The sequence below is a fragment of the Psychrilyobacter atlanticus DSM 19335 genome (assembly GCF_000426625.1).
In the GTDB taxonomy this organism is placed as follows: Bacteria; Fusobacteriota; Fusobacteriia; order Fusobacteriales; family Fusobacteriaceae; genus Psychrilyobacter; species Psychrilyobacter atlanticus.
Genome location: NZ_KE384548.1, coordinates 964,703 through 1,022,373 on the forward strand (window position 1 = coordinate 964,703; position 57,671 = coordinate 1,022,373).

At 32.6% G+C, this 57,671-nt stretch carries 58 protein-coding genes and 3 riboswitches (1 of these 61 cut by a window edge); of the genes, 32 read left to right on the forward strand and 26 right to left on the reverse strand.

Going from position 1 to position 57,671, the window contains the following annotated elements:
- The 3 genes from K337_RS20130 to K337_RS0116480 all read right to left on the reverse strand — a co-directional run.
- Positions 1 to 2,630, reverse strand: a 2,630-nt coding sequence (locus K337_RS20130) for a DUF7507 domain-containing protein (RefSeq protein WP_037030049.1), incomplete at its 3' end; no start/stop codon positions are given.
- A 143-nt stretch (positions 2,631 to 2,773) separates the two neighbouring features.
- A riboswitch (cyclic di-GMP riboswitch) is annotated at positions 2,774 to 2,849 on the reverse strand.
- A gap of 92 nt (positions 2,850 to 2,941) precedes the next feature.
- Positions 2,942 to 3,017, reverse strand: a riboswitch (cyclic di-GMP riboswitch).
- Between the two features lie 145 nt (positions 3,018 to 3,162).
- Positions 3,163 to 3,537 carry a NusG domain II-containing protein gene (locus K337_RS0116475; RefSeq protein WP_028857558.1) on the reverse strand — a complete coding sequence of 125 codons (375 nt, stop codon included), beginning with the start codon at positions 3,535 to 3,537 and terminating at the stop codon, positions 3,163 to 3,165.
- A gap of 1 nt (position 3,538) precedes the next feature.
- Positions 3,539 to 4,423: a phosphatidylserine decarboxylase gene (locus tag K337_RS0116480; RefSeq protein ID WP_028857559.1), complete on the reverse strand. Its 885-nt coding sequence runs from the start codon at positions 4,421 to 4,423 to the stop codon at positions 3,539 to 3,541.
- Between the two features lie 451 nt (positions 4,424 to 4,874).
- Here K337_RS0116480 and K337_RS0116485 point away from each other — a divergent pair, with 451 nt between their 5' ends.
- The 10 genes from K337_RS0116485 (at position 4,875) to K337_RS18925 (ending at position 15,226) form a co-directional block, all read left to right on the forward strand.
- A complete protein-coding gene (locus K337_RS0116485) occupies positions 4,875 to 5,546 on the forward strand; it encodes a fimbrial biogenesis chaperone (RefSeq protein ID WP_028857560.1) in 672 nt (223 codons plus the stop codon).
- A 16-nt stretch (positions 5,547 to 5,562) separates the two neighbouring features.
- Positions 5,563 to 5,946 carry a hypothetical protein gene (locus K337_RS0116490; protein ID WP_028857561.1) on the forward strand — a complete coding sequence of 128 codons (384 nt, stop codon included), beginning with the start codon at positions 5,563 to 5,565 and terminating at the stop codon, positions 5,944 to 5,946.
- 106 nt (positions 5,947 to 6,052) lie between these two features.
- The gene (locus tag K337_RS0116495) at positions 6,053 to 8,575 is read left to right on the forward strand and encodes a fimbria/pilus outer membrane usher protein (protein WP_028857562.1); all 2,523 of its coding nucleotides are present in this window, start codon (positions 6,053 to 6,055) and stop codon (positions 8,573 to 8,575) included.
- Entirely contained in the window at positions 8,535 to 9,365 is an 831-nt protein-coding gene (locus K337_RS0116500; RefSeq protein WP_028857563.1) for a hypothetical protein, read from the forward strand. The genes K337_RS0116495 and K337_RS0116500 overlap by 41 nt, the downstream gene beginning before the upstream one ends.
- Positions 9,366 to 9,501: 136 nt before the next feature.
- Positions 9,502 to 10,416: a cation diffusion facilitator family transporter gene (locus K337_RS18905; protein WP_051251876.1), complete on the forward strand. Its 915-nt coding sequence runs from the start codon at positions 9,502 to 9,504 to the stop codon at positions 10,414 to 10,416.
- A gap of 357 nt (positions 10,417 to 10,773) precedes the next feature.
- Positions 10,774 to 11,802: a M42 family metallopeptidase gene (locus K337_RS0116510; RefSeq protein ID WP_028857564.1), complete on the forward strand. Its 1,029-nt coding sequence runs from the start codon at positions 10,774 to 10,776 to the stop codon at positions 11,800 to 11,802.
- A gap of 18 nt (positions 11,803 to 11,820) precedes the next feature.
- Complete coding sequence (locus tag K337_RS19460; protein ID WP_028857565.1) at positions 11,821 to 12,327, forward strand: DUF8052 family protein; 507 nt, start codon at positions 11,821 to 11,823, stop codon at positions 12,325 to 12,327.
- Positions 12,328 to 12,339: 12 nt separating this feature from the next.
- Positions 12,340 to 13,956 (forward strand): carbon starvation CstA family protein, encoded by a 1,617-nt coding sequence (locus tag K337_RS18915; RefSeq protein WP_037030053.1) that lies wholly within the window; start codon positions 12,340 to 12,342, stop codon positions 13,954 to 13,956.
- Positions 13,957 to 13,992: 36 nt separating this feature from the next.
- The gene (locus K337_RS18920) at positions 13,993 to 14,280 is read left to right on the forward strand and encodes a DUF7990 family protein (protein WP_051251878.1); all 288 of its coding nucleotides are present in this window, start codon (positions 13,993 to 13,995) and stop codon (positions 14,278 to 14,280) included.
- A 28-nt stretch (positions 14,281 to 14,308) separates the two neighbouring features.
- Positions 14,309 to 15,226 (forward strand): ArsA family ATPase, encoded by a 918-nt coding sequence (locus tag K337_RS18925; RefSeq protein WP_051251880.1) that lies wholly within the window; start codon positions 14,309 to 14,311, stop codon positions 15,224 to 15,226.
- A gap of 205 nt (positions 15,227 to 15,431) precedes the next feature.
- Here K337_RS18925 and K337_RS0116535 read toward each other — a convergent pair whose 3' ends face one another.
- From K337_RS0116535 to K337_RS0116580, 10 genes are all read right to left on the reverse strand, one after another.
- Positions 15,432 to 16,589, reverse strand: coding sequence for an iron-containing alcohol dehydrogenase (locus K337_RS0116535; RefSeq protein WP_037030056.1), 1,158 nt, complete (start codon positions 16,587 to 16,589; stop codon positions 15,432 to 15,434).
- Positions 16,590 to 17,075: 486 nt separating this feature from the next.
- A complete protein-coding gene (locus K337_RS20435; RefSeq protein WP_281168342.1) occupies positions 17,076 to 17,210 on the reverse strand; it encodes a hypothetical protein in 135 nt (44 codons plus the stop codon).
- Between the two features lie 413 nt (positions 17,211 to 17,623).
- Entirely contained in the window at positions 17,624 to 18,469 is an 846-nt protein-coding gene (locus K337_RS0116545; RefSeq protein ID WP_028857567.1) for a YitT family protein, read from the reverse strand.
- Between the two features lie 86 nt (positions 18,470 to 18,555).
- Positions 18,556 to 19,380, reverse strand: a complete 825-nt coding sequence (locus tag K337_RS18930) for a DUF169 domain-containing protein (protein ID WP_051251882.1) — start codon at positions 19,378 to 19,380, stop codon at positions 18,556 to 18,558.
- 107 nt (positions 19,381 to 19,487) lie between these two features.
- Positions 19,488 to 21,107 (reverse strand): ABC transporter substrate-binding protein, encoded by a 1,620-nt coding sequence (locus K337_RS0116555; RefSeq protein WP_037030060.1) that lies wholly within the window; start codon positions 21,105 to 21,107, stop codon positions 19,488 to 19,490.
- Positions 21,108 to 21,156: 49 nt separating this feature from the next.
- A complete protein-coding gene (locus tag K337_RS0116560; protein ID WP_028857569.1) occupies positions 21,157 to 22,137 on the reverse strand; it encodes an ABC transporter ATP-binding protein in 981 nt (326 codons plus the stop codon).
- Entirely contained in the window at positions 22,121 to 23,122 is a 1,002-nt protein-coding gene (locus K337_RS0116565; RefSeq protein ID WP_028857570.1) for an ABC transporter ATP-binding protein, read from the reverse strand. The genes K337_RS0116560 and K337_RS0116565 overlap by 17 nt, the downstream gene beginning before the upstream one ends.
- 30 nt (positions 23,123 to 23,152) lie before the next feature.
- A complete protein-coding gene (locus K337_RS20075; protein WP_156877417.1) occupies positions 23,153 to 23,314 on the reverse strand; it encodes a hypothetical protein in 162 nt (53 codons plus the stop codon).
- Between the two features lie 36 nt (positions 23,315 to 23,350).
- Entirely contained in the window at positions 23,351 to 24,190 is an 840-nt protein-coding gene (locus K337_RS0116575) for an ABC transporter permease (protein WP_211226115.1), read from the reverse strand.
- A gap of 14 nt (positions 24,191 to 24,204) precedes the next feature.
- A complete protein-coding gene (locus K337_RS0116580; RefSeq protein ID WP_028857572.1) occupies positions 24,205 to 25,149 on the reverse strand; it encodes an ABC transporter permease in 945 nt (314 codons plus the stop codon).
- 883 nt (positions 25,150 to 26,032) lie between these two features.
- Between K337_RS0116580 and K337_RS0116585 the strand changes: the two genes are divergently transcribed.
- Entirely contained in the window at positions 26,033 to 26,245 is a 213-nt protein-coding gene (locus tag K337_RS0116585) for a hypothetical protein (protein WP_028857573.1), read from the forward strand.
- A 77-nt stretch (positions 26,246 to 26,322) separates the two neighbouring features.
- Here K337_RS0116585 and K337_RS20440 read toward each other — a convergent pair whose 3' ends face one another.
- Entirely contained in the window at positions 26,323 to 26,457 is a 135-nt protein-coding gene (locus K337_RS20440; protein WP_281168343.1) for a hypothetical protein, read from the reverse strand.
- Between the two features lie 464 nt (positions 26,458 to 26,921).
- On the opposite strand from K337_RS20440, the gene K337_RS0116595 reads away from it, so the two are divergent.
- Entirely contained in the window at positions 26,922 to 28,064 is a 1,143-nt protein-coding gene (locus K337_RS0116595) for an aminotransferase class V-fold PLP-dependent enzyme (RefSeq protein WP_028857574.1), read from the forward strand.
- 159 nt (positions 28,065 to 28,223) lie between these two features.
- Here K337_RS0116595 and K337_RS19690 read toward each other — a convergent pair whose 3' ends face one another.
- Positions 28,224 to 28,385 carry a rubredoxin gene (locus tag K337_RS19690; protein WP_084140928.1) on the reverse strand — a complete coding sequence of 54 codons (162 nt, stop codon included), beginning with the start codon at positions 28,383 to 28,385 and terminating at the stop codon, positions 28,224 to 28,226.
- Positions 28,386 to 28,575: 190 nt separating this feature from the next.
- Here K337_RS19690 and cysK point away from each other — a divergent pair, with 190 nt between their 5' ends.
- From cysK to mnmH, 3 genes are all read left to right on the forward strand, one after another.
- The gene (gene cysK / locus K337_RS0116605; RefSeq protein WP_037030063.1) at positions 28,576 to 29,487 is read left to right on the forward strand and encodes a cysteine synthase A; all 912 of its coding nucleotides are present in this window, start codon (positions 28,576 to 28,578) and stop codon (positions 29,485 to 29,487) included.
- Between the two features lie 95 nt (positions 29,488 to 29,582).
- Positions 29,583 to 30,143, forward strand: a complete 561-nt coding sequence (epsC, locus tag K337_RS0116610) for a serine O-acetyltransferase EpsC (protein WP_028857576.1) — start codon at positions 29,583 to 29,585, stop codon at positions 30,141 to 30,143.
- Between the two features lie 71 nt (positions 30,144 to 30,214).
- Complete coding sequence (mnmH, locus tag K337_RS0116615) at positions 30,215 to 31,285, forward strand: tRNA 2-selenouridine(34) synthase MnmH (protein ID WP_169712901.1); 1,071 nt, start codon at positions 30,215 to 30,217, stop codon at positions 31,283 to 31,285.
- Between the two features lie 88 nt (positions 31,286 to 31,373).
- Here mnmH and K337_RS0116620 read toward each other — a convergent pair whose 3' ends face one another.
- From K337_RS0116620 to K337_RS0116630, 3 genes are all read right to left on the reverse strand, one after another.
- Complete coding sequence (locus K337_RS0116620) at positions 31,374 to 31,868, reverse strand: PTS sugar transporter subunit IIA (protein ID WP_028857578.1); 495 nt, start codon at positions 31,866 to 31,868, stop codon at positions 31,374 to 31,376.
- A gap of 130 nt (positions 31,869 to 31,998) precedes the next feature.
- Positions 31,999 to 32,547, reverse strand: a complete 549-nt coding sequence (locus K337_RS0116625) for a DJ-1 family glyoxalase III (protein WP_028857579.1) — start codon at positions 32,545 to 32,547, stop codon at positions 31,999 to 32,001.
- A gap of 1 nt (position 32,548) precedes the next feature.
- On the reverse strand, positions 32,549 to 33,178 hold the full coding sequence (locus K337_RS0116630; RefSeq protein ID WP_028857580.1) for a MarC family protein: 630 nt from the start codon (positions 33,176 to 33,178) through the stop codon (positions 32,549 to 32,551).
- A gap of 183 nt (positions 33,179 to 33,361) precedes the next feature.
- On the opposite strand from K337_RS0116630, the gene pnuC reads away from it, so the two are divergent.
- The gene (gene pnuC, locus K337_RS18935; protein WP_051251887.1) at positions 33,362 to 34,063 is read left to right on the forward strand and encodes a nicotinamide riboside transporter PnuC; all 702 of its coding nucleotides are present in this window, start codon (positions 33,362 to 33,364) and stop codon (positions 34,061 to 34,063) included.
- 157 nt (positions 34,064 to 34,220) lie between these two features.
- Here the strand turns inward: pnuC and K337_RS0116640 are convergent, their stop codons facing one another.
- Positions 34,221 to 35,288 carry a M42 family metallopeptidase gene (locus tag K337_RS0116640; RefSeq protein ID WP_211226116.1) on the reverse strand — a complete coding sequence of 356 codons (1,068 nt, stop codon included), beginning with the start codon at positions 35,286 to 35,288 and terminating at the stop codon, positions 34,221 to 34,223.
- A 157-nt stretch (positions 35,289 to 35,445) separates the two neighbouring features.
- Here K337_RS0116640 and K337_RS0116645 point away from each other — a divergent pair, with 157 nt between their 5' ends.
- Both K337_RS0116645 and K337_RS0116650 read left to right on the forward strand, forming a co-directional pair.
- Entirely contained in the window at positions 35,446 to 36,192 is a 747-nt protein-coding gene (locus tag K337_RS0116645; protein ID WP_028857582.1) for a gamma-glutamyl-gamma-aminobutyrate hydrolase family protein, read from the forward strand.
- Positions 36,193 to 36,202: 10 nt separating this feature from the next.
- Positions 36,203 to 37,705 carry an ABC transporter substrate-binding protein gene (locus K337_RS0116650; protein ID WP_028857583.1) on the forward strand — a complete coding sequence of 501 codons (1,503 nt, stop codon included), beginning with the start codon at positions 36,203 to 36,205 and terminating at the stop codon, positions 37,703 to 37,705.
- A gap of 62 nt (positions 37,706 to 37,767) precedes the next feature.
- Here K337_RS0116650 and K337_RS0116655 read toward each other — a convergent pair whose 3' ends face one another.
- Genes K337_RS0116655 through K337_RS0116680 form a run of 6 tightly spaced genes read right to left on the reverse strand, consistent with a single transcriptional unit; the run spans position 37,768 to position 43,203 of the window.
- Positions 37,768 to 38,778 (reverse strand): ABC transporter ATP-binding protein, encoded by a 1,011-nt coding sequence (locus tag K337_RS0116655; RefSeq protein WP_028857584.1) that lies wholly within the window; start codon positions 38,776 to 38,778, stop codon positions 37,768 to 37,770.
- A 3-nt stretch (positions 38,779 to 38,781) separates the two neighbouring features.
- Positions 38,782 to 39,576 carry an ABC transporter permease gene (locus K337_RS0116660; protein WP_028857585.1) on the reverse strand — a complete coding sequence of 265 codons (795 nt, stop codon included), beginning with the start codon at positions 39,574 to 39,576 and terminating at the stop codon, positions 38,782 to 38,784.
- Positions 39,563 to 40,465 (reverse strand): ABC transporter permease, encoded by a 903-nt coding sequence (locus K337_RS0116665; RefSeq protein ID WP_245584905.1) that lies wholly within the window; start codon positions 40,463 to 40,465, stop codon positions 39,563 to 39,565. The genes K337_RS0116660 and K337_RS0116665 overlap by 14 nt, the downstream gene beginning before the upstream one ends.
- The gene (locus K337_RS0116670; protein WP_028857587.1) at positions 40,466 to 41,287 is read right to left on the reverse strand and encodes an alkaline phosphatase family protein; all 822 of its coding nucleotides are present in this window, start codon (positions 41,285 to 41,287) and stop codon (positions 40,466 to 40,468) included.
- Between the two features lie 8 nt (positions 41,288 to 41,295).
- Entirely contained in the window at positions 41,296 to 42,366 is a 1,071-nt protein-coding gene (locus tag K337_RS0116675; RefSeq protein WP_028857588.1) for an ABC transporter substrate-binding protein, read from the reverse strand.
- A 15-nt stretch (positions 42,367 to 42,381) separates the two neighbouring features.
- Complete coding sequence (locus K337_RS0116680; RefSeq protein WP_028857589.1) at positions 42,382 to 43,203, reverse strand: histidinol-phosphatase HisJ family protein; 822 nt, start codon at positions 43,201 to 43,203, stop codon at positions 42,382 to 42,384.
- Positions 43,204 to 43,408: 205 nt separating this feature from the next.
- Here K337_RS0116680 and htpG point away from each other — a divergent pair, with 205 nt between their 5' ends.
- A complete protein-coding gene (gene htpG, locus K337_RS0116685) occupies positions 43,409 to 45,334 on the forward strand; it encodes a molecular chaperone HtpG (RefSeq protein ID WP_028857590.1) in 1,926 nt (641 codons plus the stop codon).
- Positions 45,335 to 45,464: 130 nt separating this feature from the next.
- On the opposite strand, the gene K337_RS0116690 is transcribed toward htpG, so the two are convergent.
- On the reverse strand, positions 45,465 to 46,685 hold the full coding sequence (locus tag K337_RS0116690; RefSeq protein WP_028857591.1) for an FprA family A-type flavoprotein: 1,221 nt from the start codon (positions 46,683 to 46,685) through the stop codon (positions 45,465 to 45,467).
- Between the two features lie 222 nt (positions 46,686 to 46,907).
- On the opposite strand from K337_RS0116690, the gene lgt reads away from it, so the two are divergent.
- From lgt to asnS, 13 genes are all read left to right on the forward strand, one after another.
- Complete coding sequence (gene lgt / locus K337_RS0116695; RefSeq protein ID WP_028857592.1) at positions 46,908 to 47,774, forward strand: prolipoprotein diacylglyceryl transferase; 867 nt, start codon at positions 46,908 to 46,910, stop codon at positions 47,772 to 47,774.
- Positions 47,775 to 47,802: 28 nt separating this feature from the next.
- Entirely contained in the window at positions 47,803 to 48,210 is a 408-nt protein-coding gene (locus K337_RS0116700; protein WP_028857593.1) for an NADH-quinone oxidoreductase subunit NuoE family protein, read from the forward strand.
- A 384-nt stretch (positions 48,211 to 48,594) separates the two neighbouring features.
- On the forward strand, positions 48,595 to 49,557 hold the full coding sequence (gene rsgA, locus K337_RS18940) for a ribosome small subunit-dependent GTPase A (protein WP_051251889.1): 963 nt from the start codon (positions 48,595 to 48,597) through the stop codon (positions 49,555 to 49,557).
- Positions 49,558 to 49,590: 33 nt separating this feature from the next.
- A complete protein-coding gene (locus tag K337_RS0116710) occupies positions 49,591 to 50,019 on the forward strand; it encodes a GNAT family N-acetyltransferase (RefSeq protein ID WP_028857594.1) in 429 nt (142 codons plus the stop codon).
- Positions 50,020 to 50,167: 148 nt separating this feature from the next.
- Positions 50,168 to 50,575, forward strand: coding sequence for a DUF2141 domain-containing protein (locus K337_RS19465; RefSeq protein WP_051251891.1), 408 nt, complete (start codon positions 50,168 to 50,170; stop codon positions 50,573 to 50,575).
- Between the two features lie 130 nt (positions 50,576 to 50,705).
- A complete protein-coding gene (locus tag K337_RS18950) occupies positions 50,706 to 50,933 on the forward strand; it encodes a DUF1413 domain-containing protein (RefSeq protein WP_037030066.1) in 228 nt (75 codons plus the stop codon).
- A gap of 107 nt (positions 50,934 to 51,040) precedes the next feature.
- Entirely contained in the window at positions 51,041 to 51,352 is a 312-nt protein-coding gene (locus K337_RS0116725) for a PadR family transcriptional regulator (protein ID WP_028857595.1), read from the forward strand.
- A 135-nt stretch (positions 51,353 to 51,487) separates the two neighbouring features.
- Positions 51,488 to 52,720: an L-lactate MFS transporter gene (locus tag K337_RS0116735; RefSeq protein ID WP_028857596.1), complete on the forward strand. Its 1,233-nt coding sequence runs from the start codon at positions 51,488 to 51,490 to the stop codon at positions 52,718 to 52,720.
- A gap of 86 nt (positions 52,721 to 52,806) precedes the next feature.
- The gene (locus tag K337_RS0116740) at positions 52,807 to 53,283 is read left to right on the forward strand and encodes a cyclic nucleotide-binding domain-containing protein (protein ID WP_028857597.1); all 477 of its coding nucleotides are present in this window, start codon (positions 52,807 to 52,809) and stop codon (positions 53,281 to 53,283) included.
- 199 nt (positions 53,284 to 53,482) lie between these two features.
- Positions 53,483 to 54,565: a hypothetical protein gene (locus K337_RS0116745; RefSeq protein ID WP_028857598.1), complete on the forward strand. Its 1,083-nt coding sequence runs from the start codon at positions 53,483 to 53,485 to the stop codon at positions 54,563 to 54,565.
- Between the two features lie 123 nt (positions 54,566 to 54,688).
- A riboswitch (cobalamin riboswitch) is annotated at positions 54,689 to 54,871 on the forward strand.
- Positions 54,872 to 55,000: 129 nt separating this feature from the next.
- A complete protein-coding gene (gene gltS / locus K337_RS0116750; protein ID WP_028857599.1) occupies positions 55,001 to 56,188 on the forward strand; it encodes a sodium/glutamate symporter in 1,188 nt (395 codons plus the stop codon).
- A gap of 378 nt (positions 56,189 to 56,566) precedes the next feature.
- A complete protein-coding gene (locus K337_RS0116755) occupies positions 56,567 to 56,785 on the forward strand; it encodes a DUF896 domain-containing protein (protein WP_028857600.1) in 219 nt (72 codons plus the stop codon).
- A gap of 10 nt (positions 56,786 to 56,795) precedes the next feature.
- Positions 56,796 to 57,671: the 5' portion of an asparagine--tRNA ligase gene (asnS, locus tag K337_RS0116760; protein WP_028857601.1), read on the forward strand. 516 nt of this gene lie beyond the right edge of the window; 876 of the gene's 1,392 nt are visible here — the first part of the coding sequence; its start codon is at positions 56,796 to 56,798; the stop codon falls past the right edge of the window.

The following is a 57,671-nucleotide window of genomic DNA, read 5'->3' on the forward strand; positions in this document are numbered from 1 at the left end:
ACTGTTACTGATTTTCCTGCTTCTATTTCCGGTAATGTTACTCCGGTTTTTATGTTTCCTGTTGCTCCTACTAAATTCGGCGCTGTCTGTCCATCAAAGAACTTTGAGTCTAATAGGTCTGTTAATACTGCGCCTACTACTTTTACACTTGAATTATTCGTTACCTTTATTGCATATGTTAATTTCTCATCTGCTTCGGCTATATCATTCGTATTTGCATCTGTTACTGTTTTTTCTACTAATAAATTTGTTTTAGCTGTTGCACTTTCTATTGCTGTCTTCGTAATATTTGAATCTTTCGTTGTACCTCCATATGATACCGTTGCCATATTATCTATTGTTTCTCCCGGTACTGTATTTAATGGATATATTGCTTTCAATTCAAAACTTACTGTTACTGATTTTCCTGCTTCTATTTCCGGTAATGTTACTCCGGTTTTTATGTTTCCTGTTGCTCCTACTAAATTCGTCGCTGTCTGTCCATCAAAGAACTTTGAGTCTAATAGGTCTGTTAATACTGCGCCTACTACTTTTACACTTGAATTATTCGTTACCTTTATTGCATATGTTAATTTCTCATCTGCTTCGGCTACATCATTCGTATTTGCATCTGTTACTGTTTTTTCTACTAATAAATTTATAATAGATAAACCCTTTACTGTTGCTGGTTCTGTTATAGGTGTTAATACTTTACTGTCAATAGTATTCGCATTAAATGTCGCAGGATATACTATCGTTCCAGCATTTAAATCATCTTGCGTTACTGTATGTGTTACTTCTGCTACTGCTTTTTCTCCCGGTAACAATACTGTTTTTGTTGGATCAATTAATTTAATCCCACCTGTATTGTCTTTATCTGTAATCTTAATATCTTTTAAAGTACCTGTACCAGTATTTTCTAGTGTCACTGTATAAGTTACAACATCTCCTACTTTGCTATATTCAGTAACAACTGATTTATCATCTTTATCTGTGATCGTTGGTGTATTACTTACTTTAAACTTATACGTTGCTGGAATTCCAGTAGCTATAGCTGTCGCACTCTTTCCTATTACGTTTCCATCTGGTTTTACAGCTCTAAAGTTTGCAGTATTTATTACCTTTCCATTATCCACATCATCTTGAGTTACTATATATTCTCCAGTTCCTATAGCTATTTCTCCATCTTCTTCTCCCTGTTTTGGTGGTAAAAGTATTGTTTTGTCCAATTGAACACCTGGTACCTTTAAATCTGAGATAGATACATCTTTTAATGTTTGAGTTCCCGTATTGGTTATACTGAATTTATATACAATTATATCTCCTGCTTTTGTATAGTTTTCTTTTGTCTTTGTATAGTCTTCTCCATCCTTTATATGATCTATTCTTTTAGTTACTTCCAATCCCTCAACTATATTTGCGTATACTGTTGCTTCTGCAGCTGCATAAAGATATTCTTTAGGGTCGCTGCCTTTTTTTGTCGCCTCTACCGCTGCAGTTCTTACTATACTCCCTTTATCTATATCGCCTTGTGTTATACTTCCTTCTATACTCGAATCAAGAACTGTTTTAGTTCCATATGTTACAACACTCTGACCAGCTTTAAGTTCGTCCCATGTGCTTTGTACAAGTCCGATATCAGATTCTCCTGCATTATCTGATATATCTATACCATCCTTCAATTTGATATTGGTAAGAGTTTCCCCCCCTGTATTTGTTATTGTTATTTTATATTTAACGGTATCTCCTAATTTATAGTTATTTCCACTAACAACCTCTTTCTTTATGTCTAATTTATAATCATTTGTCGGTATAGTTCCTCTGACTATAGGGTTACGAAATTTATGTTCATTCATCCATTGCCCTGTTGATGAAGTAAATCCAAAATAAACGTATCTCCCTCCTAAATATTCCCCTACAATATCTCCAAAGTAAGTATCTGTATAAGTTTTTATTCCATCCCTAAAAGTATATTTAAATGTTTTAGACGAAGCATCCCAATCAAAGGTAACCTTATGCCACTCTCCATCTTCCATTTCATCTATTTCTTTATAAGATGTTCCACCTTTAATTCCAGAATTTCTAGTAGTTCCAATTTCTCCCTCAGCTATAAAAGCAATATGGTCCTTTATTAAATCCCCCATTATATCACTAGGGCATTGTGGGTCATAATTAGGATTTGTATAAGTATCAAATTTAACTCCAAAGGATTTTTCAAATTTTCCTCCTAAGTCGTTTCTACCACCATAACCTATATTTTGTCCATTTCTAGCATAGTTCATATCTTTATAATCCGAAGATTTAAAAGCAAAGGCCATTCCATCTGCTCCTATATCAATGTTTCCATTTACATCAACATATGATGAATCCGTACTACGGTTGGGATATTGAGTCTCATAATCTTTAAGACTCATCGTTTTCCTGTTCCCCAAATATATCTCATATTCAAAATGAAAATCTTCATTTAAATCAAACATATTCCGTGACCAGACTGCACCGACTTTATACCCTTCATCAGGGGTTATCCTTACCTCACTTCCACTTTTTACCGCATCTTCATAGTATAGAAAATTACTGTAGTTTCCATTAACCTCTTTCCCCCATAATGACATTGATATAACTAATAAAAACAATAAAACTATTTTCTTCATCTTTCCTTCTCCCCTAGTAAACTTAATATTTTATTCTATATCTATTTTAAATTCATAATTCCAAAGATTAAAAAATCCTTAATGTAACCTAAAAAATAAGCTAACAACCGTTATTTTATATAAAAAAATACAGATCCCGTAAGATCTGCAACTGGCTGCCATTTTAAAGGCCCTTTAGTTTTGCGTCACAGGATTTCTCCTGTTTTGCCAAAAATTATATTTTTTATTCTTTAAAAATTAAAAATTCCTTAAACAACCTAAAAATAAGCTAACAACTGTTTTTTTTCATAAAAAAATACAGATCTCGTAAGATCTGCAACTGGCTGCCATTTTAAAGGCCCTTTAGTTTTGCGTCACAGAGTTTCCTCTGCTTTGCCAAAAATGATATTTTTTATTTTTCCACCTAATAGGATAACATTTTCTATATATATTTTCAAGATTTTTATGAAAAATGTATGTATTATTTAGAAATAAAAAAAATGAATTCTATATTTTATAGAACTCATTCTTTTCATTATATTTTAAACAGTCTCTATCGCAGGATAAAATCCACCTCATCCTCTTCTTTTCCTACTATCTTTATTAAAAGTTTATCCGGAACTCCTATAATAGTCTGCCCAGATCTCTCTATCCACCCCTGCTTGACACATAACTTCCTCGGTGAATACGAAGAAGTTACCCTTATCTTATTATCTTTTAATTTTATTCCTACTCCTCCAATATCTGTATCAACATAGAATTCCTTCTCTGCTTTTTGGAGTTTATATGTGTATTTCAATTGATTATTTACATATATTTCAGCTCTCTCTGCCTTAGTTTCCTTAATTTTATGGACATTCATGCCTAAAGTCAAAAAAATCCCTATGATCAATCCATAGATTATCAGATCTCCCCTTTTAAAATACATCTTATTCTCCTATTTTTTCACCCATATAAACCTTAGTTTCATAGCCATTTTTTGTATTCTTTAAAATATCATCATCTATCCTAACCTTACCTTTTTCAAACAACAACAGTACCGAAGATCCACCAAAGGTAAAGTACCCCTTTTCCTCTCCTTTTTTTATATCGCTATTAGGAGTATAGGTCTGTTCAATTCCTCCTACCATGGTAGCTCCTATCTCTGAAATCAAAATATCCCCATATTCACTGGTTTTCAGTGTAGTCAATTCTCTCTTATTTTCACAGAATACTCCAAAATTATCTTTTATTGCATAGGGGGATACAGAATAATAATATCCATCTATTTTATTTCTACTGCCAATTTCTCCAGCAGCAGGAAAATGATATCTATGATAATCTGCAGGGGCTAACCTTACAACTATCATACTTCCACCCCTGTATTTTTCCCACAACTCTTTATTATTCAGATATTTTTCTAAACAAAATTCAGTCCCTTTCACAAAGAATTTATCCCAATCATTGATCTCTTGAAATCCTATTGCCTTTCCATCAGCAGGAGAAACCAATCCATCCTCTATTTTTCTTGCATTGGGCTTTAGCTTTCTGTAAAAAAAATCATTAAATGAAGTAAATTCTCCTACTTTCTTTTGAGATTCACTCATATCTATATGATTATCCCTCACAAAATCTTCTATCTTATTGATTGAAGTTTTTTGATCCATCAATTTCCCATAAAAAGAAGACAAACATTTTCTCTTTACCAGCAATTCCAAAGGTAGTTTCCCAAATGGATTATGGTATAAAAATTTTAAAAAACTTTCTCCCGGGACATTTTCAACCAATATCTTATTTGTTTTTCTATCTATATATTCAATCTTATCTAATTTCATATTTTATCTCTCCTATCAACTCTTAGTTTTTAATGGTTATCTCATATATTATATCATAAAAACACATGTATTTAAAAAATATTACATTTCATATGAATTTTATAGTGATCTTTATCTTTTTTATTTTTAAATAACTTATATTATCAAATTCAATTCAATATTTAAAAGATTATTTAATCAATTTTATGTTTTTTAACCAAATAAAAATTCATTTTTTCAGAGCCAATTTAAACCTAAAAAAATATAATATAGACTATAAAGTCAATACGTTATATAAATATTTTTTTTACTCCCTGTAATTTTTTCTTTAATTATATTAAAAAATATAATTACATTTTTATATTATTTTATCATTGCTTTATTCTTACAAAAATGTTACAATCTTTTGTAAAAACTTAAATTTCAATTAAAAAATAATTAAAAAAACTAACTTAAATAGGGGGAATCATTTATGAAAAAAATAATAGTAAGTCTATTAGTAGGTTTAACTGTCTCAGCCAATGTCTTTGCCATATCAATATCACCTAAGATAATCGAAGCTAAATTAGTTAATCAAGAAGTATTCAAGGAAATCAGGGTAAAAAATGATACCAATACTCCAAAGAGATATAAAGTATCCATAATCAAACCTATTAATATTGGTTCTGATGATTATTATATCGGGAATCATATAGAATTTTATCCTCCCATACTAAACTTAAAACCCAATGACACTAAATCAATAAAATTACTTATAGAAGACTTTAAAGACCTTCAAGATGGTGAATATAGATGTTATTTATCCCTCGATGAAATAACACCTTCAAATGCAAAGGGAATATCCATAAGGATAAATTTGAACTCTGCCATCTATGCCAATAAGGGAAAATTAAATAAAAGTCTCGAAATTAATGACTTTAAAATTAATGATACCCACGTCCAAGGAGTCATAGAAAATAAGGGGAATACGTCACTAAAGATCATAGCAAGATATCTAATGGATGACGGGACTACAGTCGATCATGAGTTTTTTATTGGAAGAAAGGGAAATCACGACCTTAAGTATAATGGAAAAAATAAGGTTGTTCAAGTGGATTTACTGGACAGGGACACTAAGAAACATATAAAAACATTAAAAATTTAAAATAGGAGGAAAATTTATGAAAAAATTATTATTAGGAGCGTTACTGGTTGTGGGGTCGATAAGTTATGGAGAAGCCACTGCTTCGACAGAGGTAAAAATTACAGCAAATGTTGTGGCAACAGGTTCAATAGAAGTTCGACAGGGTGACGCAAAAGTAACAGACCTTGTCTATGATGGTACTGAAGAAGTACTCAATGTTGTATTTACAAGTACCAATAAGACTACATTACAGACAATAACCGCAAAGGATATTACCATGAAGAATGGTGATGAAAATGAACAGTTTTTAATATCTGTCAATGCGAATAATAGCTCAGTAACTCTAGAAAAACAAGATCTCACAAAAGTAGATGATGGAAACTTTAATGGAACACTTATTGTTAAGGCTACATATCAATAAAAATTTAATGGGGTACCTAGTATCCCATTATTTATATTCAAGTTATATTTTATAAACAAATAAAATTACACTCTGGTATTTTAAACATTGTAACAAGGAGAGATCGATGAAAAAAAGAATTTTAATTGTGGCTTTATTTATTTTTAGCTGCCTTACCTATTCCAATGAAGAAATCCCCTTAACTCTTAAGGTTAAATCCTATGAACAGGGGTTTTTTAAAGTTATTAAATCAGACAGCAATAAAATATATCTGAGTTTTTCAAAATTCTTGTCGGTCATTGAAAGCAATGGATATACAAATAATAATGGGTTGCTTAAGGCAGAGGTGAACAGCAGCGATTTTATCATTGTTGATACGAATAAACAGACGATCTTATTTAATAATAATAAACAAAATTTCTTAAAAGAAGACCTTATGACTATCAACAAGGATATATATATATCCACCGATATATTGGGAATTCTGGGAGAAGTTAAATACGATGAAAATTCACTGACCCTTGAATTACAGCCGAACTTTGAATTAAAATATGAAACTATGAATCTTATATACAATAAGAGAACTAATCTGGAAAATAATAATAATAAACCAAAAAAACTGAGAGGCAGAACAATATTTATAGAAAATAAAATATTTACCCTAGGAAGGTTAAAACTTAACTATGAAAATTCAGATTTGGGAAATGGTTTCGACAACGATACCCTGTCAATTGATTATACAAATAGATTATTATATGGAAATTTTAACACCTCATTGGATCTTACCGATGGAGTAGATTGGGATACCTGGAATCTTAAATATGATAAATCATTTTTACCTTTTTTAAAAAATAAAGAACTAATCTTTGGGGACAGCTACACTCAAAATGACAACCTGTCCAACCATGAAATAAGGGGAATAAGTCTTAAATCTGCTAAATTTACCACACAATATGGGAAAACCGATATAACAGGTTATAGCAACAATGGGAATATAGTTGAGTTGTATAAAAATAATCGACTTTATGAATATCAAAAAGTTAAAAATGGGAAATATATTTTTAAAGATATAGACGTATCCAGTGATACAGATCTCAAAGTAAGAATATATGATGAGAATAATAACTATACAGAAGAATTTATTACGGTAAAATCATTTGCCGAGATACAGGAAAAAGGACAATGGGACTATCAGTTTAACTATGGAGAAAACCGGGACATCGATCAAGATCAGCTCGATCTCAGATTATTATATGGTGTTGCTAACAGACTTACTGTAGGGGGAGGATATCACCAGCTGGCAAATAGATACATCCCGAAAGATGAAAATAAATTTATTGAAGGTATAGGAATCTGCAGGTTATCAACTAAGATACTTCCAACCACTGCTAAGGCAACCTACCAGCAAAACTTAAAAACCGAAAAGATAAATAAATTTATAGAAATAAAAAGTGAACTTTTGGGGCACGATATAACCATTGAAAGCAGAGATTATGAATATCTACTGGAAGACTATTATAAAAAAATAAGTCTCAGAGCAAACAACAGGATAGGAGACTATTCCTACCGCCTTGAAACAACGAAAGAATATTACGATCTCTATAAGATAAATGAATTAGATGTTCAGGCTACAAGGTATTTCGACAGATCCTATATAGAGATTGGAAGTGATTATGAGGAATATGACGGCAGAGATATCAATAAAACCACATTGAATTTAAAAATTTCAAAGTCATTTACTGAATTGACAGCTATTTTAGAAGCTTCCAACACCTGGAAAAATAATAGAAAAGATGAAAAAGAAGTCGGCCTGAGGATACAAAATTACTCTTCTGATTCCCCACTGGAATATAGTTTGTTTTCCAATACGGACCTGAATAAAAAGTATGAAGTAGGACTTGAAATTTCATATGACCTATACAGCGGCATTACCGGACTGTTTAATATGATCGGGGATGACGGTAAGGATCATTCTACAGTAGGAGTAAGGATTGAAAAAACAGTTATCCTCGAAAAACCACTGGCCAACACCAAATCCACCAATATTGAAAACAGCTGGATCTATGGAAAGGTTTTTAAAGATAATAATGGAAACGGTATTATGGATCCGGGAGAAGAACCCATGGAAGGATTCATAAAGGTCAATGGTAAAAAATACATTGTCAATAAAAAAGGTGAGTATCTCATAGATAATGTAAGCGACTATGATTATACTACCTTAGATCTATCCCGGTATAAAATAAACCATATGTACAGAGTTAAGGACGAACAAATCAATGTCTATGGAAAGTCCGGAGCAGGATTGAAATTGGATATTCCTGTAAAAAGAATTATGAGTATAAGTGGTGAGGTAGTTACAAATAATATGTCGTTATTAAAGGATACCTATGTGCAGCTCTTAAAAGGTAATAAAATTGTCAAAGAGGTCAAAGTTGATTGGGATGGTTTCTATATGTTCGAAGAGATAACAGCCTATAATTATGATTTAAAAGTTGTATATAAAGGTTTGGAAAAATATGAAATCGACAGGAATGTTCTTAAACTGGATATCCACAATAAATCTTATATAGATAATATTACTTTTAAAATTATGGGAGAGGAGGAAAATAATGAAGAGACTAATTATAATGTTATTCTTAGTTGTAACTAGTATTTCATTTAGTCGAAGGTATGAAGCAGTAGTCCTAAATGGTAAAAAAGAATATTCGGTATCTATGAAAATAGATTCACATGAGAGTCAGATCAATTATCATGAAACAGGATGGTATATAACAAATACCAGTAGAATTTTTAATAACGGATATAAAATTGACTATATAAAAATTGAAAAAGATGGAGATATAAAAAAAGGTATTGTTCCTATAAAGCTGGTAGTAAGTAGCAGTGACTCTGAAAACTTACTAAACGGCCCATTATTACAGGTTATTCAAGCCGAAATGTATTTTAGACTAGGAATCCCTGATAGACCAATAGCAGGAAGACAGGATCTACCATTAGGTCTGCAGCATTTTACCTTTATAAAAAATATCGATGAGGTTATCATAAAGCAGACTACGGAAATTAATTTAGGAACATTATATAGTGGAGAAGAACTCTCACAATCTCTCCTCTCAAGGAATAGGCTTATTCAGATAAAATATAACACATATGGTCCTGGAGGTTATGTCCCTATGATGGATATAGACGTCAGTGGTAGCGGAATCACTAAAAATCTAAAAATTACAGGAGGAAATTATGATTATATAAATAAAGAAATCATTCTTGTCAATCAAAGAACAAACTCCAATGATTCATTCAAAATAAATGGTACTTATACCGTTAATTTTAAAGATCCCGGCAATGGATATATAGATTTAAATACCTATAGAATTTCCGGAGAATATCCAAAAGACTATGGAATATACAAAGCTGTTGAAACTATCAATATAACATTGTATTAAAGAAATAAAAAAGATGATTTCTATAAAATATAGAAATCATCTTTTTTTATTTTTTTCCCCTCCATTTAAAAGGTCATTTCTATCTTTCTCTGTATATCTTGATTGAGAAGTTAAATGTGTTTCAAAGGGGGAAAAGATGAGGGAGAAAAAAATACTATGGATCATAACCTTTAACTTAATAATTATATTTTCCGAGATCTTATTCGGAATAATTTCAAATTCATTTGCATTAATAGCAGATGCACTGCATAATGCCGGAGATGTTATCGCCATAGTTATCACCTATATTGCATTAAAGTTAGGTACGAAACAGACCACCTTCAAATATACCTTTGGATTTTTACGATCTGAGATGATGGCAGCCTTTGTAAATACCCTATTTTTATCTATAACGATGATCTATATGATCTATCAGGCAGTCTATAGGTTTTTCAACCCGGAAATCATAGAACCACTCTACATGATAATTGTGGGAACCATTGCAGTAATTGCAAACGGCATCAGTGCTTATCTTCTAAACACTATGAACACCTCTACCCATACCCACCATGAGCATCATCACGAACATAGGGATGCAAACATTAAGTCAGCTTATCTACACATGCTCAGTGATGCACTCATCTCGGTAGGAGTAGTAACAGCCGGTATTTTTATTTATTTTTTTAGAATTTATTATATTGATTCTATTTTGACTATTGTTTTTTCACTCTATATCCTGCGTCATTCCTATCCATTATTAAAGAAAAGTTTTTTATCCCTCATGGATACGAATATTACAGATATCTCTCCCGAGGAATTAGATAAAGTCATTAAAATTGATGATAACATCATTGAATACCATGATTTACACATCTATAAACCCAGCTCAAAATATAATTTTATCTCATTTCATATAGTTTTAAAAAATAATAATTTAATTTTAAAGGAAATAGAGGAGATGACTGGTAAGATTAAACACAACTTAAAAAAATATGATTTTAATCACATACTGATCCAGGTAGATACAGACTCCCACATAAAACATAAAATTAATTGTGAATTAAAGGAGTAGCTTTATTTTGCCCCCTTAGCCCCTGTTGGGGCTTTTTTTATCAAAAAAATTGTCTAAACTGCAAAAAATGTGGTATTAAAATAGAGGAAATACTTTTTTATTAAAAACATTTAAATAAAATCATATTTATACAACATTTTTTTCTATTTCACCCCTCAAAATACGAACTTTCATAACAATAAATTGCACCTAACTTAAAAATATGATAAAATCATTTAAGTTTTTTTAACAATCACTTATTTCATTTTAAGGATATAGAAACTAATAAAAACATAAAAAATTTTGTGGTTAAAAGCAGCAGACACCACATCTTAAAAGATATAAAAAAATCTAAAACTAAATCAGGAGGATACAATGATTAAAATTGACTGGGATTATATTATGCAATTAACAACAGAACTTATGGAGATTCCAAGTCCCGGGGGGCTTACTTATGATGGGATAGAAAGGTGTAAAGAGGAATTTAAAAAATTCGGCCTCACTCCTTGTCTCACTAAAAAAGGAGCCCTAATCGCTCAAATGGATGGAGAGGAAAAGGGAGAAGTTACCATGATATCTGCTCACATCGATACTTTAGGAGCTATGGTAAAACAGATCAAGCCCAACGGTAAATTAATCATCAACAATATCGGAGGATTTTCATGGAACAGTGTCGAGGGAGAAAACCTTACTATCCATACTTCTAAAAAAGGAAATTACAGCGGATCTCTCCTACCTATAAAATCTTCCAGGCATACATATGGTGAGGAAGTTACTACCTTGGTTAGGGAGCAGGAAAATGTAGAGGTGAGGATCGATGAATTTACAGCTTCTAAAAAGGAAACAGAAGATTTAGGAATATCCATCGGAGATTTTGTTTCCTTTGATACAAGAACTATATTTACCTACAATGGATTTTTAAAATCTCGTTATATAGATGATAAAGTATGCATTGCCCAGTTATTCAGTTATATTAAATACCTCAAGGATAACAATATCAAACCTAAAAATAAGGTTTATTTTTATATTTCCAACTATGAAGAACTAGGCCATGGTGTATCTGTAATGCCAGAGGATGTAGACCAGTTTATTGCCCTGGATATAGGTTTGGTTTCTGACTATTCCAATGGGGATGAAAGAAAAGTTAATATTATAGCTAAAGACAGTAGAACCCCCTATGATTTTAAACTGAGACAAAAATTAGTGGATCTATGTGAAGAAAACCAGATAAAATATACTGTAGATGTGCATAACCGATATGGTTCAGATGCATCCATTGCAGCTACCCAGGGATTTGATGTGAATTTTTCATGTATAGGTCCCAGTGTCGATTCCAGTCACCACTATGAAAGAACTCATAAAGATGGAATAATTGAAACTATAAGGCTTTTAATAGCTGTTCTATAATTTTTAGGAGGAATATATTTGAAAATCCAAGATTTAACAGAAAGAATCATCGATAAACTCTCCTCTAATTTTGATATAAAAAAAAATGAAATATTAGATGGAATCCAATATGATTTTTCAGGTATTTATATAGAGGAAACCAATAAATATATCCTTTCAAAAGAAATGGTCTATGATTCATTTTCAAATAATGAAACAGTCCTTTGTAAAACATTTGCAGAAGATGAATTCTCAATGGATGTTGATACTTTAAAAACGTATATAATGAAAAATTTAAATTTTTTTAAGGGGGAAAAAGAAAATCAAATGAGCAGTATGATCACATTTGTTTATATAGGTGGTCACCTTTCAGATACAGATAGGAATAGTATAAAAAAATTTAAATTTCATAAAAGTTTTTTATTTGGAATAAAGGGCTGGATCAATACAAAAGTAATCTATATAGATATATTTAATAAAGAGATTATTACAAACAAGATGGGAAAGAAAGACATGGTATTTTTTAACAGTTTTTTAAATGATTAAAGGAGGAAATTCATGAATTCTGTATGGTTATTAGTTGTTACAATTCTTATTTTTATTGTAGCTTATACTGTCTATGGAAATTATCTTTATAAAAAATGGGGGATCGATCCATCGAGGAAAACCCCTGCTCACACTATGCGTGATGGTGTAGACTATGTCCCAGCCAAAGCTCCTGTTTTACTTGGACACCATTTTTCTTCTATTGCCGGTGCCGGTCCAATTGTAGGTCCTATCGCAGCAGCTATATTCGGGTGGGTTCCAGTTTTACTTTGGATCATAGTTGGAAGTATTTTCTTTGGAGGAGTACATGATATGGGATCATTATTTGCTTCCATTAGAAATAAAGGAAAATCCCTGGGAGAAGTTATCGGGATCTCAATGGGATCAAGAGGAAAAAAATTATTTGCAATATTTGCATGGCTTACCCTTATCCTGGTTGTAGCGGCATTTACTAATATCGTTGCAAATACATTTGTCGCTGTTCCCCAGGCTGCAACTGCATCCCTGTTGTTTATAATTTTAGCTATTGGATTTGGTTTCTTTGTATACAGAAAGGGGTTTAGTCTAGCTGTTGGTAGTATAATCGGTGTAATTGCTCTTATAGGTTGTATATTTTTAGGTAATGTTTTCCCTATCAGTCTGAGTAAAAATGTCTGGATGATTGTCTTACTTGGATATATATTTATAGCTTCAGTTACCCCTGTATGGATCCTATTACAGCCTAGAGATTACTTAAATTCATTCTTACTATACGGAATGTTAATCGGTGGGTTTGTAGGTATATTAATTATGAGACCGACTATTAAGCTGGCTGCTGTTACTTCATTTAATATCAATGGAAAGCTTTTATTTCCAATGTTATTTGTTACTGTAGCTTGTGGTGCAGTTTCTGGATTCCATTCCCTTGTAGGTTCAGGAACAACATCTAAACAATTAGACAATGAAAAAGATATTAAAGTTGTTGGATATGGTTCTATGCTGATTGAAGGAGTATTAGCCGTTATTGCTATAATAACAGTGGCTTATCTATCTAAAGGTAAATTTACTAGTCTTTTAGGAGCAGGAGGTCCTATCAATGTTTTCTCCGATGGTTTAGGTACTTTTATGACTTCTTTTGGAGTAGATTATAGTATAGGAAAAAGTTTTACCGCTTTGGCTATCTCTGCATTTGCATTGACATCTTTAGATACAGCTACAAGGCTGGCTCGTTTTATCTTCCAAGAGATGGCAGCTGATATAAAATCTCAGGATAATCCATTGACTAACAAATATACAGCTACACTTATAACTGTTTTAATAAGTGGTTTTCTAGGATTTAACGGTTGGACAACTATATGGCCAATTTTTGGGGCAGCAAATCAATTACTTTCAGCTCTGGCTCTTTTAGCAATAGCTGTATGGTTGAAAAAAATGGGTAAAGAATACAGGATGGCACTATTTCCTATGATCTTTATGTTTGCTGTCACATTAAGTGCATTAACTCTTATTATTAAAGCTAATTTAAACAACTATATACTCTTGGGATTTGCAGTAGCTCTATTTATTCTAGCAATCATCCTTATTATCGAAGCTAAAAAAGCTTTTGCCGATAAAACTGAAATTTTGGATATAGAAAATGACAGCGAGTAGCAAATGTTTTAATTAGAGATTCAAAAGGATGTAAAAATGAATATAAAAAATAAAATGAAATTAATAAAAGATATAAAATTATTTTTTCAGGGAGCCTTTAACTATAAACATATGTCTACAAATAAGATTGAAGAAGCTTTAACAGATGAAATTGATGAATTTTTATTTATTTGTTTTTCTGAAAACTTAGGAATTGAACTTCCAATTAACTATTATACCTTGGAATTACTACCATATTTAGGGGAAGAATTAGGTCTTTGGGAAGAAAAGATGATCGACAGAAAAAGTGTTTGGGAAGAAAAAGTTACAGAGTGTCCACTATAATTAATCTAAAAAAACGGGAGGTGAAACAATGAGTAAGATAATTTTTGTAGGAGGAAAGGGAGGAGTTGGAAAAACTACCTGTGCCTCCTCCCTGGCATGGAAATATTCTAAAAAACATAAAGTTTTATTAGTTTCCACAGACCCGGCACATTCAACCAGAGATCTTTTTGACATTCCTCCTAAAAGAAATGAAGATTTCTACACCTATTCTCAAAATTTACATATTTTGGAGATCGATGGGGAAAAAGAATCCGATATATACATCTCTAGGATAAAAAAACAATGTTGTGAGATGCTGAGTCCGGTTATTTTATGTGAGGTAGAAAAACAATTAGACACTGCCAGTATCTCTCCTGGAGCCTATGAATCTGCTATCTTTGAAAAAATGAGTCAGCTGATCTTGAAGAATAAAGAATATGATTATATAGTTTTTGACACTGCTCCTACAGGACACACTTTGAGGCTGATTACATTTCCTACATCTATGAATACATGGATGGAGAGTCTCATAAAAAAAAGAAAAAAAATTCTCATGTTAAAAAATATGAAGTTTAACAAGAAAAATAAATTTAGTAATGACAGGGTTTTAAATATCTTAGAATCCAGACATAGTTGGATATCCGATATCAGTAAGGTTCTCATGGATCCTTCCAGGGTCTCCTTTAACTTTGTTATGAATGCTGAAAAATTATCTTTCTTAGAAACAAAAAGAGCAGTTAAAACTTTAGATGAATATGGAATTAATATCGATAAAATTATTATCAACAGACTCCTCCCAAATTCTTCCGATCCATTCTGGCAGGGCAGAAAAGATAAGGAGAGTATGTTTGTTGATATGATCTTTCAAGATTTTAAAGAAAAAAACCTTATCCCTATTCCATATTTTTTAGAAGAAAATACCAAGATATTAGAAACCATTGGGAATTTAATAAAAAAAGCAACGTGACGTTGCATCCAGATAACCACAACTCAGGTTTTTATAATTTTTATTTTATAAACTTTATCTCAAAATCCTATATTTATTTAGTAAAATAGTAGCATTATGCCCCTTGCAGGTATAATTTCCTAGATAACAATAAAACAGAAAAAGACTCCCAGAAAAAATCTGAGAGTCTTTTTATTTAAATTCCTTTTAGAATTAAAATATTTTTCTATATATTTTTAGCTGTTGTTCCATAATATGCTGCTAAATAGATCTCTTTAATATCTTCTGAAGATGTATCTCTTGGATTTGTAAGGGTACAAGGGTCATTGAATGCATTTACACTCATTCTTTCAAGTATCCCTTTAAATTTATCTTCCGAAACATCAACTTCATCTATCTCTTTTAAAGATAGAGGGATTCCTACTTTTTTATTCATCTCTTTAATAGTAGCTACAATATCATCTACTTCTAGCATTTTTTCTATTTCGTTAAATCCATCTGTAGATTTTCTATTATATTCTATAACATATGGTAATAATACCGCATTTGCAAGTCCATGAGTTATTCCTAATTCTCCACCAATCTTATGTGCCATACTATGTACTATTCCTAAAGAAGCACTTGTGAAAGCCATTCCTGAAAGTGTAGACGCATTATGCATGTCCTCTCTTGCTTTTATGTCATTTCCATCTTTATAAGCAGATGTAAGACTTTCGAAAACCATCTTAATTGATTCCATAGATAGTGGTTTAGTATAACAAGTGGCAGCATTAGAAGTATATGATTCAATAGCATGAGTCATTACATCCATCCCTGTATTAGCAGTTATATGAGCCGGAGTTTTAGAAGGAATAATCGGATCTAAAATTGCAATATCTGGTGTAATCTCATAGGATACCAATGGATATTTAATCTTATTTACAGTGTCTGTTATTACAGAAAATGCAGTTATCTCCGAAGCTGTTCCACTTGTAGAAGGAATAGCTATAAATTTAGCTTTCTTTCTCAATGTTGGAAATTTACCTGCTACAAGGTCTTCAAATTTAGTTTCTGGATTTTCATAGTATACCCACATGATTTTAGCAGCATCCAGTGCAGATCCTCCACCAATTGCTATGATCCAATCAGGATTAAATTCAGCCATCTTTCTTCCACCGTCAACAACAGTGTCTATAGATGGATTTGGTTCTACACCATCTATTGTCATTACTTCCATTCCTGCTTTTTCAAGTTCCTCTTTGGCTTGGTTTAAGAAACCAAATCTTTTCATAGAATTACCACCAGTTACTAAAACTGCCTTCTTACCACTAATAGTCGATAAATATCCTAGTGTTCCCTCTCCAAATACAATATCCTTTGGAACTCTAAACCATTTTAAATCCATGATTAACCATCTCCTCTTAATTTTATAAAATCAAATAAATAATTACATCTAACTTAGTATTTTTCTTGAGAATAATTTAACAATTTCTTTCTACAGTTCAACTATACCACATTTTAAACTTTGTTACAAAAATAACAATCGTTTTTTATAAATTAATTTAACCTTATACTTAAAAGTACAAATTTAAGCTAATTTTAAAGTACAATGGTAGTAAAAAAATCGATAAATATACATTTCAAAATATTTTCTATACTCCTCTTTTTTTATATTTTTTTTGTCTCTTTAGACATAATATAAATATAATAAAATAATAAAAAAGGAACGTAACGTTGCATTCAAACAGAAATAGCCTGTATTTTATGACCTTCTATTTATTCAGTAATTTTAAAATTTCCTAGATAATAAAAAAATAAGCGTAGGATCATTCCTACGCTTACCCTCTATTTTATTGATATAATTTTATAAGTTCAAATTAATCATTTATTACTATGCATGTAAACGAAAAGATAAATCAACCAAACTAATAAAGCTCATCGTTAGGGCCCATCCTATAATTGCAGCCTTTGCCCTTACTCTTAATTTACCAAAATCACTTTTAAATTTTTCCATTGCTTCTTTCATTTTTTCCTCCATCTTTCATTAAAAACCATAAAAATTGCCTATATTTAATTTATTACAATGAAGTTATACCATATAATATAATTAAAGTTTAAATACAAAAAATATACAAAATATAAACTATTCATTTATTAAATAAATCTATATTATCTTTTGATTCAAACCTTATATTATGATATTTTAATCACAGACTCTGTAATTCAGAGAAATTTTTAGTCAAGTTTCAAAATCATATATTTAATAGTTTAATGAAACATTTTGTGTGGAAAAATAAGAAGCATATTAATCAATCATTTATACTCTTAAAATCATATCTAATGCTGCATTCATTTTAATCATCAAAGTTTAATACAACATATAAAAATTTTATACTAAATACTATGATTGATTGGATAAATTTAGTTTTTTCAATCATTTTACTTTGTTATGTAAGCATTTCCATGGACCTCATTGATATCATGTGCAGTTATAAATGAATTTTGATCTATAGAATCTACATATTTTTTTAATTCAAAAAATTCTCTTTTTTTTAGAACAGTCATTATTATGGCGTTGTCAAACTCGGAAGATCCGTTTTTTGCATAATATATAGAGATTTTACCCCCAAATATATTTGTTATGTAGGTTCTAATCTCCTTAATTTTTTTACTGCTTATTATTACCTGCTGATAAAGGTTAAATTTTTCCATAATGAAATTTATACTAATACAAAGCATACATACTCCAAGCATTGCATACATTCCTTTTTCAATTCCAAAAGTTTTTATAGCAGCTAATATTATAAACATATCTACCAAAAAAACAGCATGTCCCATTTTTACTTTAAAATACTTATTTATTATCTTTACTGCTATGTCTAGCCCTCCTGTAGATGCCTCATGGGAAAATGCGATTGCCATACCGGCTCCACACATCAATATTCCAAATATGAGCTGAATCAATATATCATGACTCACAGGTCCTGATATTGGAAAATATATCTGCATTATGGATATAAAAAATGAAGTTGTAAAACTGCAAAATATAGTCTTAATTCCAAATACAGGCCCTATCATAAAAAAACCTATTATATATAACACTATATCCATAATCATCATTAAAAATCCTATATTTACATCTGGAAAATAATTCATTACTATTATGGCTATTCCTGTAGTCCCTCCTGCTGCAATTTCATTTGGAGCCAAGAAATAATATACTCCTGCTGCAACTAAAAATGCTGCTAAAATTAAAATTACTAATTCCCTTATAATATTTTTCATTCTTCCCTTCCCTTTCTAATTAAATTTTTATATTTAAAATTCAATCTCCATAACCTGCTTTTTCATCTAGGCTGTAGATAGACAATTTATTGTTCCTCTCTTCTTTTAAAATGTGCAAAATCATGCTTGTGCATATTATCTCCATAATTTTTATTGTATATGATTTCAACATCAGAGACTCCATTTTCATTGAGCTTTTCCTCTATCACTTTTTTTCTTATATTAGGCTCTGCCGGTGTAACTGTTTTACAGAGTCCATCAACTACTTCCAAAAATTTTCTTAGAGGTATTCCAATTCCAATCTCATCTTCATTAAAACCACTTCTACGGGTACCTACACACAGAAGTGAAATATTAATATCATTTTCAGCATATGGATGTGCTGTACATTCGGCACACATAGCCTGGCTTCCTATAAACTTATACCCTGCATGTGTCCCATATTTATAGGCGTGCCCCTGGATAAATCTCATTGTATTGAATGTATTTGTGGCAACAATTACCACATGGGGTTCCACATTAAACTCCTCTAAAGGCATTATTTCCACACCATAGGACTTGTGATTACATTTTGAAATACTATCAGTAACTTCCTTTGCTGTAGGCATATCCTGATACAGCCCGCATTCTCCATAATAATGCCCCGAAGTATACCAGTCATCCATATCTACAATCCCAAGAACTCTGGCGGCAGCAAAACATCCAAAGTTATCAAAATCCACCTTGAGTTTATCGCCATTCATTGCACGATTAATCATCTTACAGTAAGGCATCCTTCCTTTTGGTTTTTCTGCCTGAGCATCCTCAAACTCCTCCACTGTAAATAAAAACCTAACTCCAACTACTTTTCTTTGTAAATCTAAAACACAATTCATTTTTTTTACTGCCTCTATATATTTTTCTTTTTTCATAAAAATCGACTCTCCTTTAATAAATGACAGACCCTATATAGACCGTTCTTAATAAATAAACAAATTTTAAGGGAACAGCCAACATAGCAGTTCCCTTAAATCAAATTCTATTTTTTCTCTATCCATGTATTCCAAAAGAACGGTTGGCAGAAGTTAGCATACCCTTTGAGTGAGCTGTTTGCAATGTGCATCCTGCTGTATTCAACAGTTTTTATATATGGTAATGTTTCCCATGTTTTATTATAGAATTCTTTTACTATCTCAAATCTTTTTTTCTTATCCGTTTCTATCATCATCCTTTCAAATATTTTATCCATGGCACGGGAATCATCGTCATCCCAGTTTGAAATCCATGCATTTGTTCCTGTCCATGCTCCCTCAACCTGAGGATCTGGACAAGTCATATAAAAGTACGAAAGATGCAGATTCCACCCTTCTTTCTTTGAACGTCTTTCAACAACTGTAGGTCTGTCAAAAAGCTCTATTTTAACATTGAATCCCACCTTTTCAAGCTGCTCTTTTAGGGCTATTGCTCCATATTTTTCAACTTTATTATCCTGCCCACTGACTATCACTATAGGTGTTCCGTCATAACCGGCTTTTTTTAGAAGATCTTTTGCCTTCTTAGGATCATAGTTGTTATATACTCCTGCTCCTGAATTTTCTTCATACCATACTGTCCCTTTAGGGTATATACATCCATCTACAGTCCAAAAATTTTCATTACCTATCATTGTCCTTCCAAGTTCTTCCATATCTATAGCTGCTGCAAGAGCTCTCCTTGCGTATATGTTATTAAATGGAGGAGTACCACAGTTTATTATCAGCATTTCCATCCCATCTGGTTTAACTATTATAGGTTCTACACTGGGATCGTCTACAACTATTTTATATTGATCCTGAGGAGCTTCTTCCGCAAATTGAAATTCTCCAGTTTGAACCCCGGCAATTCTTGTAGCCTGCTCAGAAACCGATTTTATTATTATTTTATCTGCATAGGCTACCCTCTTACCTGCAAGACCTGATGCCGGTTTATCACTTGGAACATAGTCATCAAACCTTTCTAATCTAACCTCTTGATCTGGAATCCATTTTATAAATTTATAAGGCCCTGTTCCTATGTGTTCCCTCATTATATTATCACCGTATTTTTCTACAAGCTCCTTTGGTCTTATAACAAGTTTTTGATTTGAAACATGTGATCCTAAAATACTGATGAAGGGAGCATAAGCCCTCTTAAATATAAATGTCAGTTCATATGGCCCTACTACTTCTAATTTATCAAAATAAGGAGCAATCATATTACCTGCGTCATTATTTTTTAACCATCTGTTGAATGAAGCTACTACATCTTCTGAGGTCATTTCCTTTCCATTATGAAAAAGAACTCCCTTTCTAAGCTTAATATCATAAACTTTTCCCCCATCTCTTATTTCATAACTCTCAGCGAGATAAGGTTGAGGCTCAAAATTTGCATCAAATTCAAATAACCCCTCATAGACATGATTCATTATTGAAGATATTGCCCAATCGGTAGATTTGTCACTGTCAAGATGAGGAGGTGTCATTTTTTGTGCCACCACTATTGTCCCACCAAATTTACTATTCTTAACCGAACCCTGTTTTTCTTGTTTGTCATCTTTTTCTGAAGAACATGCTACAAAAGTTGCAGCAATAATTAGTGTTAAAACAAAATTTAAAATTGTTTTAATTTTTTTATTTATCATTTTTCCTTTTCCCCCTTATATATTTTTATTTATCATAAAAGCTGTCAGCTTATATTTTTTTAATTTTATCTGTCAAATGACAGGCTACGAAATGACCTTTTTTATTTACTTTTAACTCAGGTTCTATCCTTCCACACCTTTCTTCTGCATGGATACACCTCATATGAAATCTACACCCCTTAAGAATATTTAAAGGATCCGGCATATCCCCCTTCAATATTATCCTTTCTTTCTTTACATTTGGATCAGGAACTGGAATTGCAGAAATTAAAGCCTGTGTATAAGGATGCTTAGGTTTGCTAAAAATATTTTCTACAGAGGTAATCTCTACTATTTTCCCTAAATACATAACTCCTACCCTGTCACTTATATGCTTTACTACTGAAAGGTCATGGGATATAAACATATATGTAAGACCCAGTTCATCTTTCAAATCATTTAATAGATTTATTATTTGGCTCTGTATAGATACGTCCAAAGCAGAAACCGCCTCATCACATATAACTAATTTTGGTTTTAAGATCAAGGCTCTGGCAATACATATCCTCTGCCTCTGTCCTCCAGAAAATTCATGGGGATATTTGTCTAAATGATATTTATCTAATCCAACCAGCTGGGTTATCTCTTCTACCCTCCTATTTATTTCATGGATATCTTTTAGCCCATGTAACCTAAGTGGTTCTCCTATAAGTTCCGCCACTCTCATTCTGGGGTTTAAAGATGCAAAGGGGTCTTGAAATACGATCTGCATATCTCTTCTTACCTCTCTCATTTCTGCCTTTGAAAGAGATAGTATATCGTTTCCGTCAAAATAAATATTTCCTGAATCTGCATCTAAGAGCCGGAGGATAACCCTTCCTAAAGTAGATTTACCACACCCCGATTCCCCTACTATTCCTAAGATTTCACCTTTTTTTATGTCAAAACTTACCTTATCCAGAGCTCTCACTTTTTTATTGGTTTTAAAAAACAACCCTTCTGATGCTGAAAAACATTTAGAAATATTTTCTATCTTAAGCAGAGTATTCATCGTTGGCCTCCTCTATATATTCCTGTGTCTCCATCCAACAACTTAGAGATCTATCTCCTATATTACAAAGAGGTGGTTCTGAGTTTATACATATTTTTTTTGCAAATTCACACCTAGGATTAAACCGACATCCCACAGGAAATTCTGTAGGTTTTGGTACTACCCCCTCTATTGTATTTAATCTTTTATTTGTACTATTTAAAGATGGCATAGATGAAAGCAATCCTCTAGTATAGGGATGCTTAGGATCTTTAAAAATATCCTGAACTCCTGCTGATTCCACTATCTTACCTGCATACATAACTATGACTTTTTCAGCCATTTCAGCGACTACTCCTAAATCATGAGTTATCAAAAGCATCGATGTCCCAATCTCCTCTTTTAGATTTTTTATAAGATCAAGAATTTGTGCCTGTACAGTCACATCCAAAGCTGTAGTTGGTTCATCTGCAATTATTAATTTTGGTCTGCAGGCCAAAGCCATTGCTATGATTACCCTTTGTCTCATCCCTCCAGACATTTGATGAGGGTATTGCTTTGCTCTCTCTTCCGGAGAAGGAATCCCGACTATTCGGAGTAATTCAGCTGCTTTTTTAAGACCTTCTTTTCTCTTCATCCCCTGGTGAAGTTCAAATACTTCACTGAGCTGTCTGCCAATTGTATATACTGGATTTAGAGATGTCATGGGCTCTTGGAATATCATAGATATTTCATTTCCCCTTATATTTCTCATTTCTTTTTTTGATCTTTCAAATAAATTATTTCCTTCAAATATTATTTCTCCGCCTTCTACCTTACCTGGTGGAGATGGAATACATCCTAAGATACTCAGAGCCGTGATACTCTTTCCGCTCCCTGATTCTCCTACTATTGCAACCGTTTCTCCTTTTTTCACACAAAAACTAATCCCATCTACTGCAGGTATTACCTCCTGGTTTTTATAAAAATAGGTTTTTAAATTTTTTATTTCTAACAACTTATCCATTTTTTCTCCTTTAATTTTTATAGCATTTTCCTAAAATAAAATACTTAACAGCATAAAAACTGCCATTATTCCCAGCATAGAGCAAATAACAATGGGAGCTATTATTGAAAATGCCGCTGCTGCAAGGACAACAGCATCTTTCATCTTTGCATTATTTTTATCTTTTCTGTTATTTAAAGTTTCATTTTCCATTTTTCTTCCCCTCTCATTTTTTTAATCATAGATAGCCTATACCTTGAGCCTAGGGTCCAAATAATCTCTAAGTCCATCTCCTAAAAGGTTAAGTCCTAAAACTGTAACCATTATAGCTGCTCCAGGAAATATCATCTCCCAGGGAGCTATACTCATAAATGACCTACCTTCAGTAATCATCCCGCCCCAGCTTGGGTGTGGTGGTTCTATTCCCATCCCTAAAAAACTTAAAGCCGCTTCATCTAATATTGCTACAGCAAAAGTGAATGTAGCCTGCACTATTATTGGTGACAACGAATTGAGGAGTATATACCTAAAAAGTATATGTCCATCTTTTGCTCCTGATGATTTGGCAGATTCAACGCATTCCCATTCTTTGCCTGTAAGAACACATCCTCTTACGACTCTCGCCATCTGAGGAAAATAGGCAAATGATAGTGCCAAAATTATATTTAATTTCCCGGCTCCCCAGACAGCTGCTAAAATTATCGCTATTATTATTCCTGGAAATGCCATGAATCCATCTAAAATTCTCATAATAAAATTATCGAATTTATGATAATATCCAGCTATTAATCCTATTAATCCACCCATAAATGTACTGAGTACGACTACTGAAATCCCAATCTGCATAGATATCCTTGCCCCATAAACCAATCGGCTCATAACATCTCTTCCAAAATGATCAGTTCCCATAGGATGGATCAATGAAGGAGGCAAAAGCCTATCCTTTCCGTTTACTTCCAAAGGATCAAATTTAGTTAGGAGGGGAGCTGCCACAGCAGTCAGAAAAACTAATGCTATAACTACCCCTCCTATGGCTATATAAGGATGTTTTTTTATTTCCAAAATCATTTGTTTTATATCTTTTCCCACTATTAACACTCCTCTTATTTATATTTAATTTTTGGATTTAAAAATGCATAACTCACATCTACAACTATATTTATAACCACATAGACCAAAGCCGTAAATATCATACTGCCCTGTATTACAGGATAATCCCTCTTCATTATCGAATTAACAGCCAAACTCCCTGTTCCCGGTATGTTAAAAACAGTTTCTACAACCCATGTTCCACCTAAAAGTACGGCCATGCTAAATCCTATAACTGTCACAACTGGTATCATGGCATTTTTTAAAGCATGTCTTATAATCACAAATTTTTCCGCTACTCCTTTTGCCATAGCAGTTCTTATGTAATCTTGTCTGAGTACATCTAACATCGCACTCCTTGTCATCCTAGCTATTATTCCCCCTTGCATAAATCCAAGAGTTAATCCCGGCAGAACAAGATATTTTATGACTCCTATCCCGGATTCTTCTATGGGAACATACCCTTGGACAGGAAACCAGTGAAGTTTCACAGAAAATAAATATATAAGCATAATAGAGAGCCAAAAGCTGGGTATTGAAACTCCCGCCAAAGATATTCCTATGGCTGACTGATCCATCCAGCTTCTATGTTTAACTGCTGCTATTACTCCAAGGGGTATCCCTATCAACAATCCTATACTCTCTCCCACAAGGGCCAGCATAAATGTTGGTTCCAGCCTTGAAAAAATAGCTGTTGACACTTTTTCATGCAAAAATAAAGATTCTCCTAGATCTCCCCTTATTATTCTTGAAAGCCACTCTCCAAACTGTGTAAAAAATGGCTTATCATATCCAAGATGATGCTTCATAGCAGATACCTGTTTTTCCGTTGCAAAATCTCCCATCATCATTCTGACAGGGTCCCCGGGCATTATGTGGGTAATTAAAAAAGAGAGGATCATTACCACAGCTATTACTGGTATAAGCATAAATAGCCTTTTCATTATGTATCTAATCATTGTTCAATACTCCTTATATTTTTTAGTTTTACAATAATTTTAGTTCCTGATATTGTTTAATTTTTCTATGATTTAAAAAAACGGTACAACAAAAAAAGGAACGTGACGTTCCATCCAGTTAGGCATAACCTAAGCTTTTATAGATTTTAATGTATCGAAGAATTATTTCTTATATAGCAAAAAAGAAGTTTCTCTGTCTCTATAATTGATAATTTTTCATCTAAAAAAGCCCCATAACTAGTGGCATAAAATATAAATCCCTTTGGGATTTGGTTCTTAAAAAGTTGAATTTTATTTGAAAATTTAAAAATGATCTGTACAAAAAAAAGAATGAATAGGTGTAGCTCTAAAAACTACAGGAAAAGAAAGATATTAATTTATCTAAACTAGTTTTATTCATGTTATCCGTTTGCAATAGATCCCATAACTTCCACCGGAAGTTTTAATCAATTGTCACTTTCATTGAAAAAATTTCATGTTTCCTCCTAAATTGTATTTTATTAGTTAATTTCGTCTTATCTTACAGCACATCTAAAGAAAATGTCAATATCATTTTAAATATTAATTTATTAAAATCTCCTTATAATTAAAAAAATACTGAATTATAACCATACTAAACTAAATATGTCCAAATTTTTGAGAATAAATATTATTAAGATTAATTTTTTTTATTGAAAAAATTTACAACAAATAGTATAATTTAATAAAAAATTAACCATATACTAATTATTTTTTAAATATCTACTTTCATGACCTTTAATAGACTACATCCAGATATGAATCAGCATTCAGGTAAAGTCTAAATAGTGCAGTTCAAGAATGTCTAATTAAGATATTTTTATTGTCTTGAATCACACCATTCAGAATTTAAAGGGGGTCACTTATGTTAGATTTGAGTAAATCAATCGGTTTTGATAGAGTGAATATTAAAACGAATATTATGAACTGTTCTAAAGAGTATGGCATTGAGTATGAAGATGTAAAAATTGTTTCTTCAAATGAAAGATTTATTGTCCTAGAAACTCCAGAAAATACAAATATTATTCTTTCTACAAATTCAATTCAATACATTGAAAAATTTATTCAACATTTTTAAAAAGTAATAAAAAAAGAGACTTGAACGTCTCTTTTTTATTGCTCATATATATTACTCTTAAATTATCTGATTATTTTCTAGACCTGTAAACGAAAAGATAAATTAACCAGCCCAACAAATGTCATTGTTAGAGCTCCTCCTATAATCGAAGCCTTTGCTCCCACTCTTAACCCACCAAAATCACTCTTAAATTTTTCTATTGATTCTTTCATTTTTTTCCTCCGTCTTCCTCTAAAAAAATAATTAAATACCCTATATTCAATTTATTATAATGAAGTTATACCACATAGTTTAGTTAGAATTTAAATACAAAAAATATACAAGATATAAGTTACTTATTCATTGTATAAATCTACAGCCAAGGTTGACCGAAGCCTTCTGTTGCGATATTTTAATCATCAAAATTACTTTTCAAAACATAATTAAATTCAGTTTTAAAATCCTCGATTAAACTACTTAATTAAACGTTTTGTATGAAAAACGAAATCTATATTTTGAAAAAATTACTTAACATATGAAGATAAATATAAACTTACATTTATTATAATCATTGAAATTTCATAAAACATATAATTCTTTTATAATTAAAAAAAATAAAATTAATATTGTACCTTTAAATCAAAATAAGATAGAATGAACCTAGATTACAAATTAAATGAAAAGGTGGGAAAGAATTATGATTTATTTTGATAACGCCGCAACTACACTCCCCAAACCAAAAGCCGTTGGGGAAGCTATCGTAGAAGCGCTGAATAGTTTTGGGAATCCAAGTAGGGGAGGACATGAGTATTCTCTTCGTTCATCTAGGGTTTTATACGAGACAAGGGAATTACTGGCAAAACTCATAGGGGTAGAAGATCCGTTAAATATAGCATTTACAGGGAACTCAACTATGTCTCTTAATATAGCAATATTAGGATTAGGTCTCAAAGAAGGAGACGAGATAATCACTACAACTCTAGAGCATAACTCAGTACTGCGTCCAATATATAAGTTAAAAAAAAATGGAGTTAAAGTAAAATTTGTTGGGTCAGACAAAGCTGGAAATATAAACTATGATGAACTAGAAACAAGTATCGGAAAAAATACCAAGGTCATTATGACCACTCATGCTTCTAACTTAACAGGAAATTTGGTGGATATAGATAGAATCGGAAAGGTAGCTCATAAGAACAATCTTATATTTATTGTGGACGGGTCACAGAGTCTGGGGGTATTTCCAGTGGATGTAGTCAAAAACAATATCGATATCCTGTGCTTCACTGGACACAAAGGGCTCATGGGTCCTACAGGGGTAGGAGGAATATATGTATCTCCTAAGGTAGATCTGAATCCATACCTTGTAGGAGGAAGTGGATCTCACTCATTTTCAGAGGAGCATCCTAAAACTATGCCCGATAAATTAGAAGCTGGTACACCTAATATTCATGGAATAGCAGGATTAAATGCCAGTTTAAAATATATCTTTAACACAGGAATAGACACAATCCGTGAAAAAGAGCTTTCCCTGGCTAAGACTTTTTATCAGGGAATAAAAGATCTGCCAAAAGTAAAAATATATGGAGATTTCAGTAGTTTCTATCGTTCTCCTATTGTTACTATGAATTTAGAGGGCGTTCCATCCAGCGATCTTGCAGAAGTTTTATCCTATGATTATGGGATAGCCACAAGATCTGGAATTCATTGTGCACCATTGATGCATAATGATTTTAAAACCAATGAAAATGGGATGGTAAGATTTAGTTTTTCCCACTATAATACAATGGAAGAGATCTTAAAAACAATCGAAATTTTAAAAGATCTCTCTGAATCTATATAAGATTTAATTCAAAAATAGCTAGAAATAAAAAAGCAACGTAACGTTGCATCCAAACAAGCACAATTTAGGTTTTTATAATCTTTTATATTTTTTATAAAAAATATAATTTTCTAAGCTATAAAAAAATCCCCACTAGAATACTCTAGTGGGGATTAAATTTTAGTTTTCTTCTACGAATACGTCTTTCCCCATTGCACATGGAGGACAGATCCAGTCTTCAGGTAAGTTTTCAAAACTAGTTCCTGCTTCTATTCCATTTTCTACATCTCCAACTTTTGGATCATAAACATATCCACATATTTCGCATACATAATTTTTCATATTTTTTTACCACCTTTATATTTAATTTTACAACATTAACAAAAGCAAGTTTATCAAATCTGACACTCTAAGTCAAGATAATTTTTTTTATAAAAACCTACACAATTCTTGACTACTAGACTAGGTTAATGATAAGATTATTTTAGATAAAATATTTAACACATTTATAGGAAAAACAGGAGGTAGTCAGATGTATAAAAATATAGTTGAATTAATAGGAAACACTCCAATGGTTAAATTAAAAAAAGAAAAAGGCCTGGCTGATATATACGTAAAATTAGAAAAGTTTAATCCCAGCGGGTCTATAAAGGATAGAGCTGCACACCAAATGATAATAGATGCCCAAACAGATGGTAAATTAAAACAGGGGGACATTATTTTAGAACCTACCAGTGGGAATACAGGAGTAGCTTTAGCTATGATTGGAAAAGCCATGGGGTATGAAGTAACTTTGGTTATGCCTTCTAGTATGAGTCAGGAGAGAAAGGATATAATAAGCTCTTATGGGGCAAGTTTAGTATTGACTGATCCTACAAAGGGTATGACAGGAGCTATCAATAAAGCCTATGAGATGGCAGAAGCCGACAGCAGATACTATATTCCAAATCAATTTGAAAATAAATCTAATATAAAAGCACACTATATCTCTACTGGGACAGAGATATATGATAAACTTCCAGGAATAGATGGTTTTGTAGCAGGAGTAGGAACAGGCGGAACCCTTGGGGGAACAGGTAAATATTTAAAAGAGCGTGACAAAAATATAAAAATTGTAGCAGTAGAGCCGTCTAAATCTCCAGTTTTATCTGGTGGTAGTGGCGGGGCTCATAAGATTCAAGGAATTGGGGCAGGATTTATACCTCAAATATTGGACACATCCATCATCGATGAAGTTATTACTATAGATGATGAAACAGCTTATGAGATGACTAGAAATGTACTAGACACTGATGGGCTCTACCTAGGAATCTCTAGTGGGTCAAATATCGCAGCAGCTAAAATATTAGCTAAGAAATTAGGCGAAGGAAAAATTGTAGTAACAATCGCTCCAGATGGAGGGGAAAAGTACATCTCCACAGGAGTATTTACAAAAACAACCTAGAAAAGTCACTCTTAGCTTATTTCTCTTGACATCTCAATAGAAATACATTAGTATATAAGCAAATAATTATATAGAATCTGGAGGAATGAGAAATAATGTTTAAAAGTTTAAAGTATGATATAAAAAATATAAGAAGTATAGACCCTGCTGCAAAATCAAATATAGAGGTTTTCCTCCTCTACCCATCTATCCACGCTATCTTTAGCCATAGAATAGCTCATGGATTATTTAAAAGGAAGTTTTTCTTTTTAGCTAGATTATTATCTCAATTTTCTAGATTCTTTACAGGAATTGAGATCCATCCTGGGGCAACTATAGGTAAGGGACTCTTTATAGACCATGGAATGGGTGTAGTTATAGGAGAAACAGCTATAGTGGGAAATAACGTGACTATCTACCACCAGGTTACCCTGGGAGGAACAGGTAAAGATTCTGGAAAAAGACATCCAACTATTGAAGATGATGTAATAATTGGTGCCGGAGCAAAAGTTCTAGGAAATATTACCATTGCCAAAGGAACTAAGATCGGTGGAAACACAGTAGTTTTAAAGGACAGTTATGAAAACTCTACAGTTGTAGGAGTAGCCGGTACTATGAAATGTAATGGAAAAGCCTTTAATTTATCTCAATGTGGTATAAAGGAAGAGAAAAATTAAATTATTTTATATATTATAATTATTTCATATCAACTTTTAACCTCTACTATGTTATAATAAGGGGAAGGAAGGTGAATTTTTTGAAAACCAATATATACGATGATATGAATAAAAACGAAATAAGTTATAAGGAATTATTAGAAAAAAATAACTATATCTTAATAGATGTAAGAACTCCTAAGGAATACCTAGAATCAACTATTCCAGGAGCCATTAATATACCTGTATTGCTAGATGAAGAAAGAGTAATGGTGGGAACCGCCTATAAAAAAGAATCTCAAGAAAAGGCTAAACAGCTAGGTATAGAAGCTATCTCTAAAAGATTGGGAGATATCACTAAGCAGATAAGTGAACTTTCAAAAGAACACGATAATATCGTATTCTTCTGTGCTAGAGGCGGGATGAGAAGCGGGTCTATGACTTCATTCTTCAAATCTATGGGATATAAAACTGCAAGGCTCAGTGGAGGATATAAATCTTACAGAGCTTTTGTCATAGAAGACCTTGAGAATATAGTGCAAGGAGTAACACTAATAACTCTCCACGGAAAAACAGGTACAGGAAAGACAAAAATCTTAAATGAACTACACGAAAACGGTGTTGAAACTATAGATTTAGAGGGAATGGCAAAAAATAGAGGATCTCACTTTGGTCATATAGGAATACCCCAGGACAGAAGCCAGAAAACTTTTGAATCTCTTTTATATGATGCCGTTAAGCATAGAAAAAATAATGTGATAATAATTGAAGGCGAAAGTAGTAGGAAGATAGGCCCTATCCATATCCCAGATCCATTTTGGGATACAATGAAGAAGGGAATAAAAATATTAGTAGAAGCTCCTATAGAGATGAGATTAGACATCATCATGGATGATTACACTGGAATCGATGAATTAAAAAAGAATTTACTGGAAGTAGCAGATAAATTAAAAAGATATATGGATGGCAGTGCCCATACTAAATTTATCGACCTAGTAGAAAAAGGTGAGATCAGGGAAGCTGCTCGTCAAATGATGATAGAATACTACGATCCTATGTATAACAAAAGTTTAGACAGACATAACTACCACGAGGAAGTTATGATCGAAAGTATTGAAGACGGCGTTATAAAATTAAAGGAAGTATTTAAAAAACATATGTAAAAAATTAGTTAGGAGTTTAATAGGAAATCTATTAAACTCCTATTTTTTATAAAAAAAATAGGGATGATTACTCATCCCCTAAAATTCATTACTTATTTAATTTTACTTTCATTAATAGATCTCCGACTTTTACATCTCCTGTAGCTACTACTTTTAATTCAGCAACTTCATCCATATTAGATATGATTATTGGAGTTCTTGCAGATTTTGCATTTTCTTTAATATACTCAAGGTTGTATTTTACTAATTCGTCCCCAACTTTTACATCTCCAGGAGTTACTAGTCTTTCAAATCCTTGTCCGTCTAATTTTACTGTGTCAATTCCAAAATGTACTATCATCTCTAATCCACATTCTAAATCAAAACTAACTGCATGATTAGTATCAAATATATCGATCTCAGCATCAGCTATAGCATGAACAGATCCTTCTACAGGCTCTATAGCACATCCATCCCCTATCATTTTTTGAGCAAACGCTTCATCAGGTACTTCTGATAAGTCTATAACTCTACCATTTAATGGTGAGTATATTTCAATATAATTTTCCTCTTTATTTTTTTTAAAAAAATCAAATAATCCCATTTTAAATTCCTCCTACTAATATAAATCTTCCTCATCACGATAATTATACTATATCTCTATCATTTTTTAAAGATTAAAAAGTTTTAAACTTTACTCATAAAGACGTAATATCTAACCATTTATCAAGTACTTAAACTAAAAGATCAGAAGCTAAATTTTTACTCATTTCTTCTCCCTTTAAAAGTTCCACCAATTTTAATGCAAACGGTATCGCTGTTCCAGGCCCTCTAGACGTTATAAAATTCCCGTCCACTACCACATCTAAATCATCCTTATAGACAGCTCCAAATAGTTGTGACTCCACACCTGGATAACAGGTAGCCTGTCTGTTCTCTAAAAACCCCATCTTTCCAATAACAAGGGGAGCAGCACAGATAGCTCCAATATATTTACTCTCTAAATCAAAATCTATAATCTGCTTCTTTAATATCTTCGATGAATCTAAATTTAACGTTCCTGGCATTCCTCCTGGTAAGATCATCATATCATATTTTTCATGGCTTATATCCTCTATAAGAGTATCTGCTACTACCCTTATATCATGAGCTCCCAATACCTCTCTATTCCCTCCTACAGCGACTAATTCTACTTCTACCTCTGCTCTTCTCAAAACATCAGCTGTAGCTAATGCCTCTATCTCCTCAAATCCTTCAGCTAAATATAATGCTACCTTTTTCATCTTAACCTCCTATACCCTGAACAACCATAGTCACACCACTGATAATAGTTTTTATTCCCACAGCCATTATAAATAATTGCATTACCCTAGATAGTACAAATAAAACCAATTCCCCAAATATTTTTTCTATAATATCTGCTGCAGAAAACATAAAATGAATAATCAGAAATACAACTACACAGGAAAGGGTACTAGAAATTATCCCAGCTTCCTGCCTTATAAGAAGCACCCCTGCCAGTGACCCTGGACCAACTAACATAGGGAAAGCCATAGGAATTATCCCTTGTTTAATCTCCTCTTCCTCTGTTAATTCTTCTTGAGGTTCATCTTTCTTCTTATTTTTCTTTGGAAATAATAGATTCTTTAGAGCTACAATAACTAAGATTATTCCTCCCGCTATCCTAACTTCTTTCATCTCTACCCTGAAAAAATTGTGCATCATAAATGATCCTACAAGGGCAAATGCCGCCATTATGGAAAACCCTGTAACAACTATCACTTTAAACAACTTTTTTCTGGTAATTTTACCCATATCCTCTGTCAATCCTATAAACAATGGCACATTTCCAAATGGGTTCAATATGGCAATCATTGTCATTGCATTGATAAATATCTGAATTACATAATCCATCTTATTTCACTCTCCTAATAATTTATATTCGAATAAATTTATCATATTCCTTGATTTTTTTCAATCTTATTTTCGATTTTTTTTTGACCTAAAAAAAGACTTCCGTCCTATTTATTTATAGTTTTTACATTTATAATTCCCTTGTTAAGTCAGCAAGTAAACAACTTAAGGGGGTACAAAAAAATGATCTTAGCAAGTGATTTTAAAGGATGGAAAAAAGGTGAATATTTATGGTTAGGGGTCTCACTATTAACAACGGTGTCAGCTTCAATCTACTTAAAGGCAGGAGCTATGTCGATTATAGCTATGATAATCAATATAATCTGTGTAGTATTATTAGCAAAAGGAAAAGTTTCAAACTTTATATTTTCTATAATAGGTAGTCTCTTATATGGATATATAACTTATTCTAATGCTATATATGGTGATGCAATTATGAGAGTTGTCTACAATATACCTATGGGAATATTTGGTTATATCACATGGAAAAAAAATAAAGTCAAGGCAGATGATGATGTAGAGTTTAGAGTATTAACAACTAAACAAAGACTCTCAGGCACAATTGGTGTGATAATTGCTATCGGTACACTTGCCGGTATCTTACACTTAATCCATGGAAGTAACGTTATTTTAGATGCAACAACGACAATATTAGGAATTGTCGCATTATTTTTAATGTCAAAAAGATATACAGAAAACTGGTATCTATGGATCTTAGTAAATGCTATCTCTGTAATATTGTGGCTGAGAGTAGGAAATATAAGTCCTGAAACAGTTGCAACATTATTGATGTGGGTTGTATTTTTATTAAACTCTATTTTTGGAACTATTAATTGGAAAAAACAATGTAGATCAAAGGAAAAATCTGTTCCAAATTATGAATAAATTATAACCTTATTTAGGAGGAGAGCAAAAATGCTCTCCTCTTTTTTTATAATCTAAGAATCTTGAGATAATAGTGTCCTTTGTAAACATAGAATTTTACAATAAAAATTTAATTTTACCTACCTGGATGCAACGTCACGTTGCTTTTTTATTTTGATTAAAAAATTTTCAATTGATCTAAGTTTAACCTTTTTAAAATTTCCATTGTGAGATCCACAGTAGCCCTATAATCTTCCAATGCTGAAAATCCATAGTGTGTATGTGCATATCTTACAGGCATCCCCAATATAAGGCTAGGAACAGCTTTATTTTCAATATGGATAGGTCCTGCATCTGTCCCTCCCCCACTTCGTACGGCACATTGAAATGGTATCTTATTTTCCCTTGCCACCGATTTAGTAAATGATATCAATCTATGGTTTGCAATCAACCTCATATCAAAATGCCTTATCTGTGTTCCTTTTTTTAATGCTCCTTGGGAATCATAACTATCCATAAATGTGTCATCTGCAGGAGACCCTTCAAAGACAACGGCTAAATCCGGTTTTACAGTATTTACATTCACCTTTGCTCCTCTACACCCTACCTCCTCCTGAACTGATATAGAACCTACCACATCTATATCTAAATCAATTCCTTCTAATGAGAGCATGGTTTCTAAAACAGCTGCACATCCTAACCTGTTATCAAAAGCTTTTCCCAGCATTATACCTGTCCTCTGATCCATGGAAAATTTAACATCAGGAATAACCGGTGCTCCTGGTTCAATCTGAAAAATCTCTATAACTTCCTCATAACTTGTCGCTCCGACATCTATTACCATCTCATGGATAGGCTGAAGAGTAACGGGTCCTTTCATAAAGTGTGGTGGTTTTGTAGCTACTACACCTTCTACATACTCTCCTTTAGCATTCTTTATCCTTACTTTATGTCCCGGTATGTTTTGTGCCATCCATCCTCCCAAGGGCAAAAATCTCATAGTCCCATTGGCTTTGATACTTTGGATAATAAATCCCACCTCATCTGAATGACCATCTAACATAACTATGGGTTTATCCCCCTTGTGCCCCTTCCTGTATATCACCAGATTTCTCATGGAATCTTCCTGAATTTTAAAAATATCTCCAAATTTATCCTTTATAATCTCTACTACATTATCTTCAAATCCTGATACTCCATAAGCATTTGATAATTTTTCAATAAGCCTTACCGAATCTAATCTCATGATCGTCCTCCTTGTATAGATATCTCAGTATAGTATATAGTTTTTTTTATTACCCTTGTCAATTTTAATAGGACTTTTCTCCTATGACACAATTGACATCTTTTCCTTTCCATAGTATATATAAATACTAAGTTTATTTAGATTTAAGGAGGATTTTATGAAAAATATGATAGTGGGGCTCAGTGGCTCCCAACGTGATTTTGATAATACAGGATTTATCAGGGATTATGTAAATAAACATTATTCCGACTCTATAATAAAGATTGGGGGAACCCCCATTGTTCTACCTTTAGCCGATGATGAAGAAACCACCTCTAAATATATCGACCTCATAGATGGTTTAATTTTAACAGGAGGAGACGACGTTAACCCCCAATTATTCCAGGAGGAGTCCCTCCCGGAAACTCAGATCCCGGATCCTAAAAGAGATACTTTTGATATGCTTCTCATAAAGTATGCCATCCAGAAAAATATTCCAATCTTGGGAGTCTGCCGAGGGATGCAGCTTTTAAATATATATTTTGGAGGATCCCTCTATCAAGATTTAAAATACAATAAAGAGGTCTATCTAAAACACCTTCAGGGTGAAAACAGCCCTCACATTCCTGTTCATAAGGTTATTCCTGTGAAAGACTCATTTTTAAATAAGTTATTCACCGATGATCTATGGGTTAATTCATTTCATCATCAGAGTATCAAAGAGGTAGGAGATAGCCTACAAATATCTGCTAAATCCAATGATAATGTTATCGAAGCCGTTGAATATATAGATGATAATCACTTTATATTGGGGGTTCAATGGCACCCTGAGATGATGTATTCCCAAGGGGATAACGGAGATATGAAAAAGTTATTTCAATATTTTATGGATCGATTAAAGCAAAAAAAATTAAATAAAATTTAGGAGGAATGATATGAAAAAAGTTATTTTTTTAATAGTTATAGGCCTGTGGATTGTTTCATGTGGAAAAAGCGAGGAAAATAAAAATGAAATAAAAGATACTCTGGTCTATGCACAACTGAGTGAATCCAAGAGTTTGGACCCTCACGCTGTTACCGATCAGTATTCTCAAAGAGTTATAGCCAATATATATGACAGATTGGTAGAGGTAGATGAAAATATGAAGGTTGTCCCCAGTCTGGCTGAGTCTTGGAAAAATATAGATCCCCTTACAACTGTGTTTCATCTAAAGAAAGGTGTCCACTTTCGTAGCGGGAAAAAAGTTACAGCAGAAGATGTAAAGTTTTCTTTAGAGAGAGCCATGAAATCTCCTAAATTAGGAAGTTTATACTCTCTATTCGACAAGGTTGATGTTATCGATAAAAATACTGTGTCTATCACCACTAAGAAGCCATTTGGACCTTTACTGTATCACCTGTCTCATAAATCAGCATCTATCCTCAACTCAGAGTTCGCAAAGACTCATAACCTCAATCAAGAGGCTGATGGTACTGGGGGATATTTTGTAGATTCTTGGAATATAGGAGACTATATCCTTTTGAAGAGGAATACTAATTACTTTAAAGGTGAACCAAGTATTAAATACATAAAGATCAGAAGTATTCCAGAAGAAAACAGCAAAGTTATTGGTCTTGAGACAGGAGAGATAGACATAGCAGCAGATTTAGAATCTATGTCTAGAAATACAGTCCTGGAAAATCCTAATTTAACCTTAGCAGAAACTAGCTCATACAGTGTCCAGTTTCTTGGAATGAATGTAGAAAAACCTTTTTTAAAGGATATTAAGATCAGAAAAGCCATAGCTATGGCTATCGATAAAAAAACCATTATCGATACTATCCTCATGGGAGCTGTAAAGGATGCAAATAGTTTTCTTGCACCTGGTGTATTCGGATATTCAAAAGATGTAAATACATATCAATATAACCCTGAAGAAGCAAAAAAACTCATAGCTCAATCTGGATATAAAGATATTGAACTTACTGTCCTTACTAGTAATAACACTACCAGAGCACAAATTTGTGAAGTAATCCAGGCTCAGTTAAAAGAGGTCGGAATCACATTAAATATAGAAGTTGTAGAATGGGGAGCTTTTTTATCTGACACTTCCACAGGAAAAGCAGAACTGTATATGCTTGGATGGTCTCCTTCTACAGGGGATGCTGATTATGGTTTAGTTCCTAATACCCACAGTAGTAACAAGGGGAGCGGGGGAAACAGAAGTTTCTATGAAAATAAAAAATTAGATAAAATTTTAGATGTTGCAAAGGAAGAGTTAGACTCAGATACAAGACTGGCACTCTACAAGGAAGCTCAGAAGATTATCAATACAGATGCTGCATTTTTCCCAATCTACTATCAATTATCAAATGCTGGATTGAGTAAAAATGTTGTAGGATATGTCCAAACATCGGCAAACTATCCATATTTTTATAAGTTAAGTTTTAAAAAATAAGAGTTTGTATAGAGAAAAGGTCTCCTGGCTGTGATATTCACAGGTAGGAGACCTTTTTTCTTTTAAAATTTTTTTATTTCATTTTTCATAAATAGAAGTTCTATTTCTAACCCGACTTTATATAGTTTATTTTCTCCTCTATTTAATAAATCAACGATAAACTTAATTCCGTTTTTTTCAACTCTGTACCTTATTATGTTTCCCAAAACAGCGCTTTCTATTATATTAGCTTTTACAGCTATAAAATTATCTTCAATATAGTTTCTGCCCTCCTCCCTGATATAGATAGATTCTGGCCTTATAGCCACAATATTTTTTTCTATTCTCCATTTGAAGATCGACTCTACTTCCTCTCTTTCAAAAATATTATAGTTCCCAATAAATCTTACTACAAACTCACTCACAGGGTGGGTATAAACTTCTTCTGGAGTTCCAATTTGTGCAAATTTGCCTTCTTCCATAATAAAAACCCTGTCTGATATAGTCAACGCTTCCTCTTGGTCATGGGTTACAAAAATAGTAGTTATTCCTAATTTTCTTTGTATCTCCGAAATTTTTTCCCTTAGATTTTTTCTTATTTTAGCATCTAATGCTGAAAGAGGTTCGTCCAATAAGATTATTTTTGGTTCCATAATAAGAGTTCTAGCTAGGGCTACTCTCTGCTTTTGACCTCCTGAAAGTTCATGTGGATAGTAGTCTTCCCGTTCATTTAACTCTACCATACTTAAATACTTTTTTACTTTTTCTTCTATATTATCTTGCCTTTTTATTTTTAAGCCAAAAGCTACATTTTCTTTTACTGTCATATTAGGAAAAAGAGCATAATTTTGGAATACCATTCCTATTTCCCTGTCTTTAGGAGCCGTATTATTTATAACTTTTCCATTCATGATTATCTCTCCGCCATTACTTTCATTCAACCCAGCTATACACCTTAAAAGTGTACTTTTCCCACAACCTGAAGGCCCTAAAAGAGTTATAAACTCACCTTTTTTTATATCAAGATTTACATTTTTAAAAACACTTATATCTCCATATTGTTTTGAAAGGTTTCTAACTTTTATAAAAGACATATTTTATTTCTCCTTTTTTATTATATTATTTAATTTAAATGCTCCTACCGTTGTAATCAGTATAAATAGAAAATATGTTATTACTATTGCCCCTGTAAAATGACCACTCTTTCCCTTCATATTAAAAAGATATACCTGTATTGTCTCGTATGACCCTCCTGCAAGCATGTTTGAATATAGAAATTCTCCAAATACTAGAGAAAAGGAGAGTAATAGAGCTGCGATAAAACCTTTATTTAAATTTGGGATTATTACCATTTTAAATCCTTGAAAGTTTGATGCTCCTAGCATATTAGCTGCCTCAATCAGTTCCCTTATATTTATTCCTTCTAAACTATTCTTTATTCCTCTATATAAAAATGGAAATATCAATGTAAAATGAGCCCCTATAAGGATCCATTTAGTTCCTACCAAAATTAAAGGGCCACTAGAATAAATCTTTAGAAATCCTACTACCATCACAACTCCAGGAACGGTAAATGGAATTATAGAAAGAATATCCATAACCTTCAACCATTTTGGAAAATAATAATACACAACAAGTACCGCCGGAACAGTTATCAATGTGCTTATAGATAGCGACATCATACTTATATTTATACTCCTTCCCAATGCCTCTAAAAATCTTTTTTCTGAAAAAAGATCCCCATACCACTTAAAAGTTATTCCGTCTGGAACTATCGTTGCTCCCCAGGTAGTGCTAAGGGAATAAGCTAATGTAGCTATAAGGGGTATAAATAAAATCATCAATAGTCCCCATGAAATTATAAGATGTTTTCTAGCACTACTTCTTTCCATTTCTCCCCCTTCCCCTTTTTATAAGAAGCTCATTTACTGTAATTATAAAAGTTAAAATCAATGTCATCACCATTGCCAGAGCACCTGCCAAATTTGGTTTTAAAAATATATCTCCCGAAACTAAACTACCTATCCTAATAGGGATAACATTGTAGTTAGATAACACCAACCCATAGGTCGTAGCGTATGCCCCCATTGCATTTGCAAATAACAGGACCCCAGTTCCTAGTACACTAGGAAGTAATACAGGCAGTGCAACTTTTCTCCAAAACTCTAGTTTCGTTGCCCCTAGGATAGTCGCGGCTTCATACCACTCCTCTTTAATCATATCAAAACTTGGATATAGTAGGAGGATTCCTAGAGATATTTGAAAGTATATATATACCAAAGTCAACCCTGCTTTAGAATATATATCAAAACCATCTACTACCCCTCCCTTTCTTAAAATAATTGTCAAAATCCCATTGGTTCCCAATAAAACTATAAATGCAAATGCTAGTGGTAATCCTGAAAAATTAGATGTCATATTGGACAACAGGAGGATTCTTTTTCTCACTTTTTCATTCAATTTACTGATAGAGTAAGCTCCTTGAAAAGCAATTATCAGACCAATAATTGTTGAATAAAAGGATATCTCTAAACTGTTTACTATACTTTGTCTGAACAATTTACTCTTAAATATATATACATAGTTATAAAAGGAGTAAGTAGACACACCATCCTGCCTTAAACTCCCCTCTACAACTGTTAAAAGCGGAAGTATCTGGAACATAACTACCATCAAAATAAAAGGGATAAGTAAAGTTATTGCACCGTATTTTCCACTTTTTCTTTTTTTATTTACTCGATACCATGCATGATTTCCTTTTAAAATAGCTCCCTGCTCCACCTACATCTCTCCTTCTAAAAAAAGTGTTTCTACCTCTGGCATCTTTGCTCCTTGTCTTACTCCTAACGTCCTACAGATAATCGGAGCTATATGCAGTTGCGATAGTTCTTTTTTATCTATCAAGTTGAAGCAATTTCCAATAAACCATAGAGGGACCTCCCTCTCCTTTTTAGAGATACTCCCATGGGTTTTATCAGCATTCATTCCATGATCTGCTGTAACTATAATTTGATATTTTTGATCGATCCAAAGTGGTAGCCATTCTCCAAGAATTTTATCTATGTTTCTAGCACTATTTCTATACTCTATACTGTCTTCACCATATTTATGGCCACAATCATCTACATTCATTGAATGCACCAATAAAAAATGAGGATCATACTTTTTTCTTATCCACTCCCCATCAATAAAAAGATGGCTATCAGGGTAGTTATCTTCACAGTAAAACCTTCCATACTGTATATTTTTCCCTGCATCTTCCGTATACATCTCCTTATTTTTGTCAAAAGGAGTTGTATTATACAGCTCACTCATCCAATAATAAGAGGCAGCACCTGTTCTAAGTCCATTGTTTTTCACTATTGAAAATATATTTTCTTCTTTTGAAAGCCTATTTATTTGATTATTAACCACCCCATGTTCTATGGGAATTACCCCGGTTAAAATTGTTTCGTAGAGAGGCCTAGATAAAGTTGGCAGCTCTGCCTTAACTTTATAGAAATTAGCTTTTCCAGCTTCTTCTAACGCTTTCATATATCCCATCTCTTTGGAAGTATCATAGTTTAATCCATCGACCATTACTAAAATTAATTTTTCTTTCATAGCTCCCCCTATCTTCTAAAATACAATACTTCTTCTTGCCATTTTAGTGGGATCTCTCCTGCTGTTTTTGCCCAAACACCAAAATCTTTTATAGGTTTTACATTTTTATATTGCTCATTTGGTAAAAGCATAGATTTTACATCTTCAGGGAGTTTTATATCTCTTATAGGCTTAGCATACCCTCTCGCTAGATTAATCTGACCCTTATCACTAAAGATATATTCTCTTGCTAATTTAGCAGCATTTGGATGTTTGGCATATCTATTTATTATAGTAGTGTATCCACTTATAAATGATCCATCTTGAGGAATCAGCACTTCAAATTTATCTTTATCCAATAAATCTCTATATGATAATGCATTAAAATCCCATAGAAGTCCTACCTCTACTTCACCTTTTTCTAAATTAGCTATACTTGGGTCATTTAATGCTAACCTCTTATCTTTTGCAATCTCTTTAAAATAATTGTAACCTGGTTCGATATTCCCTTCACTGCCTCCCATAGCAATAGATGCCGCTAGAAGAGCAGCGTTTGCCTGTGTTGCAGATCCCACATTTCCTATAGAAACTCTTTGTTTCCCTTCTCTAAGGTCTTTCCAACTCCTTGGAATTTCATCTACCAGATCTTTATTGACAATAAAAGCAATAGTCCCAGTGTATGCTAAAGCCCAGTGTCCATCTTTATCCTTTGCCCATTCTGGAATTTCATCCCATGTAGTTGGTTTATAACTTTGAGTTACCCCTTCTGCTCTTGCTATTCCGCCAAATTCAAAACCTACATCTCCAATATCAGCACTGGCTTGTTCCTTTTCCGCTTTAAATTTTGCCACTTCTTGAGCACTAGACATATCTGTATCTACATGATCCAATCCATATATTTCATTTATGTCTTCCCATGTTTCCTTCCAGTTTGCCCAGCTATCTGGCATTCCTACACTGTTTATTTGTCCCTCTTGTTTAGCAGCTACAATCAATTCATCTAAAGTTAATTTTTTTTCATTATTCCCTTCTATCACTTTTTTTTCTCCACAACTTATCAATGTTAATCCTATCAGAATACTTAAAAATATTTTTTTCATCTCATCCTCCTACTCTTAATTTATTTTTTTAAATTGAACCTGTTTTTTATTAAAAATACTATAACTATTAAATCCACAATTTTTTAACAATTTACATGCTTTATCCAGACCTTCACCTATATCCTCACTCCTATGAGCGTCACTCCCAAGAGTAATTATCTTTCCACCCAGCTCACTATACCTTCTAAGAATATACTCATTAGGAGTTGAATCACTACCACCATATCTATACCCTGAGGTATTTATTTCTAGACCCATTTCTTTTCTTATTAATACTTTTAGTATTTTATCTATTGCTTCTCCATGTACCGGATAATTTATTTTTCTATGATCTTTAAAATATTTCTTTCCATACCTTTTTACAAAATCTAGGTGTCCACATACTGAAACCCCATTAAATGCCCTTATATTTTTATATACTTCGTCAAAGTAAAGCTTATGAGATTCATCTTTAGTTTTTTCAGAGAAAAATTCATCTTTATCTAACTCTTTTTTTTCTACACAATGTGTTGAACCTATTATAAAATCTAATTCTTTTGAAGAGAGAATTTCATTTAAAAATTTATCATCCTTGAGATGTGGCTGCAATCCTAGTTCTAGACCTATTTTTATCTCTAATCGCCCTTTATATTTGTCTCTATATTCTTTTAAAATTTCTATATACCTTTTAAAATTTAGATCAAACATTTTTTTATTTCCAGGGTAATCCAAATCTAGATGATCAGTAATAGCTACCTCTTTCAACCCTTTTTTTATAGCGCTCTCAAATATTAGTTCCAACTTCTCCTCACAGTCTCCTGAAAATTCACTATGTATATGATAATCACTTCGACACATCTTCATACCCCCCTCTAATAATTTAAGGTTAGTTTACCACTCAGTTGTATTTTTCATATGAATTTTATGTAAATATAAAGTAAAAACCTACTAAAAATACATGTTTTTTTGTTAAAAGGTAAGTTGACAACTATAGTTAAAATATGTTAAAAATTAATTAGCACACTAGAACAACGAGTGCTAATTAATTTTAGGAGGATTTACTATGCATAAAGAAACATTAAATTTTCAAACTGAAACTAAAGAACTATTGAACCTAATGATCCATTCTATCTACACACACAAAGAAATTTTTTTAAGAGAGTTAATCTCCAATGCCAGTGATGCCTTGGACAAACTAAAATTTAAAGCCCTTACAGATCAAAATATATTAAAAGATGACAATGAATTTAAGATAGAGATATTTATAAATAAAGAAAAAAACACCATTACTATCAAGGATAACGGTATTGGAATGACCCATGAAGAGGTTATCTCAAATATCGGTACCATAGCTAAATCAGGGTCTCGTGCATTTACAGAGGCTATGAAAGAAGCAAAAAATAATAAAGATGACCTGTCTATCATAGGACAATTCGGAGTAGGTTTCTATTCATCATTTATGATAGCCAACAAGATAACTCTTAAGACTAAAAGTCCCGATTCTGAGACAGGAGTTAAATGGGTATCTACAGGTGAAGGTAGTTTTACCATAGAGGATACTAAAAAATCTGACAGGGGAACAGAGATCATCCTTCATCTCAGAGAGGAAGAGAACAAAGAGGATTCTAATGCAGAATATTTAGAGGAATACAAGATCAAAGAATTAATCCAAAAATATTCTGACTATGTAAGATACCCGATCTTACTTGAAGTAACTAAAACTGTTGAAAACGAAGAAACTAAGGAAAAAACAGTAACAGTGGAACAGGAAAAGATAAACTCCCAGACTCCTCTATGGAAAAAATCTAAAACTGAGATTACAGAAGAGGAATACAATGAATTTTATCAGGGTAAATTCCACGACTGGACAAATCCATTAAAAACTATCCATTTTAAGGTGGAAGGAAATCTAGATTATTCGGCGTTGCTATATATCCCATCTAAAACTCCTATGGATTTTTATTCTAAAGAGTTTGAAAAAGGACTTCAGTTATACAGTAAAAATGTATTTATCATGGAAAAATGTAAGGAATTGATTCCTGATCACTTTAGGTTTATCAAGGGACTGGTAGATTCACCGGATCTTTCTCTAAATATATCCCGTGAGATCTTACAACAGAACAGACAGTTAGGAATAATCGCTAAAAACCTAGAGAAAAAGATACAAAGGGAATTAGAAAAGATGTTAAAAACTGATAAAGATGAGTATATTAAATTCTGGAATGAATTTGGTATAAATATCAAGGGTGGAATCTATGAAAATTTTGGTAGATATAAAGATACATTAAAAAATCTTTTAATCTTTAATACTACAAAAGACGAAAATATGACTACTCTGACAGAATATAAGGAAAGAATGCCTGAAGATCAAAAACATATCTATTATGTTTCTGGAGATAACATCAAAAGTCTAGAAAAAATGCCTCAATTAGAGGGAATTAAAGCCAAAGGATGGGAAGTTTTATACTTTACCGATAAGATAGATGAATTTGCCATCAAATCTTTAGGAAACTTTGAAGATATTACATTTAAATCTATCCACGAAGCTAATGAAGAACTCTCTAGTGATGACGATAAAAAGATGTTAGATGAGGTAGAAAAGGATAACTCCGATCTATTTGCTAAAATTAAGGAAGCTTTAGGAGAAAAAGTTTCAAAAGTCAGACCTACTACTAGACTTAAATCCAGTGCTGTCTGCCTTGTGAGCGGTACAGACGGGATCTCATTTGAGATGGAAAAGTTGATGGCTGAAATGCCTGGGGACAATCCTATGGGTGGAATCAAAGCTGAGAGAATTTTAGAGATAAATTCCAACCATGAGTTATTTAAGGCCCTAATTAAAGTCAATGAAATACACCCCGAAAATTTAAATAAGTATGCAGAAGTATTATATTCTCAGGCTTTACTTATAGAAGGATTCCAATTAGAAGATCCTATAGAATTTGCCAACAATATGACCGATCTGTTAATAAAAGCATCTAAAAACTAGAAATAAATTAGAGCTGCACCCAGATCGGCATAATCTAATATTTTATAATTTTTAATGATAATACCTTAAACATAAAAAAAGAGCTAGAGAGGATAAAATCCTCTCTAGCTCTTTTTTTATATAAATAATCTTATTTTCTTGCTTGCTTTAATTTATCTGCCATAGCAGTTGCAATAGCTTCTAGTTTTACATAATCTTCCGATCTTGGAGTTCCTTTTACTTCTACAGATTCTCCTACAACCTCTATTCCTCTAAGTGAATCAGCAAAAGCTTGTATTCCTTTTACTCCTCCTCCACTCCACATCATATTTCCAAAGATACCTAAATATCTATTTTTTAATCCGTAGTTTTGTAGTTTAGATAAAAGTGGTTGAACTTTTGGATAAACTGCATTGTTATGTGAACAAGATCCTATAATTAATCCTTGATACTTCCATATATCACTGATTATGTATGAATGATCTGTTTTAGATGCGTCATATAATTTTATATCGATGATTCCCTCTTTAGATAGTTGTCTTGCGATTGCATTTGCCATCTTTTCTGTATTTCCATACATTGAACCATAAACTATTACTACACCTTCTGCTTCAGGTTCCATCTTAGACCATGCATCGTAGTGACCTAATACTCTAGCTATTTCTGTTCTCCATACAGGTCCATGACAAGGAGCGATACATTTGATATCTAGTCCTCCTAATTTTTTTATAGCAGCCTGTGTAGGAGCTCCATATTTACCTACGATATTTGAATAATATCTTCTCATCTCATCTTCATAGAAGCTAAGGTTTAACTGGTCATCAAAGATTCCACCATCTAGTGAACCAAAACTTCCAAATGCATCATTTGAAAATAATGTTCCTGTAGCAGATTCGTATGAAACCATAGATTCCGGCCAATGTACCATAGGCACCATAGCAAATGTAAGGGTATGTTTACCTAATTCTAAAGTATCCCCTTCCTTAACTACTAATCTATTATTTTCGCAACGTTCCTTAGAGCAATCATTAAATGCATCCAACATTGGGAAAGTCTTTATATTTCCTACTAGGGTAATTTCAGGATATAGTCTGATTACATCTTTTATAGCGCCTGCATGGTCTGGCTCCATATGATTTATTATTAAATAATCTATCTTTCTCCCCTGTAATACACCTTCTATTTTTTCTATAAAGTTTTCACTAGTTCCGATCTCTACTGTATCGATAAGTGCTACCTTTTCATCTAAAATAAGGTATGAGTTGTAAGAAACTCCCTTATCTAATGGTAAATAGTTCTCAAATCTTTGAGTTTTTCTATCATTTACCCCTACCCAAAAAATATCTTCACTTATATTTTCAACATTATGCATTCTAACTCCTCCTCAATAATTTTAATCTAAACGTTCGTTATATTTATCTTTTTAATTAATTTCTTCCTTTAAATTTGAACAATTATAATTTTAACCTTGTTATATAATAACAAATATTCTACTTCCAAACAAGTGAAAAAAATAATATATTTATAATTTTCTATTCTAATTCAAGTTTATGGTATAATTCTAAAGATGTCAATAATTTTAGGAGGTTATTTTATGGATCCGGTATTTTTTACCATTGGAAGTTTTGAAGTACATTACTATGGTCTTATGTATGCAATTGCATTTTTATTAGGAATTGAACTGGTTAAAATAGAAGGAAAGAGAAAGGGGTTTGACCCTGCCCTCATGGAAAATTTTGCCTTTATAGCTATGATCTCTGGTTTATTGGGAGGAAGGTTATACTATGTGTTGTTTAATCCTACCTACTACTTCAGTCATCCGGGGGATATATTGGCAGTTTGGAAGGGCGGAATGGCCATCCATGGAGGAATTTTAGGAGGAATAGTCGGGACATATTTCTTTGCTAAAAAACATAAGATATCTATGTGGAGTTTAGGAGATATTGCCGCTGCACCATTTATCTTAGGTCAAGCCATTGGAAGGATAGGTAATTTTATGAACGGAGAAGTTCATGGTGTTCCTACATTTACTCCATTCAGTATTATCTTTTCTATTAAACCTAAATTTGTAGAGTGGTTCGATACTTATAATTCTTTGACTTTAACTGCTCAAATGAAGTTCAAGGAATTAGTTCCTTGGGGAATTGTATTCCCAGATCCATCCCCGGCAGGAACAGAGTTTCCAGGGTTAGCTTTACATCCGGCTATGTTATATGAGCTGATATTAAACTTTATAGCTTTTTTATCTATTTGGTTTTTTTTCAAACATAAAAACTACAAAGCGGGAACAGTTTGGTTTATCTATATAATAGAGTACAGCCTTATCAGGACTTTCGTTAGTTTCTTTAGAAGTGAAGACCTAATGTTTTACGGGTTCCGTGCTCCCCATGTTATCAGTGTAATTTTAGTTATCTGGTCTATACTTATGATTAAATATTTTAATAGAAAAAAAGTAATTTAATTACTGGGATTTAGAAAAGAGAAAACCAATGAAAAAATTTGAAACACATGTAAGAAATATAGAAGAAAAAGAAAAAAACCTTTTAGAAATTCTCCTTCTAGCTCAGGGAAAATTTGGTAGTTTATCTATTGAAGTAATAGAGTATCTGTCTAGATTAACCCAGATAAACGTTCAAGAAATTAACGATACAATTGAATTTTTTGATTTTCTAGACAAAGGAGAAAGAATAAAAAATATAAAAGTTTGTAGTGGATTAAGTTGTTCTATCAAGGGAGGAAAAAACATCTATCAAACCCTTCGAAGTACAACTGATGAAACAAAGGTGAAAATAAGCCTAGTAAAATGTATGGGAAAATGTGCTTATTCTCCTAACCTCACTGTTGATGAAGACTCATACACCGAAATTAAGTTAGAAGACCTTAAAGACCTATATTAAATATTCAAGGCAGGGATAATTCCCTGCCTTTTATTATTACATTGTCAAATTAAAAGCAACACTAAGCTCTCCCTAGAGTTTTTTTCTATTAGGTAAATCATTTCGTTTTATTTTTGCCATAAAAATAACTCCTTTAGTAATTATACTAGCAAGGAACTTCACCAAAGTTCCTAAAAATTTAAACTCCAAATTATCCTTGTCTAGATGTAACGTCACATTACTTTTTTGTTATTTTTATATGAAATATTACAAACTTAGGTTATAATAAATTAGTTATACAATAAAAATAAAAGGAGATGAATTATGATAGTAGTAAATTTTGGAGGAAACCTAAAATAAAAAAGGCCCTCCGTTAATAATTTTCATAATAATTAGGAGGAAAAAATGAAAGGCAGAATTATATCAGTATTTAAAAATTTATATAGGGTCTCAATAGAAAATAAAGAGATCAATGCACCAATAACAGGAAACATGATAAAGGGTGCTAATTTCCCAGTAGTTGGTGACTATGTAGAAATTAGCCATGAAGGGCAGATAATTGAAATCTACCCCAGGAAAACTATCCTATCCAGGAAAGCAGCAGGAAAAGAGATAAAAGAACAGCCCATAGTAAGTAATGTGGACTTCATCTTTATAGTCACTTCTTTGAATAAAGATTTTAATCTATCAAGATTAGAAAGATATCTGACTATGGTATATGAATCAGGAGCAACACCCTGCTTTATCCTTACCAAAGCAGATTTAGATGATGGCGTAGAGGAAAAAGCTGCCAGTTTAGAGGAAATCGCTTTTGGTATACCTATCCACGTAATATCTTCATATGAAGACAAAGGGATAGATGAAATCAAAGGTTATTTAAAGGATGAAAAAACTATTGGTCTTATCGGGTCCTCCGGAGTAGGAAAATCTACTCTTATTAATAAACTCCTGGAAAATGAGATAATAAAAACCAAGGAAATAAGAACTATCGATGACAAGGGAAAACATACTACCACAAGAAGAGAGATGTTTAAGGTAGGAGATGGATATATTATAGATACTCCTGGTATGAGAGAGATCCAAATGTGGAGCGGCGACACTAGCAGTTCATTTGAAGATGTAGAGACCTTAGCGAACCTATGCAGATTTTCTAACTGCACCCACGGGAATGAACCCGGGTGTGCAATAAAGAAAGCTATAGAAACTGGGGATCTAAAGGAAGTACGATTAACCAGTTATTTAAAGCTAAAAAGAGAGATCAAAAATATGGAAAACAAGATAAATCATGGTCATAAGTTTGCTGAGAAAGAAAAAATAAAAACCATGATGGGTTCTCTGGACAGAAGAAAAAAGATGAAAAATAAATAAATAAATATATATCTATATAAGGAGATTATTTATATGAAAATCAGAAAACTAGAGAGTGGCGATATCCCAGAAGTTGTGGAACTTTGGTATGAAACATGTATTCGAGCACATGATTTTATTTCCCCGGATTATTGGAAGGCTAATATGGAAGCTATGGCCACAGTATATCTGCCTGACTCAGAAACATATTTAGCAGTTGAAGAAGAAAATATTATCGGTTTCATAACCATGGTGGATAACTACCTTGCTGCAATTTTTATACAGATCAATATGCTAGAATGTGGTATAGGAACAAAGTTATTAAACTTTATCAAAAATAAAAAAGAAGCTATTCAGCTTGCAGTTTATAAAAAAAATTCCAAGAGTATTAATTTTTATAAAAAACATGGTTTTCAGGTTTTGTCTGAAAATTTAGATAAGAATACAAATGAAATTGAATTATTGATGGAGTGGAACAGATAAGCACAAAATTTAGAACCGGCAAATTTGCCGGTTCTTTTTATATACCTCAAAATAAAAACACTAAAGGATTTTCACCTCAGAAGAAGTAAAAAGAAGGTAGTGGAGTTCATAATAAATAAATATATATAAACCTTTAGGAGGAACATTTATGAAATACCTTTTATTCTTTTTATTTTTCATAAGTATAAAGATATATCCTTTTAAAATAGAGGTAACAAATATTATAGATAGAAATGCCCCTGTATACATTGCTGTATTTGACCAGGAGGATGGCTTCCCCAATGATGGGGAAAAAGGGATCTTTAAATGGAAGGGAACCCCTGAAAAGGCTGAAAAAGGAGTTTTTACAGATCTCCCTGATGGGAACTATGCCGTAGTAGTTTTTCAGGATACAGACAGAAATGAAAGACTGACAACATGGTTCTTTGGAAAACCAAGGGAGCCCTATGGAGTTTTAGGAGCAGTTAATAAACCAAAAATGAAACCAGATTTTTTTAAATCTTCTAAAGAACTATCACAGGATCTTGTTTTGCAGATAAAATTGTGGGGACCTTAATTTTCCCCTTATCAGTGACCTGACTTTAGATTAAGTAATAAAATAAAATTAAAAATCTGAATATCAGATTTAACGAGGAAATTTATACTTTAATATGTAATAATATTTTTTATTGATGGAGGTTGAGATCATGGAAGCTTATTTAGCAGTAGCTTTAAAAGAGATAAAACACTTAAAACCGGGAGAAAAATTTACATTACAGGATTTATTTAAAAACTATGAGTGGGACAGTTTAGACATTATGAAACACACAATTTTAGAGAGGATGTTTCTCCATGCAGTAGAAAGCGGTGAAGCCCAGGGAGTGGCAGTTCTGCAGAAAAATGAAAAGGAGCAACAAGTTTATCAAAAAAAATAAAATTAAAAATTTTCCTTATAATTGCATATTCTTATTCTTGACTATTCTTATCATCTATGTTATTATCATTTATCAATATCGATTTTTGATAACAACGAGGTGACTATATGAAAAATAAAATTCCTAGGAAACTTTTACTGGGATTTATGCAGATACATATATTAATTCAGGCTAAAAAAGAACCTTTTTTTGGACTTTGGATGATTGAAGAATTAAAAAACTATGGGTATCAAATTAGTCCCGGCACTATCTATCCACTTTTAACTAAAATGGAAAATGAAAATTTATTAAAAAAAGAAGTAAGATTAATAAATGGTAAAAATAGAAATTATTATTTTATTACCGATGAAGGAATAGACGTTTTAACTATTGCAAAAGAAAAAGCAATGGTACTTTTTGAAGAATTAGAAGAGGTATAAAAATGAAGTTACAGACGATGAGGCAGCTCAGGCTGCTTAAATTAATAAAAAAAATATTTCTTAAAATGGCAGAAGAGCTCTCTTTAAACAAAGGGGGCTCTTTTGGTCTTTTTTTGGAAAAAAAGGAGTTGAAGTATGATATCAAAGGTTAAGCAAAGAACAATTTTTATTTTTTTAGGGGTAATTATCTATATGTGTTTGGGATCGGTATATTCCTGGAGTATTTTCAGAAAACCTCTGGAAGAAATTTTAAACATAAGTTCTACAGAGAGTTCCCTGCCATATATGACATTTTTAATTTTTTACGCATTATCAATGCCACTAGCAGGAAATTTCATTGAAAAATATGGCCCAAGGAATATAACTTTATTTGGTGGAGCAATTGTCTCACTTGGATGGTTTTTATCTAGTTTAGCAAACAGCATTGAAATGCTTACAGTAACTTATGGAATTATTGGTGGTATAGGTGTAGGTATTGTTTACGGTGCCCCTATGGCTGTTTCTGCAAAATGGTTTCCGAACAAAAAAGGAATGGCCGTAGGTCTGACACTTTCTGGGTTTGGATTATCACCTTTTGTCACAGCACCAATATCCAGACTTCTAATTGAATATTTTGGAGTATTTTCTTCTTTCAGAATCTTAAGTCTGGCTTTTTTTGTAATAATATTAATTTTTGCACTTCCTTTAAGATTTCCAAATAAAGAGGAAGAAGTTGAAGGAAATATCGTTAAAAATAAAGATACCTCTTCAGATCTGCCTTTAAAGAAAGTACTGATCGATAGAAAATTTTATATTTTATGGACATGTTTCGCTATAGGTACATTTACCGGTCTTATGGCCATTGGGATTTCAAGTCCTGTTGCACAGGAAATTATTGGACTTAATCCAAAAATGAGTGCTTTTTCCGTTGCATTGTTCGCTGTATTTAACGGGTTAGGACGGCCTGTATTTGGTGTCATTACTGATAAAATTAAATTTGAAAAAACTGCGATAATTTCCTTTGGCCTTATTATTCTAGCTTCCATAATAATGTTAAATTCAGGTAAGGGTAACGTTATATTTTATATCGTATCATTTTCAATGTTCTGGTTTATATTAGGTGGTTGGCTTGCAATTGCTCCAACTGCTGTCTCTAATATTTTTGGAGCAAAAAATTATGCAAGAAATTATGGTTTCCTGTTTACAGCATATGGAGTAGGAGCAGTAGTTTCAAGTGTCACATCAGGGATTATTAAAGATTCTTTTGGGAGCTATATATATGTTTTTTATCCCACAATAGTAAGTGCAATTATAGGAATTTTGATATCAATTTTAGTGCTTAAAGAAAAAAAAGTTAGAGAGATTAAAATAAATACAGATTTAAATTAAAACAGAGATAAATTAAAAAATAAATTTTGAATAGTAAAAGGAAATTCAAAAAAAAAAGTAATAACCTAATATAAGGAGGGGTTATTATGCCTGAAGATAAACTTAAAGATAAGATTATTGAACTTCTGCCAAAGACATCTTTATTTGGTGGAGTGGACAAAGACGACATTCATTCATTTATAGAGAGCCTTTCAGAAAAAAGCTATAGTGCCGGTGAAAACATCTTTGAAGAGGGAGACTCCCCGGGAGATTCCTACCTTCTCTTAGAGGGAGAGATCAAAGTTACCGTTGCCGGCAGGAGATTATCTAAGTTCGGACCGGGATCAATTTTTGGAATGGCTTCTCCAATAGGTATCCAGAAACAAATTGTTACAGCAACTGCCAATACAGATGTTGTTCTGGCAGTAATCCCCAAGATGACTCTCTACCTTTTAGAAAAAGATAACCCCAAACTCTTTGGAAAAATTATACTCAACGAGGCAAGAGATCTGGCTAGAGCTCTCAAGGGGATGAAGGATATAATTATGGACTATATCCTCATAGAGGAGAGCGGAAATCTTTAATTTCAACAAAATTAAAATGTCAAAAAGAACCAGAAGATTCTCTGGTTCTTTTTATATTTAATTTAAAGCCGTCTAAATATTTATCCCATCCATATCCTTGTAAATGCCGATGATTGAGTTGTATAATAATGCCAAAATAAAGGAATTAAAAGATTCCTTTGGTAAGATAGAGGATATAAATTTTTAGGAGGAGTTAATTATGAAAAATATAGAAAATTCCAAAGGACCCTGGCTGTATCGTTTTTTAATCAAAAGTTTTGTAGTTATTTTTGGTATCCTGGTATTTTGGATCCTGGGGTTTCTTTTAGAGGATATAGAATCTATAAAGGGTCCTAGATACAATAAGATAGAACAATCATATCTGGAACCCGGCTTAATCACAGAGGAACAAGAGCTGAAAAATCAAATAGAGAACCTTACAAGAAAACAAGTGAAGAATGAAAATGAGATCGCTATAGTTAAAAACAGTTCTGGGAATTTACAGAATACCATAAATCAATTGATGGCTCTAAAAAAACTGGCCCTTGAAAATTCTAAGGTAATCTCGAAATCCGAAGAACAGCAGCTAAGTAGAAGTGTGGAAACTTTTTTAAAGAGTCAGAAAACCTACCAGAGATTAAATATGGAATTGGCTCAAATTATAGAAAAAAAACAAAGACTGGAGATTGAGAAACAGGAGATAGGAAAAAAACTAAAAGATCAAAGGGAGAATGCCCAAAAACAATACAGGGAACTCCTAAAAAATCATAATTTGAAACTGGCTTTTTTACAGATATCTATTCTCTTCCCATTTTTATTGGGTGGAATATATCTTATCCTTAAGAAAAAGTCCAGCAATTACTATCTTCTCTTTATAGGTTATGGAGTGGCAGTATTTTTTAAGATCTTCTTAGTTATCCACAAATATTTCCCATCCCGGTATTTTAAATATATCTTAATACTGGGACTCCTGCTTACAGTGGTAAAAATCATCATATATCTCATAAATATAATAACTAACCCAAAGAAACAATGGCTTTTAAAGCAATATCGGGACGGATATGAAAAATTCCTATGTCCGGTATGTGAATACCCTATCAGAAGGGGGCCGAGAAAGTTTTTATATTGGACTAGAAGAACCGTTGGCAAGGTAACGTTGCCCCACAACCATACTGCGGAAAAAGATAAACCCTATTCATGTCCATCTTGCGGAACAAAACTCTTTGAGGAGTGTCCGGAATGCCATGAGATAAAACACGCTCTCCTGCCTACCTGCTGTCATTGCGGGAGCAAAAATAAATAAAACTATTATCAAAAATTATAGGTTCATATTTCAATAATATAAAAAATAGATAATCTTTTTAATATAAATTATATATATTTGAACAAAATATAAAATACATAGTATATTATATCGATATAACAATTAAATAACAGAGTTAGAGGTTTCTAATCAAATAGAATTAATAGGGAAGTAGGTTAAAATCCTCCGCGGTCCCGCCACTGTAATGTAGACGAAAACATAATTTGCCACTGGATAAAATCTGGGAAGGCGTATGTGAGTAGGTTGAAACTAAGCCAGGAGACCTGCCTTTAACTTTGTCATCAACCACGAGGATGGAGGTATGACGATGAATAGAAGAACGACAGTTCTCCGCTTTTAATATTATCATGAAAAATATAAAGTTGTAATTTTAGCTTACTATGTTTGATAATTTTAAGGGGGAAGAATAAAAAAATGGAAATAAGATTAGGGATAATAGAGACTTTGGCAGTAGCAGTAGGGGTTCTTTATATTGGAAAATGGTTAAATTATAAGATTAAAATTTTGGATGAACTCTGCATTCCAGAAGCAGTAACAGGAGGAGGAACATTTTCCTTAATTACTTTATTGGCTCATGAAACTGGTCTTCTGAATATTATTTTTGAAGACAGTCTGAGGGAAGTATTTATGATCGCCTTTTTTACAACAATCGGCTATTCTGCAAGTCTTAAACTCTTAAAGAAAGCAGGGATGCCTGTATTTATGTTTTTATTGGCAGCCGTATTACTGGCAGTATTACAAAATATATTAGGGGTAGGGATGGCCAAGGCACTGAATATCAGCCCCTTGTTGGGACTGGCAACAGGGTCATTATCCACTACTGGAGGGCCGGGAACTGCAGGAGCTTTTGCACCAATGTTAGAAGAAGCGGGAGCTCACGGGGCAAAAGTAGTAGCTATGGCCACAGCAACCTATGCTCTTTTAATGGGAAGTATTATCGGAGGACCCGTAGCAAAAAGATTGATAGGAAAACATAAATTACTGGACAAGAAAACCCATACAGGCAGCGAGGTAGAATCTAAGTTATCAGAAGGCAGGCTGCTCAGCAAAAATATTCCTGTAGGAGCCTTTGAGATAATAATAGCTATGGGAATAGGAAGTTTTATATCGTACCTTCTAAAAAACATAGGGCTTGTTCTCCCTTCATATATAGGAGCTATGTTTACAGCTTCAGTAATAAGGAATCTAAGTGATATTTCAAAGGGATATAAGATAAAATTAGATGAAATTTCTATGATGAGTAACTTTACTCTGGCAATGTTTTTATCTATGACCCTTATGACCTTTAAATTATGGGAATTGAAGGAGTTAGCGTTACCACTCCTCCTTATGCTCCTTGGACAAACTATCCTCATGGGAGGGTTTGCATATTTCATAACCTTTTATCTCATGGGAAAAGACTATGATGCAGCGGTTATGGCCTCTGGTCATTGCGGGTGTGGATTTGGGACGACTCCAAAAGCTCTGGCTAATATGGAAGCTCTGACAAACAAATTTTTACCTTCTCCAAAGGCATTTTTTATCATTCCTTTGGTAGGAGGTTTATTTATAGATTTTTTCAATGTTGGGATAATAACTTTTTTTATAAGTGTAGTGAAATAATAACTAAAAGAAAAGTCCCAGAAAGTTGACAATTAAATAGCATAATAGTATAATATTTCTAATTATAAAAGCAAAGATGAGGAGAGTAACTTCTAATAGATACTAAAGCGAGCTAGTGACGGTGGGAGACTAGTAGTGGAATTAGTTGTGAAGAACACCTTGGAGCTGCTAACCCAAAGGATTTTTATAAAAATCTCAGTAGGCTTAGACGTATTTGGCACGTGACGCCAAAGGGTATCGAGGAACTGCTTGTGTGTGTCTCCGTACTTACTTTATTTTTTTAGGGTTTGTATGAATTTTGACTTCTCACTTTAGCAGTGGGAAGTTTTTTTATTTTATAGAAAAAGATTAAGGCATTGTATAGATAGGAGGATTAAAGTGGAAATGAAAGACATTATAGCTAAGGTGAATCACTATTCAGCTCTAGCTAAAAAAAGAACGTTAACAGATGAAGAAACAATAGAAAGACAAAAATACAGAACATTATACTTGGAGCAGTTTAAATCACAAGTTAAAGGACATTTAGATCAAGTAAAAGTTGTAGATCAAAATGGAAATGAAGTAAAATTAAATAAAAAAATAACTAAATTAAGTTAGGGAGGATTTTATGAAGAAAGCAACAGTTAAAGAACTTATCAGAAATGGTGAACAATTCTTAAATCAAGAAGTACAAATTTCTGGTTGGGTAAGAAAGATTAGGAGTCAAAAAAGTTTTGGTTTTATTGAATTAAATGATGGTTCATTTTTTACCGGACTACAAGTAGTATTTGAGGACAACTTAGAAAATTTTGACGAGATAAGCAGAGCATCTATAGCTACATCTATGTATGTAACTGGAACTTTTGTAAAATCAGAAGGAAAGGGACAAAGTTATGAGATCAAGGCAACGTCTGTAGAGATATTCCAAAAAGCTGACTTAGATTATCCATTACAAAATAAAAGACATACCTTTGAATATTTGAGATCAATAGCACATCTAAGACCTAGAACTAATGCTTTCTCAGCAGTATTTAGAGTAAGATCATTAGTTGCATATGCTATCCACAGATTTTTCCAAGATCAAGAGTTTGTATATGTACACACTCCAATCATAACTGGAAGTGACGCTGAAGGTGCAGGAGAGATGTTCAGAGTAACGACTATGGACTTAGATAATGTTCCTAAAACAGATAAGGGAGATATCGACTATAAAGAAGACTTCTTTGGAAAGGAAACTAACCTAACTGTAAGTGGACAATTAAATGTAGAGACTTATTGTGCTGCATTTAGAAATGTATATACATTTGGACCTACATTTAGAGCAGAAAACTCAAATACAACTAGACATGCATCTGAATTTTGGATGATAGAACCTGAGATTGCTTTCGCTGCCTTAGAAGCTAACATGGATTTAGCAGAAGATATGGTAAAATATATCATTAAATATGTTATGGAAAAAGCTCCTGAAGAGATGGAATTTTTCAATAAATTTGTAGAAAAAGGA

Coding starts and splice junctions, on each gene's coding strand:
- K337_RS0116475 (WP_028857558.1), bottom strand. CDS start 3,537: ATGTATTTTAAAAGGGGAGATCTGATAATCTATGGATTGATCATAGGG.
- K337_RS0116480 (WP_028857559.1), bottom strand. CDS start 4,423: ATGAAATTAGATAAGATTGAATATATAGATAGAAAAACAAATAAGATA.
- K337_RS0116485 (WP_028857560.1), top strand. CDS start 4,875: ATGAAAAAAATAATAGTAAGTCTATTAGTAGGTTTAACTGTCTCAGCC.
- K337_RS0116490 (WP_028857561.1), top strand. CDS start 5,563: ATGAAAAAATTATTATTAGGAGCGTTACTGGTTGTGGGGTCGATAAGT.
- K337_RS0116495 (WP_028857562.1), top strand. CDS start 6,053: ATGAAAAAAAGAATTTTAATTGTGGCTTTATTTATTTTTAGCTGCCTT.
- K337_RS0116500 (WP_028857563.1), top strand. CDS start 8,535: ATGAAGAGACTAATTATAATGTTATTCTTAGTTGTAACTAGTATTTCA.
- K337_RS18905 (WP_051251876.1), top strand. CDS start 9,502: ATGAGGGAGAAAAAAATACTATGGATCATAACCTTTAACTTAATAATT.
- K337_RS18915 (WP_037030053.1), top strand. CDS start 12,340: ATGAATTCTGTATGGTTATTAGTTGTTACAATTCTTATTTTTATTGTA.
- K337_RS18920 (WP_051251878.1), top strand. CDS start 13,993: ATGAATATAAAAAATAAAATGAAATTAATAAAAGATATAAAATTATTT.
- K337_RS18925 (WP_051251880.1), top strand. CDS start 14,309: ATGAGTAAGATAATTTTTGTAGGAGGAAAGGGAGGAGTTGGAAAAACT.
- K337_RS0116535 (WP_037030056.1), bottom strand. CDS start 16,589: ATGGATTTAAAATGGTTTAGAGTTCCAAAGGATATTGTATTTGGAGAG.
- K337_RS20435 (WP_281168342.1), bottom strand. CDS start 17,210: ATGAAAGAAGCAATGGAAAAATTTAAAAGTGATTTTGGTAAATTAAGA.
- K337_RS0116545 (WP_028857567.1), bottom strand. CDS start 18,469: ATGAAAAATATTATAAGGGAATTAGTAATTTTAATTTTAGCAGCATTT.
- K337_RS18930 (WP_051251882.1), bottom strand. CDS start 19,380: ATGAAAAAAGAAAAATATATAGAGGCAGTAAAAAAAATGAATTGTGTT.
- K337_RS0116555 (WP_037030060.1), bottom strand. CDS start 21,107: ATGATAAATAAAAAAATTAAAACAATTTTAAATTTTGTTTTAACACTA.
- K337_RS0116560 (WP_028857569.1), bottom strand. CDS start 22,137: ATGAATACTCTGCTTAAGATAGAAAATATTTCTAAATGTTTTTCAGCA.
- K337_RS0116565 (WP_028857570.1), bottom strand. CDS start 23,122: ATGGATAAGTTGTTAGAAATAAAAAATTTAAAAACCTATTTTTATAAA.
- K337_RS20075 (WP_156877417.1), bottom strand. CDS start 23,314: ATGGAAAATGAAACTTTAAATAACAGAAAAGATAAAAATAATGCAAAG.
- K337_RS0116580 (WP_028857572.1), bottom strand. CDS start 25,149: ATGATTAGATACATAATGAAAAGGCTATTTATGCTTATACCAGTAATA.
- K337_RS0116585 (WP_028857573.1), top strand. CDS start 26,033: ATGTTAGATTTGAGTAAATCAATCGGTTTTGATAGAGTGAATATTAAA.
- K337_RS20440 (WP_281168343.1), bottom strand. CDS start 26,457: ATGAAAGAATCAATAGAAAAATTTAAGAGTGATTTTGGTGGGTTAAGA.
- K337_RS0116595 (WP_028857574.1), top strand. CDS start 26,922: ATGATTTATTTTGATAACGCCGCAACTACACTCCCCAAACCAAAAGCC.
- K337_RS19690 (WP_084140928.1), bottom strand. CDS start 28,385: ATGAAAAATTATGTATGCGAAATATGTGGATATGTTTATGATCCAAAA.
- cysK (WP_037030063.1), top strand. CDS start 28,576: ATGTATAAAAATATAGTTGAATTAATAGGAAACACTCCAATGGTTAAA.
- epsC (WP_028857576.1), top strand. CDS start 29,583: ATGTTTAAAAGTTTAAAGTATGATATAAAAAATATAAGAAGTATAGAC.
- K337_RS0116620 (WP_028857578.1), bottom strand. CDS start 31,868: ATGGGATTATTTGATTTTTTTAAAAAAAATAAAGAGGAAAATTATATT.
- K337_RS0116625 (WP_028857579.1), bottom strand. CDS start 32,547: ATGAAAAAGGTAGCATTATATTTAGCTGAAGGATTTGAGGAGATAGAG.
- K337_RS0116630 (WP_028857580.1), bottom strand. CDS start 33,178: ATGGATTATGTAATTCAGATATTTATCAATGCAATGACAATGATTGCC.
- pnuC (WP_051251887.1), top strand. CDS start 33,362: ATGATCTTAGCAAGTGATTTTAAAGGATGGAAAAAAGGTGAATATTTA.
- K337_RS0116640 (WP_211226116.1), bottom strand. CDS start 35,288: ATGAGATTAGATTCGGTAAGGCTTATTGAAAAATTATCAAATGCTTAT.
- K337_RS0116645 (WP_028857582.1), top strand. CDS start 35,446: ATGAAAAATATGATAGTGGGGCTCAGTGGCTCCCAACGTGATTTTGAT.
- K337_RS0116650 (WP_028857583.1), top strand. CDS start 36,203: ATGAAAAAAGTTATTTTTTTAATAGTTATAGGCCTGTGGATTGTTTCA.
- K337_RS0116655 (WP_028857584.1), bottom strand. CDS start 38,778: ATGTCTTTTATAAAAGTTAGAAACCTTTCAAAACAATATGGAGATATA.
- K337_RS0116660 (WP_028857585.1), bottom strand. CDS start 39,576: ATGGAAAGAAGTAGTGCTAGAAAACATCTTATAATTTCATGGGGACTA.
- K337_RS0116670 (WP_028857587.1), bottom strand. CDS start 41,287: ATGAAAGAAAAATTAATTTTAGTAATGGTCGATGGATTAAACTATGAT.
- K337_RS0116675 (WP_028857588.1), bottom strand. CDS start 42,366: ATGAAAAAAATATTTTTAAGTATTCTGATAGGATTAACATTGATAAGT.
- K337_RS0116680 (WP_028857589.1), bottom strand. CDS start 43,203: ATGTGTCGAAGTGATTATCATATACATAGTGAATTTTCAGGAGACTGT.
- htpG (WP_028857590.1), top strand. CDS start 43,409: ATGCATAAAGAAACATTAAATTTTCAAACTGAAACTAAAGAACTATTG.
- K337_RS0116690 (WP_028857591.1), bottom strand. CDS start 46,685: ATGCATAATGTTGAAAATATAAGTGAAGATATTTTTTGGGTAGGGGTA.
- lgt (WP_028857592.1), top strand. CDS start 46,908: ATGGATCCGGTATTTTTTACCATTGGAAGTTTTGAAGTACATTACTAT.
- K337_RS0116700 (WP_028857593.1), top strand. CDS start 47,803: ATGAAAAAATTTGAAACACATGTAAGAAATATAGAAGAAAAAGAAAAA.
- rsgA (WP_051251889.1), top strand. CDS start 48,595: ATGAAAGGCAGAATTATATCAGTATTTAAAAATTTATATAGGGTCTCA.
- K337_RS0116710 (WP_028857594.1), top strand. CDS start 49,591: ATGAAAATCAGAAAACTAGAGAGTGGCGATATCCCAGAAGTTGTGGAA.
- K337_RS19465 (WP_051251891.1), top strand. CDS start 50,168: ATGAAATACCTTTTATTCTTTTTATTTTTCATAAGTATAAAGATATAT.
- K337_RS18950 (WP_037030066.1), top strand. CDS start 50,706: ATGGAAGCTTATTTAGCAGTAGCTTTAAAAGAGATAAAACACTTAAAA.
- K337_RS0116725 (WP_028857595.1), top strand. CDS start 51,041: ATGAAAAATAAAATTCCTAGGAAACTTTTACTGGGATTTATGCAGATA.
- K337_RS0116735 (WP_028857596.1), top strand. CDS start 51,488: ATGATATCAAAGGTTAAGCAAAGAACAATTTTTATTTTTTTAGGGGTA.
- K337_RS0116740 (WP_028857597.1), top strand. CDS start 52,807: ATGCCTGAAGATAAACTTAAAGATAAGATTATTGAACTTCTGCCAAAG.
- K337_RS0116745 (WP_028857598.1), top strand. CDS start 53,483: ATGAAAAATATAGAAAATTCCAAAGGACCCTGGCTGTATCGTTTTTTA.
- gltS (WP_028857599.1), top strand. CDS start 55,001: ATGGAAATAAGATTAGGGATAATAGAGACTTTGGCAGTAGCAGTAGGG.